54 protein-coding genes, 5 tRNA genes and 1 pseudogene (2 of these 60 cut by a window edge) are annotated in these 56,621 nt (G+C 61.7%); 35 read left to right on the forward strand and 25 right to left on the reverse strand.

The window, feature by feature from the left end:
• Positions 1–899, forward strand: the 3' portion of a protein-coding gene (gene radA / locus L6758_RS08475) for a DNA repair protein RadA (RefSeq protein ID WP_237196379.1). 505 nt of this gene lie to the left of the window's left edge; the window shows 899 of its 1,404 coding nt (coding positions 506–1,404); its start codon lies off the left edge, out of view; it ends in the stop codon at positions 897–899.
• Here radA and L6758_RS08480 read toward each other — a convergent pair.
• Positions 896–2,377 (reverse strand): FUSC family protein, encoded by a 1,482-nt coding sequence (locus tag L6758_RS08480; RefSeq protein WP_237205614.1) that lies wholly within the window; start codon positions 2,375–2,377, stop codon positions 896–898. The genes radA and L6758_RS08480 overlap by 4 nt on opposite strands.
• 217 nt (positions 2,378–2,594) lie before the next feature.
• Here L6758_RS08480 and L6758_RS08485 point away from each other — a divergent pair, with 217 nt between their 5' ends.
• From L6758_RS08485 to pstB, 4 genes are all read left to right on the forward strand, one after another.
• Complete coding sequence (locus tag L6758_RS08485; RefSeq protein WP_237205615.1) at positions 2,595–3,704, forward strand: phosphate ABC transporter substrate-binding protein PstS; 1,110 nt, start codon at positions 2,595–2,597, stop codon at positions 3,702–3,704.
• 83 nt (positions 3,705–3,787) lie between these two features.
• The gene (gene pstC / locus L6758_RS08490) at positions 3,788–4,756 is read left to right on the forward strand and encodes a phosphate ABC transporter permease subunit PstC (RefSeq protein ID WP_237205616.1); all 969 of its coding nucleotides are present in this window, start codon (positions 3,788–3,790) and stop codon (positions 4,754–4,756) included.
• Positions 4,756–5,853 (forward strand): phosphate ABC transporter permease PstA, encoded by a 1,098-nt coding sequence (gene pstA, locus L6758_RS08495; protein ID WP_237205617.1) that lies wholly within the window; start codon positions 4,756–4,758, stop codon positions 5,851–5,853. Before pstC ends, pstA begins: the two co-directional genes overlap by 1 nt.
• Positions 5,854–5,913: 60 nt before the next feature.
• A complete protein-coding gene (pstB, locus tag L6758_RS08500) occupies positions 5,914–6,693 on the forward strand; it encodes a phosphate ABC transporter ATP-binding protein PstB (RefSeq protein WP_135011575.1) in 780 nt (259 codons plus the stop codon).
• A gap of 209 nt (positions 6,694–6,902) precedes the next feature.
• Here the strand turns inward: pstB and L6758_RS08505 are convergent, their stop codons facing one another.
• The 5 genes from L6758_RS08505 to L6758_RS08525 form a co-directional block, all read right to left on the reverse strand.
• Positions 6,903–8,387: a polysaccharide pyruvyl transferase family protein gene (locus tag L6758_RS08505; RefSeq protein ID WP_237196389.1), complete on the reverse strand. Its 1,485-nt coding sequence runs from the start codon at positions 8,385–8,387 to the stop codon at positions 6,903–6,905.
• Positions 8,388–8,526: 139 nt separating this feature from the next.
• Positions 8,527–9,537 carry an inorganic phosphate transporter gene (locus L6758_RS08510; RefSeq protein WP_237205618.1) on the reverse strand — a complete coding sequence of 337 codons (1,011 nt, stop codon included), beginning with the start codon at positions 9,535–9,537 and terminating at the stop codon, positions 8,527–8,529.
• Positions 9,537–10,154 carry a DUF47 domain-containing protein gene (locus tag L6758_RS08515; RefSeq protein WP_237196394.1) on the reverse strand — a complete coding sequence of 206 codons (618 nt, stop codon included), beginning with the start codon at positions 10,152–10,154 and terminating at the stop codon, positions 9,537–9,539. Before L6758_RS08515 ends, L6758_RS08510 begins: the two co-directional genes overlap by 1 nt.
• Positions 10,155–10,504: 350 nt before the next feature.
• The gene (locus L6758_RS08520; protein WP_237205619.1) at positions 10,505–11,215 is read right to left on the reverse strand and encodes a hypothetical protein; all 711 of its coding nucleotides are present in this window, start codon (positions 11,213–11,215) and stop codon (positions 10,505–10,507) included.
• A 39-nt stretch (positions 11,216–11,254) separates the two neighbouring features.
• Positions 11,255–12,007, reverse strand: coding sequence for an ABC transporter permease (locus tag L6758_RS08525; RefSeq protein WP_237205620.1), 753 nt, complete (start codon positions 12,005–12,007; stop codon positions 11,255–11,257).
• Between the two features lie 106 nt (positions 12,008–12,113).
• Here L6758_RS08525 and L6758_RS08530 point away from each other — a divergent pair.
• Positions 12,114–12,186: transfer RNA gene (locus tag L6758_RS08530), tRNA-Lys, on the forward strand.
• Between the two features lie 258 nt (positions 12,187–12,444).
• Here L6758_RS08530 and L6758_RS08535 read toward each other — a convergent pair.
• The 3 genes from L6758_RS08535 to L6758_RS08545 all read right to left on the reverse strand — a co-directional run bounded on the left by L6758_RS08535 (position 12,445) and on the right by L6758_RS08545 (position 14,207).
• Positions 12,445–13,062 carry a class I SAM-dependent methyltransferase gene (locus tag L6758_RS08535; RefSeq protein ID WP_237205621.1) on the reverse strand — a complete coding sequence of 206 codons (618 nt, stop codon included), beginning with the start codon at positions 13,060–13,062 and terminating at the stop codon, positions 12,445–12,447.
• Positions 13,049–13,705, reverse strand: a complete 657-nt coding sequence (locus tag L6758_RS08540) for a hypothetical protein (protein WP_237205622.1) — start codon at positions 13,703–13,705, stop codon at positions 13,049–13,051. Before L6758_RS08540 ends, L6758_RS08535 begins: the two co-directional genes overlap by 14 nt.
• A gap of 67 nt (positions 13,706–13,772) precedes the next feature.
• On the reverse strand, positions 13,773–14,207 hold the full coding sequence (locus L6758_RS08545) for a helix-turn-helix domain-containing protein (RefSeq protein WP_237205623.1): 435 nt from the start codon (positions 14,205–14,207) through the stop codon (positions 13,773–13,775).
• Here L6758_RS08545 and L6758_RS08550 point away from each other — a divergent pair.
• Positions 14,208–14,717 (forward strand): annotated as a pseudogene (locus L6758_RS08550) (recombinase family protein); the annotation flags it as partial.
• Between the two features lie 194 nt (positions 14,718–14,911).
• Here L6758_RS08550 and L6758_RS08555 read toward each other — a convergent pair.
• From L6758_RS08555 to L6758_RS08575, 5 genes are all read right to left on the reverse strand, one after another.
• Positions 14,912–15,592, reverse strand: coding sequence for a DUF305 domain-containing protein (locus L6758_RS08555; RefSeq protein ID WP_237205624.1), 681 nt, complete (start codon positions 15,590–15,592; stop codon positions 14,912–14,914).
• A gap of 47 nt (positions 15,593–15,639) precedes the next feature.
• Entirely contained in the window at positions 15,640–17,664 is a 2,025-nt protein-coding gene (locus L6758_RS08560) for a copper-translocating P-type ATPase (RefSeq protein WP_237205652.1), read from the reverse strand.
• 261 nt (positions 17,665–17,925) lie between these two features.
• Positions 17,926–18,255: a heavy-metal-associated domain-containing protein gene (locus tag L6758_RS08565; RefSeq protein ID WP_237205625.1), complete on the reverse strand. Its 330-nt coding sequence runs from the start codon at positions 18,253–18,255 to the stop codon at positions 17,926–17,928.
• Between the two features lie 110 nt (positions 18,256–18,365).
• A complete protein-coding gene (locus L6758_RS08570; RefSeq protein ID WP_237205626.1) occupies positions 18,366–19,493 on the reverse strand; it encodes a sensor histidine kinase in 1,128 nt (375 codons plus the stop codon).
• Complete coding sequence (locus tag L6758_RS08575; RefSeq protein ID WP_237205653.1) at positions 19,490–20,212, reverse strand: response regulator transcription factor; 723 nt, start codon at positions 20,210–20,212, stop codon at positions 19,490–19,492. The genes L6758_RS08570 and L6758_RS08575 overlap by 4 nt, the downstream gene beginning before the upstream one ends.
• 404 nt (positions 20,213–20,616) lie before the next feature.
• On the opposite strand from L6758_RS08575, the gene L6758_RS08580 reads away from it, so the two are divergent.
• The 4 genes from L6758_RS08580 to L6758_RS08595 all read left to right on the forward strand — a co-directional run bounded on the left by L6758_RS08580 (position 20,617) and on the right by L6758_RS08595 (position 24,127).
• The gene (locus L6758_RS08580; protein ID WP_237205627.1) at positions 20,617–21,192 is read left to right on the forward strand and encodes a CueP family metal-binding protein; all 576 of its coding nucleotides are present in this window, start codon (positions 20,617–20,619) and stop codon (positions 21,190–21,192) included.
• A gap of 71 nt (positions 21,193–21,263) precedes the next feature.
• Entirely contained in the window at positions 21,264–22,745 is a 1,482-nt protein-coding gene (locus L6758_RS08585; protein WP_237205628.1) for a multicopper oxidase family protein, read from the forward strand.
• Positions 22,746–22,771: 26 nt separating this feature from the next.
• A complete protein-coding gene (locus L6758_RS08590) occupies positions 22,772–22,945 on the forward strand; it encodes a hypothetical protein (RefSeq protein WP_180377850.1) in 174 nt (57 codons plus the stop codon).
• 270 nt (positions 22,946–23,215) lie between these two features.
• A complete protein-coding gene (locus L6758_RS08595; protein WP_237205629.1) occupies positions 23,216–24,127 on the forward strand; it encodes a 3-hydroxyacyl-CoA dehydrogenase NAD-binding domain-containing protein in 912 nt (303 codons plus the stop codon).
• Between the two features lie 94 nt (positions 24,128–24,221).
• On the opposite strand, the gene L6758_RS08600 is transcribed toward L6758_RS08595, so the two are convergent.
• From L6758_RS08600 to L6758_RS08610, 3 genes are all read right to left on the reverse strand, one after another.
• Positions 24,222–25,061: a sulfurtransferase gene (locus tag L6758_RS08600; protein WP_237205630.1), complete on the reverse strand. Its 840-nt coding sequence runs from the start codon at positions 25,059–25,061 to the stop codon at positions 24,222–24,224.
• A gap of 151 nt (positions 25,062–25,212) precedes the next feature.
• A complete protein-coding gene (locus L6758_RS08605) occupies positions 25,213–25,785 on the reverse strand; it encodes a hypothetical protein (protein WP_237205658.1) in 573 nt (190 codons plus the stop codon).
• A 30-nt stretch (positions 25,786–25,815) separates the two neighbouring features.
• Positions 25,816–26,532, reverse strand: coding sequence for a hypothetical protein (locus tag L6758_RS08610; RefSeq protein ID WP_237205631.1), 717 nt, complete (start codon positions 26,530–26,532; stop codon positions 25,816–25,818).
• A gap of 444 nt (positions 26,533–26,976) precedes the next feature.
• Between L6758_RS08610 and L6758_RS08615 the strand changes: the two genes are divergently transcribed.
• The 10 genes from L6758_RS08615 (at position 26,977) to L6758_RS08660 (ending at position 35,527) form a co-directional block, all read left to right on the forward strand.
• Positions 26,977–27,483 (forward strand): asparaginase domain-containing protein, encoded by a 507-nt coding sequence (locus tag L6758_RS08615; protein WP_237205632.1) that lies wholly within the window; start codon positions 26,977–26,979, stop codon positions 27,481–27,483.
• 72 nt (positions 27,484–27,555) lie between these two features.
• Positions 27,556–28,296: a hypothetical protein gene (locus L6758_RS08620; protein WP_237205633.1), complete on the forward strand. Its 741-nt coding sequence runs from the start codon at positions 27,556–27,558 to the stop codon at positions 28,294–28,296.
• A complete protein-coding gene (locus L6758_RS08625; protein WP_423817182.1) occupies positions 28,296–30,506 on the forward strand; it encodes a RecQ family ATP-dependent DNA helicase in 2,211 nt (736 codons plus the stop codon). Before L6758_RS08620 ends, L6758_RS08625 begins: the two co-directional genes overlap by 1 nt.
• Before the next feature lie 18 nt (positions 30,507–30,524).
• A complete protein-coding gene (gene tadA / locus L6758_RS08630; protein ID WP_423817183.1) occupies positions 30,525–31,013 on the forward strand; it encodes a tRNA adenosine(34) deaminase TadA in 489 nt (162 codons plus the stop codon).
• Positions 31,014–31,120: 107 nt separating this feature from the next.
• On the forward strand, positions 31,121–31,771 hold the full coding sequence (locus tag L6758_RS08635; protein WP_237205634.1) for a TetR/AcrR family transcriptional regulator: 651 nt from the start codon (positions 31,121–31,123) through the stop codon (positions 31,769–31,771).
• A 65-nt stretch (positions 31,772–31,836) separates the two neighbouring features.
• Positions 31,837–31,927, forward strand: a tRNA-Ser gene (locus tag L6758_RS08640).
• 276 nt (positions 31,928–32,203) lie between these two features.
• Positions 32,204–32,842 carry a uracil phosphoribosyltransferase gene (upp, locus tag L6758_RS08645; RefSeq protein ID WP_185174039.1) on the forward strand — a complete coding sequence of 213 codons (639 nt, stop codon included), beginning with the start codon at positions 32,204–32,206 and terminating at the stop codon, positions 32,840–32,842.
• A 462-nt stretch (positions 32,843–33,304) separates the two neighbouring features.
• Positions 33,305–34,078, forward strand: a complete 774-nt coding sequence (locus L6758_RS08650; RefSeq protein WP_237185177.1) for a winged helix-turn-helix domain-containing protein — start codon at positions 33,305–33,307, stop codon at positions 34,076–34,078.
• Between the two features lie 129 nt (positions 34,079–34,207).
• Positions 34,208–34,990 (forward strand): alpha/beta fold hydrolase, encoded by a 783-nt coding sequence (locus tag L6758_RS08655; protein WP_237196425.1) that lies wholly within the window; start codon positions 34,208–34,210, stop codon positions 34,988–34,990.
• Positions 34,991–34,999: 9 nt separating this feature from the next.
• Positions 35,000–35,527 carry a SixA phosphatase family protein gene (locus L6758_RS08660; RefSeq protein ID WP_237199555.1) on the forward strand — a complete coding sequence of 176 codons (528 nt, stop codon included), beginning with the start codon at positions 35,000–35,002 and terminating at the stop codon, positions 35,525–35,527.
• A gap of 155 nt (positions 35,528–35,682) precedes the next feature.
• Here the strand turns inward: L6758_RS08660 and L6758_RS08665 are convergent.
• Positions 35,683–35,774 (reverse strand) — tRNA-Ser (locus L6758_RS08665).
• Between the two features lie 177 nt (positions 35,775–35,951).
• Here L6758_RS08665 and L6758_RS08670 point away from each other — a divergent pair.
• Entirely contained in the window at positions 35,952–36,338 is a 387-nt protein-coding gene (locus tag L6758_RS08670; RefSeq protein ID WP_237205635.1) for a hypothetical protein, read from the forward strand.
• A 109-nt stretch (positions 36,339–36,447) separates the two neighbouring features.
• Here L6758_RS08670 and L6758_RS08675 read toward each other — a convergent pair.
• Positions 36,448–36,538: transfer RNA gene (locus L6758_RS08675), tRNA-Ser, on the reverse strand.
• Positions 36,539–36,707: 169 nt separating this feature from the next.
• Between L6758_RS08675 and L6758_RS08680 the strand changes: the two genes are divergently transcribed.
• From L6758_RS08680 to L6758_RS08700, 5 genes are all read left to right on the forward strand, one after another.
• On the forward strand, positions 36,708–37,700 hold the full coding sequence (locus tag L6758_RS08680) for an NAD(P)H-quinone oxidoreductase (protein WP_237205636.1): 993 nt from the start codon (positions 36,708–36,710) through the stop codon (positions 37,698–37,700).
• 163 nt (positions 37,701–37,863) lie between these two features.
• Positions 37,864–40,134: a carbon starvation CstA family protein gene (locus L6758_RS08685; RefSeq protein WP_237205637.1), complete on the forward strand. Its 2,271-nt coding sequence runs from the start codon at positions 37,864–37,866 to the stop codon at positions 40,132–40,134.
• A gap of 9 nt (positions 40,135–40,143) precedes the next feature.
• Positions 40,144–40,332: a YbdD/YjiX family protein gene (locus tag L6758_RS08690; RefSeq protein ID WP_185174047.1), complete on the forward strand. Its 189-nt coding sequence runs from the start codon at positions 40,144–40,146 to the stop codon at positions 40,330–40,332.
• 243 nt (positions 40,333–40,575) lie between these two features.
• Positions 40,576–41,061, forward strand: a complete 486-nt coding sequence (locus tag L6758_RS08695; RefSeq protein WP_237211920.1) for a dehydrogenase — start codon at positions 40,576–40,578, stop codon at positions 41,059–41,061.
• 147 nt (positions 41,062–41,208) lie between these two features.
• Complete coding sequence (locus L6758_RS08700; RefSeq protein WP_237211907.1) at positions 41,209–42,375, forward strand: acyltransferase family protein; 1,167 nt, start codon at positions 41,209–41,211, stop codon at positions 42,373–42,375.
• A gap of 13 nt (positions 42,376–42,388) precedes the next feature.
• On the opposite strand, the gene L6758_RS08705 is transcribed toward L6758_RS08700, so the two are convergent.
• Both L6758_RS08705 and L6758_RS08710 read right to left on the reverse strand, forming a co-directional pair.
• On the reverse strand, positions 42,389–43,018 hold the full coding sequence (locus tag L6758_RS08705; RefSeq protein WP_272878415.1) for a response regulator: 630 nt from the start codon (positions 43,016–43,018) through the stop codon (positions 42,389–42,391).
• A 17-nt stretch (positions 43,019–43,035) separates the two neighbouring features.
• Positions 43,036–44,394, reverse strand: a complete 1,359-nt coding sequence (locus L6758_RS08710; protein WP_237205639.1) for a sensor histidine kinase — start codon at positions 44,392–44,394, stop codon at positions 43,036–43,038.
• Between the two features lie 215 nt (positions 44,395–44,609).
• Here L6758_RS08710 and L6758_RS08715 point away from each other — a divergent pair, with 215 nt between their 5' ends.
• The 4 genes from L6758_RS08715 to L6758_RS08730 all read left to right on the forward strand — a co-directional run bounded on the left by L6758_RS08715 (position 44,610) and on the right by L6758_RS08730 (position 47,884).
• The gene (locus L6758_RS08715) at positions 44,610–45,701 is read left to right on the forward strand and encodes an ABC transporter permease (protein ID WP_237205640.1); all 1,092 of its coding nucleotides are present in this window, start codon (positions 44,610–44,612) and stop codon (positions 45,699–45,701) included.
• A gap of 212 nt (positions 45,702–45,913) precedes the next feature.
• Positions 45,914–46,672: an ABC transporter ATP-binding protein gene (locus L6758_RS08720; protein WP_237205641.1), complete on the forward strand. Its 759-nt coding sequence runs from the start codon at positions 45,914–45,916 to the stop codon at positions 46,670–46,672.
• Between the two features lie 86 nt (positions 46,673–46,758).
• Positions 46,759–47,610, forward strand: a complete 852-nt coding sequence (locus L6758_RS08725; protein ID WP_237205642.1) for an HpcH/HpaI aldolase/citrate lyase family protein — start codon at positions 46,759–46,761, stop codon at positions 47,608–47,610.
• A gap of 37 nt (positions 47,611–47,647) precedes the next feature.
• Positions 47,648–47,884: a hypothetical protein gene (locus L6758_RS08730; protein WP_237205643.1), complete on the forward strand. Its 237-nt coding sequence runs from the start codon at positions 47,648–47,650 to the stop codon at positions 47,882–47,884.
• A 122-nt stretch (positions 47,885–48,006) separates the two neighbouring features.
• On the opposite strand, the gene L6758_RS08735 is transcribed toward L6758_RS08730, so the two are convergent.
• Positions 48,007–48,081 (reverse strand) — tRNA-Thr (locus L6758_RS08735).
• Positions 48,082–48,226: 145 nt separating this feature from the next.
• Here L6758_RS08735 and L6758_RS08740 point away from each other — a divergent pair.
• From L6758_RS08740 to L6758_RS08755, 4 genes are all read left to right on the forward strand, one after another.
• The gene (locus L6758_RS08740; protein ID WP_237205644.1) at positions 48,227–49,363 is read left to right on the forward strand and encodes a histidinol-phosphate transaminase; all 1,137 of its coding nucleotides are present in this window, start codon (positions 48,227–48,229) and stop codon (positions 49,361–49,363) included.
• A gap of 155 nt (positions 49,364–49,518) precedes the next feature.
• Positions 49,519–50,694 carry a thiamine pyrophosphate-dependent enzyme gene (locus L6758_RS08745; protein ID WP_237205645.1) on the forward strand — a complete coding sequence of 392 codons (1,176 nt, stop codon included), beginning with the start codon at positions 49,519–49,521 and terminating at the stop codon, positions 50,692–50,694.
• 3 nt (positions 50,695–50,697) lie between these two features.
• Complete coding sequence (locus L6758_RS08750; protein WP_237205646.1) at positions 50,698–51,699, forward strand: alpha-ketoacid dehydrogenase subunit beta; 1,002 nt, start codon at positions 50,698–50,700, stop codon at positions 51,697–51,699.
• 17 nt (positions 51,700–51,716) lie between these two features.
• Positions 51,717–53,255, forward strand: coding sequence for a dihydrolipoamide acetyltransferase family protein (locus L6758_RS08755; protein ID WP_237196453.1), 1,539 nt, complete (start codon positions 51,717–51,719; stop codon positions 53,253–53,255).
• Between the two features lie 512 nt (positions 53,256–53,767).
• Here L6758_RS08755 and L6758_RS08760 read toward each other — a convergent pair.
• The 3 genes from L6758_RS08760 to L6758_RS08770 all read right to left on the reverse strand — a co-directional run.
• Positions 53,768–54,784, reverse strand: coding sequence for a hypothetical protein (locus tag L6758_RS08760; protein WP_237196455.1), 1,017 nt, complete (start codon positions 54,782–54,784; stop codon positions 53,768–53,770).
• Positions 54,774–55,997 (reverse strand): ATP-binding protein, encoded by a 1,224-nt coding sequence (locus L6758_RS08765; RefSeq protein ID WP_237196456.1) that lies wholly within the window; start codon positions 55,995–55,997, stop codon positions 54,774–54,776. The genes L6758_RS08760 and L6758_RS08765 overlap by 11 nt, the downstream gene beginning before the upstream one ends.
• A 147-nt stretch (positions 55,998–56,144) precedes the next feature.
• Positions 56,145–56,621 carry the 3' portion of a response regulator transcription factor gene (locus L6758_RS08770; protein WP_237196459.1) on the reverse strand. It continues 237 nt past the right edge of the window, so the window shows 477 of its 714 coding nt (coding positions 238–714); its start codon lies beyond the right edge, outside the window; it ends in the stop codon at positions 56,145–56,147.

Genomic DNA, 56,621 nt, shown 5'->3' on the forward strand with positions numbered 1-56,621 from the left:
ATATCGAACAGGTCAACCCCGACCTACTGATTGTGGACTCGGTACAGACCCTGGCCTCATCCGAGGTCGAGGGGAGCGCCGGTGGCGTCACCCAGGTGCGAGAGGTGGCCGCCTCGCTGATTGCTGCCGCTAAACGCCGCAATATGTGCACCCTGTTAGTGGGCCACGTGACCAAGGAGGGCACTATCGCTGGCCCCCGCCTGCTGGAGCACCTGGTCGATGTGGTCTGCCAGTTCGAGGGCGATAAACACACCCCTATCCGTATGCTGCGGGCTATCAAGAACCGCTTTGGCCCCACCGACGAGGTGGGCTGTTTCGATATGCACGAGGACGGCATCGCCCCCGTCACCGACCCTTCGGGCCTCTTTGTCTCCCGCACCCCGCACCCGGTCTCGGGCACCTGCGTTACCGTCACCATGGAGGGCCGCCGCCCCCTGCTCGCCGAGGTTCAGGCTCTGCTCGACACCAGTGCCACCCCGCAGCCCCGAAGAACCACCAGCGGCCTCGACAGCTCTCGTATATCTATGCTGCTGGCTGTGCTCCAGAAGCGGGCCGGGTTCAACGTGGGCAAGCTAGACTGCTATATCTCAACGGTGGGCGGGGCTAAGATTTCTGAGCCGTCCGCCGACCTGGCCTGCGTCATCGCCCTGGCCTCCGCCGCCCAAGATAAGCCCCTGCCCCGCAAGCTGGCGGTCTTTGGCGAAGTCGGTCTCGCGGGTGAGGTACGAGCTGTTCCCGGCATCCGCCAGCGTATCGCCGAGGTCGGGAGGCTGGGCTTTACCCACGTGATTGTGCCTGCCTCACCGGCCGGTGTGGGTGATGTACCCGCCGGGGTGTCGGTACGCGAGGTCGCCTCACTGGGGGAGGCTCTGGCCCTGCTCTTCCCCGGCCAGGGCTAGTCGCCCTTCTCCTTCTTGAGGTTCTGCTCGATTACGGTCAGCTGGGCTGTGTTCAGGGCCTGCTGCTTCTCAACCCTAGCGGCGCTGTCGAGCATCTGGGCGGACGCGTCCGCCCCGGTTCCCGCAGGCGGTACGGCAGGCATACTGCGGGGGTCGCGTACCGAGGCTTCGCGAATCTCCCGAATGGGGGCGCGGTCTTTTGCGCGAAGAACCGTGGTGAGCTGACGGGTATCGTCCCGGTGCTTCTGCTCCACCCGCTGCCGTTGGGAACCCTGCTGACCACCGGCGTCCGCATCAGCCTGCACCGGGAGCATCGTAGTGGTGGGGGCGTGCTCCGTCATGGAATCACCCAGGGGCACCAGCATATCGACCGCCTGCTGGTGGGTCAGGCCCGAAGCCTCCAAAAGGTCGACCACCAGAGGGCGGAGCATCAGCACCAGGGCCTCAGCCTCCATGGTGCGCACACCCATCATGTGCGGCTCCAGGCGACCAGCCAGATGTGAGAGATCACGGCGGGCCTTCATCTTCCGCTCGGTACGGACGTCCGCATCGGGGGCAGACATACCCTCACCCAGCGCCTCCACCGCGTCACCAATACTCTTGAGCGCCTCAGCGATAGAGGTGATAGCCTCTTGCGAAATATGCACGTTATTGATGGTTGAAGCGAGTCGGCGGTTAAGCACCCGGGTGTTGCGGATAGCGTAGTCAATCTTGCTCAGAGCCTGTGAGTAACGGTCGAGTTCCTTCATATGAGACCGGCCAGTCCAGGCCAGCTGGGCCATGCCCTTTGAGGTAATAATGTCCTTCTCACAGGTGTTATAGAGAGGCTGTAGACGACGGGCGGACGCCAGGGCATGCCAGGCCTCCTTGCCGTCGTAGTGCTCCATCGCCTCACCGGCATCGCGGAAGACCGCAGCAAAAGCCCCCATCATCGTGCGGGCATTCTCACGCGGGATGCGACGCGGGTCTTTAGGGAAGAGGAACATGAGCAAGAAAGCGCACAGGCCACCGACAATACCGTCTAGGCTTCGGGCAAAAGGCCCGTCAACATTCGGCGGGAGCAAGACCACCAGGCAGGACTGCAGACCCATCTGAATCGTGAAAATAATACCGTTATCCAAAAAACGGGCCAGCATAATAGACAGGAACATCACAAGCCCTGCCTGCCAGATGCCCCGACCCAGGGCCAGCATCATCATGTCACCCATCAAGATACCCAGGGTCACACCAAACGACACCTCAAGGATGCGGCGGGCGTGGGTAGCGCCGGTGATATAACCCAGAGAAACAATGGCAGCGGTTGCCGCAAAAATCGGTTCGGTATGCCCCAGCACCTTCTCCGCAAAAAGATAGGCCCCGATACCCGAGACCACAATCTGAAGAGACTGGAAAAAGCCGTCCTTCATACGCTGCCAGCCCAGGCGACTATGATCCTGAGCTCGCTTCTTTAAACTTTTAACCTGCTGACCAAAACCCATACCCACCATTCTAAACCCGCGGCCTCAACCCGACCGCCGGCGTCCTTAACCCTAACTGTGCGCCCCCTGTTCACCCACCGTTCACCCACTGCTAGCCCACCTGCTACCTAACGCTCCTAAAGTCAGATGCGTTAGACACCGTTCCCTTCCTACTCACCGTCTCACACAGTTCTCACACGAGACAGGGTAGGGCACACAAACTCAAAGGAAATCACCTGTGAAGGCTAAGTCACTTGCTCGTTGGGGCTCACTTGCAGCTGTAGGCGCACTCGCATTCACCGCTTGCGGTTCAGACAACGCAACCGGCACTGCCACCTCCTCAGACGCAGGTTCCAGCGCAGCTTCCCTGCCCTCCACCCCCCTGACCGGCGTCGGCGCCTCATCCCAGCAGGCAGCAATCACCGCTTGGGAAACCGGTTTCGCTAACCTGGGCGGCACCGTACAGTACTCACCGGACGGCTCCGGTGCAGGCCGCGAGGCCCTGCTCGCTGGTGGCGCTAAGTTCGCCGGCTCAGACCGCGCTCTCAAGGCTGAGGAATGGGAACAGTCCAAGGAGGTATGCGGCGACGGCGGCGCCATCAACATCCCCGTCTACATCTCCCCCGTAGCTGTAGCCTTCAACCTGCCGGGCGTCTTATCCCTGAACCTGGACGGCGAAACCATTGCCAAGATCTTCAAGGGCGAAATCACCACCTGGAACGATGCAGCTATCGCCTCACAGAACGAAGGCGTTACCCTGCCCGACACCAAGATCACCGTTGTCCACCGCTCAGATGACTCCGGCACCACCCAGAACTTCACCGAATACCTGGCTGCCGCCTCTAACGGTGCCTGGGACGTAGAAGCAGACGGCAACTGGCCCTCCCAGTACGCCGGTGAATCCAACAAGGGCACCTCCGGCGTTGTCTCCACCACCTCATCCACCGAGGGTGCTATCACCTACGCGGACGCCTCAGCCATCGGCAACCTGGGCAAGGTCAACGTCAAGGTGGGCGACTCCTACGTTGAACTCTCAGCAGATGCCGCTGCCAAGACCGTTGAACTCTCAGAGCGCGTCGGCGGCATGAACGAGAACGACATGGCAATCAACATCAACCGCACCCCCGAGGACTCCACCGCCTACCCCGTTGTGCTGGTCTCCTACCACATCGTCTGCTCCGGCTACTCCTCAGAAGACGACGTCACCCTGGTCAAGGCCTACGAGAACTACGTAGTCTCCGAGCAGGGCCAGAAGGACGCCGCTGACGCGGCCCACTCAGCGCCCTTGACCAGCGCACTGACCGCTGACGCCCAGAAGGCTATCGAATCCATCACCGTTACCCAGTAACACCGCGTTCATCAAGGTGCGGCCAGGTCTCCGACCCGGTCGCACCTTGACCCGCGTCAAAACGACAAAGGTTTCACATTCCCATGTCAACCACAGCAGCACCGCAGCCGGGCACCAGCAGCGCCCGCGCGAAAACCAAGGACCTTCCCGATGTAGGAAACCCGGCGGCAGATAAAATCTTCTCGGGTATCTCCCTCGGCGCCGGCGTCCTTATTCTTATTGTCCTGGCAGCTGTCGCTATCTTCCTGGTCGCCCAGGCCCTGCCGGTTTTCACCGCAGACCCAGCAGACCTCACCAGCGGCAGCTTCATTCAGTACATCATCCCGCTGACTATCGGCACCCTCATTGCCTCGACCATTGCCCTGCTCCTGGCAACCCCTATCGGCATCGGCGTGGCTCTGTTCATCTCCCACTACGCCCCTCGCAAGCTGGCTAAGGGTATCGGCTACGTGATTGACCTGCTGGCCGCTATCCCTTCCGTTATCTTCGGTGCCTGGGGCGCTTCGGTACTGGCCCCCAAAATCGTGCCCTTCTACGACTGGCTCGCCACCTACCTGGGCTTCATCCCTATCTTCGAAGGCCCCGCCTCACAGACCGGTAAGACCATCCTGACCGCGGGCATCGTCCTGGGCATCATGATTCTGCCCATCATCACCTCTATGTGCCGCGAAATCTTCATCCAGACTCCCACTCTGCAGGAAGAAGCAGCCCTGGGTCTGGGTGCCACTCGCTGGGAGATGATTCGCATGACCGTCTTCCCCTTCGCCCGCACCGGCATCATTTCCTCCGTCATGCTGGCCCTGGGGCGTGCCCTCGGTGAAACCATGGCAGTGACCCTGGTACTGGCGTCCGGCCCGCTGACCGCCTCCATCATCAAGTCCGGGAACCAGACCTTCGCCTCAGAGATCGCCCTCAACTTCCCCGAGGCCTACGGTCTGCGCATGTCAGAGCTGATTGCAGCCGGCCTGGTGCTCTTCGTCATCACCCTCATCGTCAACATCCTGGCCCGCATGATCGTGGCCCGCTACAAGGACTTCTCAGGAGCTAACTAATGTCTGTAGCTACCACCTCATCCCGCTTCGCCAGCCGCCAGGCCCCCAAGTGGCTGCCCCTGGCCGTCGGCGCAGGCTCCCTGATTCTGGGCGCCGCCGCCAGTGCCCTCACCGGCTTCTCTATCGCAACCTTCGCCCTCTTTGCAGGCATCATCTTCGTGATTGCCGGCCCCCTGGCCGTCACCTCCTTCGAAGGCAAGCGCAAGGGCCAGGACGCCTTCGCCCGCTACCTGGTCTACGGCACCTTCCTCATCGCCCTCATCCCCCTGGTCTCGGTGCTCTACACCGTACTCGCCAAGGGTATCCCCGGCCTGTCAGGTAACTTCCTGAGCACCTCCATGAAGGGCGTCACCGGCGTACACGATAACGCCGCCGCTGCAGGCGAAGGCCCCGTATTCGGCGGTATCTATCACGCCATCATCGGTACCCTCGAAATTACCCTGCTGGCCACCGTCATCTCGGTACCCATCGGCCTGCTCACCGCTATCTACCTGGTGGAATACGGCCAGGGCAAGTGGCTCTCCAAAGCCATCACCTTCTTCGTGGACGTCATGACCGGCATCCCCTCCATTGTGGCGGGCCTCTTCGCGGCCTCCTTCTTCGCCCTGGTATCAGGTAACCCCATGAACCGTATGGGCCTGGTAGCAGCTGTGGCCCTGTCTGTCCTCATGATTCCTACCGTGGTGCGTAACGCCGAAGAAATGCTGCGTATCGTGCCCAACGAACTGCGCGAGGCGTCCTACGCCCTGGGCGTCCGTAAGTGGCGTACCATCATGAAGGTCGTTATCCCCACCGCTATCTCGGGCATCGCATCGGGCGTAACCCTGGCTATCGCCCGCGTCATCGGCGAAACTGCCCCCATCCTGGTGACCGCAGGCTTCGTCACCTCCATCAACTGGAGCGCCTTCAGCGGCTGGATGGCAACCCTGCCCACCTACATCTACTACCAGATCATGACGCCCACCAGCCCCACCGCCGCGTCCGTCTCCGAGACCCGCGCCTGGGCCGCTGCGCTCATCTTGATCATCATCGTGATGGTACTGAACCTCATTGCCCGTACTATCGCCAAGATCTTCGCCCCCAAGACCGGCCGATAAGACCCACGAAAAGCCTATGAGCTTTACCCGGCCCCAAGACTTTTAGAAAAAGGAAACTCCATGTCAAAGCGCATCGACGTTGAAAACCTGAACGTGTACTACGGCGACTTCCTCGCGGTAGAAGACATCTCCATGGAAATTGAACCCCGCACCGTCACCGCCTTCATCGGCCCCTCAGGTTGCGGCAAGTCAACCTTCCTGCGCACCCTCAACCGCATGCACGAGGTAATCCCCGGCGCCCGCGTTGAAGGTAAGGTACTGCTCGACGGCGAAAACCTCTACGGTAAGGGCGTTGACCCCGTGGTGGTCCGCTCCCAGATTGGTATGGTCTTCCAGCGCCCCAACCCTTTCCCCACCATGTCCATCCGCGAGAACGTGCTAGCGGGTGTGAAGCTCAACAACCGCAAAATCTCCAAGACCGACGCGGACGAGCTGGTCGAATCCTCCCTGCGCGGTGCTAACCTCTGGAACGAGGTCAAGGACCGCCTCGACAAGCCCGGCTCCGGCCTCTCCGGTGGCCAGCAGCAGCGTCTGTGCATCGCCCGTTCCATCGCGGTTAAGCCCGACGTGATTCTCATGGACGAGCCCTGCTCCGCTCTCGATCCCATCTCAACACTGGCCGTTGAGGACCTCATCAACGAGCTCAAGGAAAACTTCACCGTGGTCATCGTGACCCACAATATGCAGCAGGCAGCCCGTGTCTCAGACAAGACCGCCTTCTTCAACATTGCGGGCACCGGCAAACCCGGCAAGCTCATCGAGTACGCCCCCACCCAGGAAATCTTCAACAACCCCAGCCAGAAGGCCACCGAAGACTATGTCTCTGGCCGCTTCGGCTAAGCTAGCGCCCCGCTATCGCCCGCTCTAAGCGGGCATAACAAAACTTCCCTCACCCCGTAGCCGTAGCTGCGCGGGGGAGGGAACACCATGGGAATGTGTGTGCCGCCCGGCCCCTAACTCCTTTCGCTGCTGGAAAGGACGGGGTCGGGCGGCTTTTTCGTGTGGCACCCCGGCTTATATCGGGGTGCATTTTGTCTGCCGGTGCGTGGCTATTCGCCGCGCATCTTGCGGCGCATCCAGCCGCGCAGGGTGGCGTTTTCTTCGGCTTCGATGAGGGAGTCAGCTAACTCGGCGTTACGACGCTCTAGCTCGTCGGCTCGAGCCTGGGCCCGGTCGCGCTGGAGTAGACGCTGGTAGTCCCAGGAGAGGGCCCTGTCGGTCTCTGCGCTGGCACGGGCAGCAGCCAGCGAAATATCTGCGATATCGTCGCGCACGAGCAGGTTGGTTATGTTCCACTCACCGGTAAAGATGGTGGGGGTGTTGCCCAGTTCGCGGACGGCGGGGGCCGCCTGCCCTGCCCCGTGCAGGAGGACGTGGGAGGCGGCGTCCCACCAGCTGGCGGAGAAGCCGCGGAGCTGCTCAGCCCGTGCTAGCAAGGTTTCAGAGAGCTCATTGCGGAGCTGAATGACCTCGTGCAGGGCCTCGGCAGGTGCATCAGAGTTGAGCAAAGCCAGAGGGATAGCGTAGTTTTCAGCCCCGTACTGCTCCATCATGCCGCGTACCCGCATATCGGTGAAGGCATCGGGTAATAGGGCTACAAAGGGAACACCTGCTGACAGGGAGAAGACGCCGGGATGGTAGCGGGTAGAGACCGCGATGAAGGCACCGCGGTGAACCTGCACGGCGTCGTCCGTGTGCACCATGGGCAGCTGCACGGGGTGAGAGAACATGTGTGAGGCGATCTCAGCGTGGACCGCTACGTCTCCCTGATCGGTGAGGGGCTCACCCATATGGGGTAGGAAAACGGTGCGGAGGCCGTATTCGCGGTGCATATCGTCAAGCAGCTGACCGATGACCCGGGCCTGCCCCGGGGCAAGACCCGAGAAAGTAGCGCAAATGTAGTGTTCGGGCAGATCAACGACCGGACGGCCCGGTAGGGAGCGCTTCTGATGCTGGTAGAAGGTGGCGTCATCCACAATCAGGTGGGCTTGAACGCCCTGCTGGGTAGCCCAGGTATAGGAGGACTTTTCCCGCATACCCACAAGCTGGGCAGAAGAAAGCATGTCGCGCAGGGTGTCGGCATCGGCCTCTGTAAGCACCGGCCCCACCGACTGGCCAGAAATCACCAGGGGAATCTCATGAGCTTGAGCGACCATAGCGTAGGCGGCACGTTCATAGAGTAGGTGCCCGGTTGCTGAGTTCATATTGCCCCCACCGGCGATCACGATGCCGTCCATGTCGGCTACCTGGCGTACAAAGGTGGTGATATTTTCAGCGGCGGGGTGGCCTCCCAGGTGCTGTTTGACCTGGCCCAAGAAAATTTCGCGTTCGGCAGGGGGAACCGGGAAATCGAGAGTCTTGATATAGCCGGTAGCGGTGCCGATGTAGGCCTGGGAGTTCTCAACAGAGCGGGTAGCGATATAGACTTCGTAGCCGCGGCGGGTCAGCTCAGCGGCGGTTGCGATGCCCATAGCTTCGTCGCCAACGTGGTACACAGACTGCCCTAGGTCTGCGAGCACAAGAATGCGAGGCATGATTAGCGGTTTCCTTTCACAAAGCGTGGGTGCGCTACGGGGGAGCGCTCCGATGTGCCCGTGCCTGGTGGGCAGCTTTGAGGTGGTGCGAGTGGTTTCTTATATACAGTCTAGTCTCGCATTGTTTGGGGTGGGAGCGCTACAGCAGGGGGGAGAGTGCCAGGAAGAGAACAGCGGCGAGCAGAAAACAGGCTGGCATGGTGATAAACCAGGTCAGGATAATGCGGAGCACGATTTTGTGGCGCACGGCGGCAAAACGCTGGTTTACTCCTGAGCCGAGTACTGCTGAAGCAGCGAGGTGGGAGGACGAGACCGGGGTGTTGAGGAAGAACTGTAGAAGCACCATGGCCAGCGCGGTTGAGCTTTGTGCAACGGCCCCACGGAAGGGGTCGACCTTGACCATCTGGTGTGCGAAAGTATAGCCGATGCGGGAGCTGCCCCGGGCGGTGCCGAAGCCCAGCACCATAGCAAGGAAGAGGGCGGAGATGATGTAGGTGGTGGGGTGTACTTCGAGTCCGGCGGAGAGCAACAAGACGGCGTAGATGACGACGGCTCGTTGCCCTGTTTGAATTCCGTGGATGAGGGAGATCAGCGAGTTGGCGAGGGACAGCACGCTGCGGGAGAAGCGGTTGACGGTGGAGGGGTAGGAGCGTTGGAGCAGACCGTAGAAGGGGAAAACTGCCGCCCAGGCCAGAACGAAGAGGACGATGGGGGCCAGCACGAGGGGTACGAAGAGGAAGGTGGCAAGGGGCTCAGAGAAAGGATTGAAAGCACCAAGGTCGGTAGCGCGGGCTGCCCAGGCAGCGCCCGCAAGACCCCCGATGAGGGCGTGGGTGGATGAGGACGGAATACGGAACCACCAGGTAATAATGCCCCAGATAATAGCTGAGATGAGAGCGGTAAGAATGAGCCCCAGGCCGGTGTCGTTGTGGGGTACGGTCAGCCAGTGGGTGGTGACGGAGCCCAGCATGATGCCGGTCATGGCCATGCCGACAGCGTTAAAGAGGGCGCTGGTGCGCAGGGCGATTTTGGGGGTGAGGGCCCTGGTTTTCACGGGTATGGCGGTGGCGTTGGGGGCGTCTCGAAAGCCTGTGACGAAGGTGAAGGCGATGAGCGCTAGGCAGCCGAGGGTAAACAGGGCAAGAGTCACTAGGACTCCTGCACGATAATGCGGCCGATTTCGGTGGCGACGGTGCGCATAGCTTCTGATGCTTCGATGAGCTTACGCACGAACTGGGTGGTCTGCAGATAGCGGGTCTGCTTGTAGCGGTCCTGAATATCGGCGTCGTATTCTTCAGCTATGCGTACGGCCTGCTTGGCGATGCGGAGCATAGTAATCCAGTAGTCGTCCAGGTCGCGCAGGGTGCTGAGTTTGGGGATGATTTCGGTGGTCAGCACTGCCTGGCGCTGGATGAGGTCGAGCAGGGTCGCTGCCTTGGGTGAGAACCGCACGATGTGGTAGAGGTGCAGAATGTTGGCGGCTGAGGTCAGCTTTTCAACCACGTTGTTGAGTGAGACAGCCAGGGTGTAGATGTCTTCGCGGGGGATAGGAGTTGAGAAGGAGCTGCGCACAGCGGTCATGGTGGTGTGCAGCATGTCGAGGGTTGCAGCTTCGTGGGTGAGGGTGCGTTCAAGGAGCTCTGGGTAGCGGTCTTCGGGAGATCCCACCATCTCTGAGAGCAGGGCGGCTGCTCCGGTGACCTGCTCTGAGAGCGTAGCTAGGGCGGTCAGCGAGGTGTTCTCTTGGGGGAACATACGTTGGAGCATGGGCCAGCTCTCCTGGATGTGGGCGGGTGGGCAGGTGCTGAGCTTATGGTACCGCGCCAAGGTTAACGGGGGAGAGCTCGGTAAAATCCCCGGTGCGGACGCAAGTGCCGGGCTACCTGCCTCACGGAAAGAGAAGCGGAGCCCGGCACAGCGATATGAAGTTTAGCGATGTCAGGCTGGGAGCGCCTCTCGGCGGAAGGCCGCTCGAAGCGGCTAAAGATTTGGAGCCCGGGGCTACCTATTAGCAGCCTGACATCTTGGTATCCATCATTCTCCTGTTCACCGGTTCCTGTCAACCCCGTACAGTGTTCCCGCTAGTTTTACTTGTCAGGGAGGTTTACCTGAAGGCGCTAGTCCAGGGTTCCTGCCCGCCAACGCAGAGCGGCTTCCTCCAGTTCCCGGGCGGTACCGGTGAGTCTGCGGGCAGCTGAGCGCAGGCGGACGGCCCTCCCAGCGGCCTCGTCGCGCACCTCGGCTGAGGGGCGGCGGAGTTCGAACCCATCATCGGGGTGCCAGTCCCGGGGCGAGACCCGCTGGCCGTGCCTCAGTTCTAGGGCGACGTCGTCCTGTCCTAGAGCCAGCACCCGGCAGAAAGCCGCAAAGCGGTTGAGAGCCACGTCGAAGTCACCGGTGTAGGCGCCGGCCAAGATAGCGTCGACGGTGGCACAGATTTCGTCGGCGGTGGGAGGCGACGGAACCCCCGCCAGAGCTTGCGCCAGGTAGCTGGAGTGCATGCCGCGCTCGTAGTAGTGGCTCATGAGCTGGGAGTTGGCGCGAATGACGCCGCGCAGGGCGTAGATGCGCCAGAGGGCGCCGGCGATGGTCACGGGGGCAGCCCGCGACCAGAGTTCGGCGACGGCTTCTATGCCGAATTCGTCGGTGTAGTGCACCAGGCGTTTGGTGACTGAGGGGTCTTCGTTGGCGCGTCCGCGGGCTAGTAGGGCGCGGGCGGACGCCTGGGCGGCAGTTGCGAGGTCTTCTGGGCTGTCAGCCCCCTGGTAGCGTTCAAACTTTTCGGTAGAGAGGCGGACGGGGCGGTGGAAGCGGGCGTCAGAAGGCATGCCTACCAGTGTAGAACTGCCGAGGTGCTCAGCGAAAGGCTATGCGCTGAGAGGTAAAACTCGGGTGCGGGTGATAATGCTGGTCAGGAGCAAGGCCGCAATGGTTCCTGCCAGGGTTTGGCCTGCCAGGACGGCGATTTGGAGCTGGGCGGCGAGCAGGGGAGAGGCTCCTCCCATGAGGGCGCCGACGAAAGTTCCGGGCAGGGTGACGAGGCCGGTGGCGCGGGTCTGGTCGAGCCCTGGGGTAAGGGCCTCGGTAATGGCGGCTTTGGTGATGTCGCGGAAGGCGACCGGGGAGGTAGCTCCCAGGGCTAGCCAGGCCTCAATCTCCCCCTGGCGGGCAGCTGTGAGGGTGGTGAAGTTGCGTGCTGTGAGGGTCGTGATGGTCATGGTTCCGCGAATGATGATGCCAGCAACCGCTACCAGGTTTTGGGTGGAGTAGGGCACCAAGCCGAGGGCGAAGATCAGCAGGACAGCAAGGAGGGCACCTAGGGTGATGGATAGCGCGGTTGCTGCCAGGCCCCGGTGGAGCTGTTTGCTGTGCTTGCCGGAGGTGATGGTGGCGGTGGTGAGCATCAGGGCGATGAAGAGCACCAGAGCCCAGGGGGCGGCCAGGATGCCCTGTAGTAGGAGGGCAATGACGGCAAGCTGTAGGCAGGCCCGCAGAATCGAGATATAGGGCTGCCAGCGGAGCTGGATCTTCTGGGTGGCAAGCAGGGCTGTGGTGAGGCCAACGAAGAGCAGTAGGGCAAGGGCGTAGTGGGTGAGGGGGCTGTGCAGGAGTGCGTTCACACAGCTATTAGAGCACGGTAATGGGGCGGACGCTTGCCGCGGCCGGGTTTTTGGAGCTTTGCGTCACGGGGTGTATAGTGGAAGGCGCTGAGTTTACTCAGTGGATGCGCCTTTAGCTCAGTTGGTAGAGCATCGGACTTTTAATCCGTGGGTCGTGGGTTCGAGCCCCACAGGGCGCACATCGTATAGCCCCGTTGGTTCCCTATGTTTACAAGGAACTGGCGGGGTTTTATTTTTCCTGAAGCCATCGTTTGACAGGGCTACAGGCAGAAAAGCAGGTTCTAAAACATGCTGGGTGTATATCCAGGTGCGCAGATTTGCCGAGTGGCTATTTTTATACCGTTTTCTCTGATTTTCGGTACAAAGCGGCCACTCGGGGAAACTCGGTGATGAGTAGGTATAAGCTTATTCTTGTTGGGGGACCTCACTTGTACGTTTCACAGACTTGTTTCTGTTTTAGCGGCAACTATTGCGCCATGAGGACGAACATTCAGATCAGCTCGATGCTCTTGATAAAGGATTTGGAACCCTGCCTGTTTAAGAATCTCGGTAATAAAACTATCCGGCCAGTACCAGGCTGGGGCAATTGCGTGGTTAAAGGCTTCCAGGGAGCTTCCCCGAAAATATCCAAGCAGAAGGGTACTGCCTTCAGAAAGAGCTGACCAAATACCTTTAAGTTCCTGTAGGAGTTCGTCAGGGGAACAATGTATGAGCGAGTACCAAGCAAGAATGCCGCCGTATTCATGTCCCCTCTCATCTGCAATTGTTCCCACCCCAAACTGCTCATGGGGAAACTTTGCAGAGGCGATTTCAATGAAACGGGGAGTAGGATCAATTCCTTTTACGCTCTTGCCCAACGAAGCGATATAGTTTGTCCAGTGCCCAGGCCCGCACCCAAGATCAAGTATGCTTCCTGCTACGGAGCTGGACCAAGAGCTGATCAGCTTGCGGTCAGGCTCCTTCGTAGCTTTGAGATGCCCTAAGACCGTGGAGTACTCTTGCGCCTGCTCAGAGTAGGCAGAGATAGTTTGTACGTGGCTTTCATGGGTTGGCATCTGGATGCTTCCTTACCCCTTCATTGACGGATGAGTTCTGCTCAATCCATAGAGCAGCACGGTCGGAGATGAGCGATGCTAAGAAATGGATAGAAGTTCGTAAGCTCTGTACGTATGCCACATCTTCCTCGTAGCTTCCCTTGATGACTGGCTCATGGTGGGAAAAACGATTGCGGTTGATATACACAAAGTTAAGATGGCGCTCAAACTCGACTCTGCTAACCTTTCTCGAAAGGCAAGCACCAAACTTTGGCCAGACCGTTGCTTGGTAGTACTTGGAGAACAGGTATCTCCAGAAATCAAAGGGTAGCTCTGCAATGACCCGACCAGCCTCTAGGGGCTTGGCGCCACGTCTCGTAGCGCGTTCTACTGCCTTGTCTACGCTTTTCTTGGCTTGAGTACTCAGAGGTAGAGCAGGGTTTTGAAACCAGTGTGTGCCGTATCTTTCATGGTGGTTGAGGGCTCTATCTACTGCATTTCTCAGGAGAATCTCAAAGTGGCCGATATCAACAAGGAGTTCCTTAGTGATGTGAGCGTTCCACTGGTAGGCCTGTTCAGGGCTCCGGTACATCCTGTATTTATGAAGTCGAGGCTCAGAGAACCATACCTCTAAGTCTGTTGTTGATACCTGCTTGTCTCCCATGGTTCCTAGTATTACACTGAAGAGTGAAAACCCCGGAACGATCCCTGCTCTTTGCACATCGCCGGGGTTACTGTTTTATCAAAGTAACCAGCATGCGCAGTGAATCCCTGTTCAGGTTTCTGGAGGCAACCAAGGCGAAAACTTTTAATCCGTGGGTCGTGGGTTCGAGCCCCACAGGGCGCACATCTTCATCAGATTCACCCCGTTCCGGCGATACCGGAGCGGGGTTTTCTGTATCTTCACCGGTGAGAGGTGCATCAACTACAGGACCAAGAAGCTGTCCGAGGGTGATTCCCATATGTGCCGCAATCACACCTAAGTCGTTGATGGTAAACGCGCTTACTCCTCGAAGTCTCTTTGACAAAGCAGAGTGGGCCATGCCTATTTTGTCTGCCAGTTGACGGGCACTTAGTCCACGTCTTCCCATCCAGGCCTTTACCTCCCCTGCAACAGCTAGTTCAAATTCAGAAACAGGGCCACTTGTCCATGTCTTAGGCATCATGCCTCCCTACGGCGCGATGACCTCTACACCGACCATGGTCTCTCCGGCGCACTGGCCAAACGACCCGGCTTGGACAAAGCACTGACCGCACTGCATCCGGGTGATACGTTCGTGATCACCACTTTGGACAGGCTCGGGCGCTCCACCCAGAAAATGCTCGCACTGGCCGAGGAACTACGCGAACGAAATATCGGATTGCGCGTGCTCAACCTGGGTGGGGGTGATGTGGATACTAAAACACCCATGGGCGCCATGGTCTTCACCGTCATGGCAGCCCTGGCCCAAATGGAACTAGAGATTAAACGCGAACGCATCACCGACTCCGTCACCAAACGCCGCACCACCGGCGGCGACCTCGGTGGCCGACGCTCCACCTTCACTGAATCCCAAATCCGCGCCGCATTCAAACTCATCCAAGCCGGCGAACCTGCAACCCAAGTTGCCAAGGATATGGGGATGTCCCGTGCGACGCTTTACCGAAGAATCAAAGACGCGGATTCTTCTTTATAGTCCTAGTCCTCCAAGGGTCTGGACACAGGAGCTTACCCCTTTCTTCAGTGGTGCGACCAGAGGGAGAAGAAACATCCACCCCGGTGCACCTGCTGCGGTGACAACGACCCATCGCCCGCAGCAGGTGGCAATCGTCACGGTTATCCCTCTTTTTCAGATTCCTGTCCTCGGGATCAGAAAAAGACGGGCACCTGTCATAGGCCAGTGAGCATCTGCTGCATCTGGGCGATCTCGGCCTCCTGGTCGCTGATAACTTGTTCGGCCAGGGTGATCGCATGGGGATTCTGGCCGTCAGCAACCTCGTCACGGGCCATGTCGACCGCACCTTCGTGGTGGGTGGTCATCTGCTCCAGGTAGAGGCGGGCAGCCTCGGTGCCTTGGGCTTCCTCAAGGGCTGTCATGTCCTCCTGGCTCATCATCCCGCTCATGCCACCCATCTCGCCGTGATCCATGCCACTCATCTTGCCATGATCCATGCCACCAGAGTTGGTGACCGGCTGCTGGTCCCAGGCCTCGAGCATGGCGTTCATCCGGTCAATCTCCGGTCCCTGGGCGTCAATAACCCCCTGGGCAAACTCCACGACCTGGGCGGGGATACCCTCCTTGGCCAGGAGCATCTCACTCATCTCCACGGCCTGCTGGTGATGGGGGATCATCATCTGGGCAAACATGATGTCCGCGTCGTTGTGATCGGCGGAGATCTCCCCGTCCGCCTCAGTCGTCGCCGTGGTGGTCTCGGTCGTCTCAGGTGTAGTCGTTGCAGTGCTGGTGGCAGAGGTGGTGGTGTCGGTGGTGGCGTCGGTGGCCTCACCGCAGGCGGCCAGCGCCAGGGTGGAGGCCACGGCGAGAGTGGAAAGAACAAGGGTGCGCTTCATGGTGGAGCCTTTCAGTGTCATATGGGGCAGTGGAGAGAAGTGGTGAATCAGTGGACGGCAGTGGATGCCGGAGTAGGCGTGGTGTGTTCCTCCTTCGGACTGGTGGGAGCCAGGTGGGCCGGGTCCAGATCAATCCGGCGCAACAGCTGGGCGTTCAGGGCCACCACGATGGTCGAGGCAGACATCAAGATCGCGCCCACGGCCGGGGACAGCACGAACCCGATCGAGGCGAGCACTCCGGCGGCCAGCGGCACGGCGAGGATGTTGTAACCAGAGGCCCAGATCAGGTTCTGGATCATCTTGCGGTAGCTGGCCCGCGAGAGCTCAATCATTGACAACACTGCCCGGGGATCGTCACTGGCCAGGACCACTCCGGCGGATTCCATCGCCACATCCGTGCCGGCCCCGATAGCGATGCCGACCTCGGCGCGGGCCAGGGCCGGGGCGTCGTTGACACCGTCGCCGACCATGGCCACGCTCAGGCCACGCTCCTGTAACTGGGTGACCTTGGTGTCCTTGTCCTGGGGCAGGACCTCGGCGAAGACCTCATCGATCCCCAGGTCCTGGCCAACCGCCTGGGCCACCTGCTGCGCGTCACCGGTGATCATCGCGACCTTCACCCCGCGGTCCTGCAGGGCTTTCACGGCGGCGCGGGATTCGGGGCGGATCTTGTCCTCGACGGCCACCGCACCGATGATCTGACCGTCGCGGACAATATGGAGCACACCGGCCCCACGCCCGGTCCAGGCGCTGGTGGTATCGGTGAGCTCGGCCGGGGTAGTGAGGTTGAACTCGCGCAGCATGTTCGGCCCGCCCACGCGAATCTCAGCGCCATCGACAGTGGCCCGGACCCCCCGGCCGGAGGCGGCGCTGAAACCAGTTGCACGGATTTGCCGACGGGAGGCCTCGGGATGGGCGGCCGCGGCCGCCACGATGGCGCGGGCCACGGGGTGCTCGCTGTCGGCCTCCGCGGCGGCAGCCAGGGCCAGCAGCTCGCCCTCGGTAACGCCGACAGCTGCCGCGACACCGGTGACCGCGTGCGCACCCTCGGTCAGGGTGCCGGTTTTGTCGAAGAGCACCACGTCGATGGTGCGCATCCGCTCGAGCGCCATCCGGTCCTTGATGAGCACCCCGGATTTCGCGGCCCGCTCGCTGGAGATCGCAATGACCAGCGGAATCGCCAGGCCCAGGGCGTGCGGACAGGCGATGACCAGCACCGTGACCGTGCGCACCACGGCATCGTCCGGGCTGCCGATGATGGTCCACACCACCGCGGTGATCAGAGCGGAGATCAGCGCGAACCAGAACAACAACGCCGCCGCCCGATCCGCCAGGGCCTGGGCCCGGGAGGAGGACTCCTGGGCGTCGGCAACCATGCGTTGGATCCCGGCCAGGGCGGTGTCCCCGCCGGTAGCCTCCACACGGATGCGGACGGAGTTGTCGGTGGCCACGGTACCGGCAACCACCTTGTCACCGGTGTCGCGGAAGACGGGGCGGGATTCGCCGGTGATCATCGCCTCATCGAATTCGGCGGCTCCGTCGAGGATGGTTCCGTCGGCCGGCACCCGGGCACCGGCCCTCACCAGCACGACGTCGTCGACGACCAGCTCGGAGATGGCTACGGTGCGGGTGGTCCCGTCGATGACTTTCTCGGCCTCATCCGGCAGCAGGGCAGCCAGCGCGTCAAGCGCGGAGGACGCGGCCCCGAGAGCGCGCATCTCCAGCCAGTGGCCCAGCAGCATGATGGTCACCAGCAGGGCCAGCTCCCACCAGAAGTCCATGTCAAAACCGCCCAGCCCCAGAGTGGTGACCCAGGAGGCGACAAACGCCACGGTGATGGCCATGGCAATCAGGAGCATCATCCCGGGTTGGCGGGATTTCAGTTCCGTCCATCCGCCCTTGAGGAAAGGCGTTCCGCCGTAGACGAAGATAATCGTACCCAGTACCGGGGGGATCCAGGTGGATCCGGGGAATGCCGGGAGGTGGTAGCCGAGCAGGTGGGCGACCATGGGGCTGAAAATAACGACGGGAATGGACAGAATCAGTGACCACCAGAAGCGGTCACGAAACATTGCGGTACTGTGCCCGGCGTGTTCGCCGTGACCATGAACGTGGTGGTCTTCGTCCAGGACGGAGTGCGGGTGATCGTAGGGCATCGCCTGGCCATGGGTGTCAGCATCTGCGTGGTGCTCGTGGCTGGCATAATCCGGGTGGCGGGTGTGGTCTGTTTCCGGAGCGGGGTGATCACCATGGTGATTACCGGAATGGTGGGGAGTGCTCATTAGGTTCCTTCCGCTCAACCCGGTCGGGGCTGAGGTGATTGGTAAAACTGATCAGGATAAGACGGCGTAGCCAGCCTCCTCGATGGCCCGGCGAACCATCTCCGGAGGTACGACACCGGTGACCGTGACGGTGGAAACACCACCAGTAGCGAGATCAACCTGGACGTCGTCGACCTGGGGAAGAGCCTGAAGGGCCTGGATCACGCTTTTCGCGCAGTGCCCGCAGGTCAGACCGGTGACCTGGTAGCTAGGGGAGGACCCTCCTGCTGACGAGTCGTTGGCGGCAGGGGTGGAGGCGGTGCCGGTACGTGAGGCAGGCTCGCAACAGCTGCAGCCGTGGGAGGCCATCGGCAAGAGGCGGGGCGGGGAGGTGGTCGTCATGGGAAAGCTCCTACGGGTTGGCGGGATGCGACGATGCTACCCTCTAGCATATACCCCAGGGGGGTATATTTGGAAGGGGGGGCACGGCCCTCACGCGGGGCAGGGTACGGTCACCGAGCAGCCTCCTCACTGTCGGGAGGGGACAGCGGGAGGAGGAGGGTAAACACCGCTCCGCGACCGGGTCCGGGGGAGGTGGCGGTGAGAGTGCCGCCGTGGGCCTCGATCAATGCCTTGGAGATGGTCAGACCGATACCGGCCCCGCCGTTGTCCCGGCTACGGGCGGCATCCCCCCGGTAGAAGCGTTCGAAGATGTGTCCGAGCTGGCCAGGTGGGATGCCCTCGCCGTCATCGGCGACGTGGATGAGCGCGGTGGATGCCTCCTGTCGGTGGACGCTGATCCGGACCTGCCCGCCGGCCGGGGTGTGCCGTAGCGCGTTCGACAGGAGATTGCTCATCACCTGGCCGAAGCGTTGCCGGTCCACGAGCACCCGGGCGGTGTCCGTAATGGTCTCGACCTGTAAATCGACGCCTTTGTCAGCATAAGCTTCCCCCGCGGCAGCAGCGGCGGTATGGAGCAGATCCCCGAGCCCTTCCTCCGCCAGGTCCAAATCGATCCGGTGTTCCTGGGCCCGGGAGACATCGTCGATGTCTTCCATCAACCGGGTCAGGCGGGCGAGTTGATCAGCCATGATCGTGTGGGTGGCATTATTCCAGTCCACAACCCCGTCCTGGAGGCCATCGAGGTAGACCGTGAGCACCGATAAGGGGGTGCCCATTTCGTGGGCTAGATCAGAGAGCATCTGGCGGCGGACCTGTTCGGTGTGTTCCAGCCGGTCGGCCATGGTGTTGAAGGCATGCGCCAGGGTGGTGACCTCGGGGCCTGCTTCTCCGGCGGGCACGCGGATACGGTAGTTGCCGGCCGTCAGGCTGGTAGCGGCGCGGGTGAGATTCTGCAGGGGGGTGCGCAGGCGACACGACAACCACAGGCTGGCCAGCAGGGCGCTAATCAAGGCGGTGGGCAGGGCGACGGCCAGGGTGATCAGGCTGGCGTCCCGGTAGGCCTGCTCGGCATGGAACAACTCCAGCGAGGGGTCCTCCTGGTCGGTCATCAACATATGATCATGGAACAGGGTCGGGCCCACCATCGTGGCCACGGCCGCAGCCACCAGCAGACTAATCACCACGACCAACACCTGGGCGGCCAGGAAGCGGAAGGTCAGGCCGGGTCCGTGATTCATGGCTGTCCCACCCGGTAGCCCACGCCACGCACGGTGTCGATAAACCCCCGGCCCCGGGTGTCGGTGCCGAGCTTGCGACGCAAGTTGCCGATGTGGACATCGACGATGCGTTCATCACCGACCCAGGTGGTGTCCCAGACCTCGGTGACCAGATCGTGGCGGGTCAGCACCTGGCCGGGGCGCAGAGCCAGGGCAACCAGCAGCTCGAACTCCGTGCGGGTGAGCTCCACGGTCGTCTCCCCCACCCGCACCTGATGGGCGACGGGGTCAAGGATGAGGTCACCAACGATCAAGGGGGTGGTCACCTGCGGTGGGGTGGTGCTGGTGCGCGGGCGGCGCAGCACCGCATGCACCCGGGTCACCAGTTCCCGGATGCTAAAAGGTTTGGTGATGTAGTCATCCGCCCCCAGGGTCAAACCGCTGATCTTGTCGTCCTCGCTGCCACGCGCGGTGAGCATGAGGATGTAGCAGTCCGAGAAGGTGCGAATCCGTCGGCACACCTCCAGGCCGTCGAGTTCGGGTAGCCCCAGATCCAGCACCACAACATCGGGGGAAAAGCGACGGGCCTCGTCCAAGGCCTGGGTGCCGGTGTGCGCCTGGCGGGTATCGAAGCCGGCCCGGATGAGGTAGGAGGCCACCATCTGAGCCAGGGGTTGTTCATCATCGACGACCAGCACCCGCCCCGGGGGCGTGGCGGTGGTCGGTGTGTAGTCAGCCATAGACCCCAGTATCGCTCCGGCCAGGGGGAATACCAACCTCGCTCAGTGCCCGGCGGGGAAATCTTCATCAAATCTTCAAACATCACCCTTCGACCGCCGTCACCCCTGTGCCCCACCCCGGGCCGGCGGCATCCCCTCCACTGGCCGGTTCAGCAGGCGCCACCAGGGATTTCACTGCCTGCACCGCATACCCGGGGCGGGTAGAAGGACATCGCCCACGGCTGTGGGGTGGTGACCCGGTGGTGACCCAGCCCACCGAATTCACCCCCTTTTCGCCCTGTCATAGTGCTGTGAGCAGGGTTTTTGATTTCTAGGCCGTCAGGCACCCGTGTTAGACATAAGGTATGGCATCGACCTTGAGACGGTGTCTTCTCACGGTCTTACCACGATCCAAGGAGATTGACGTGAAACGAGCAGCGATCGCAGCCGCCGCCCTTGCCCTCGCCCTCACGGGGTGTTCGGCCGCCGACCCGGAACCCACCGCCGACGGGACAGTGTCCCAGGATACATTCCTGACTACCCATGGCCTGGCCGACATGGACGCGGTGGAGATCATTGATCACCTCGACCGGCAGAAGGTCACTGAGCGTCCCACGGATCTGATTGCCTCAGTGCGTGCCGATGAACTGCTGCTCTCGGGCGATGACCAGGAAGTCGTGGTCGATCTTCCCGACAATCAGACGTATGTCTCGATCGCACCCTATCTCACCTCCACCCACGACTGCTTCTACCACAGCCTCACAACCTGCCTGGGGGAACTCGACAATGAGGACATCCAGGTCACGATCACCGATGAGGCGACCGGTGAGGTGCTGGTGGACGAGGCGACAACCACCTTCGACAATGGGTTTATTGGCTTCTGGCTTCCTGATGATACCACCGGCCTGATTGAGGTCAGCTACCAGGGGCTTACCGGCACCACGGAGTTTTCCACCACCGACGACGGTGCCACCTGTGTCACAGACCTGCGCCTGACGTGATGGCTCAGCAGGGTCCTCACCTGCGCCTGTCTCCCGTATCACTGAAATCTTGCACCAAGAAAGGTTAAATCATGACAAACGCGTCTTCCCGACGACAGTTTCTGCTCGGCGGGCTCGTCCTCGCCGGCACCGGGGCCCTGACCGCCTGCACCAGCGCCCCTGGACCCGCTGCCTCGGGATCAGGTCCCTCCCTTCGCCCCATTCCCACCCCCACTGCGCTCGGTGAGCCGACGGTGCGCCGGACACTGACCGCCCGGCCCCTCTCCCTGGATATCGGCGGCATCGAAGCCAAGACATGGGGGTACGTCTCTGACACCGGGGATGCGGCCATTGAGGCCACCGCTGGCGACGTCCTCCAGGTCGATATCACCAATGAACTGCCTGAGAGTACCTCCATCCACTGGCATGGCATCGCACTCCACAACGCAGCCGACGGTGTGCCCGGCATGACTCAGAACCCCATTGAACCTGGCGAGTCTTTCTCCTATGTTTTTGAAGTCCCCCACGGTGGCACCTACTTCTACCATTCCCACACCGGCCTGCAGCTTGATCGCGGCCTCCACGCCCCACTGATTATCCGTGACCCGCAAGACGCTGAGGACCAGGACGTCGAGTGGACCATCGTGCTCGACGACTGGGTCGATGGCATTCAGGGCACTCCCGACGATGAGCTCGACAAGCTCACCGGAATGGGTTCGGGCGACCATAACGGGGGAATGGGAATGGGAGGTCACGACCAGATGATGCACGGCACCCCGGATCAGGTACTTGGCGGGGATGCCGGTGATGTGATGTATCCGCACTACCTCATCAACGGACGTATCCCCCGTGCTCACCGGACCTTCAAGGCTCGCCCGGGCGACAAGGCCCGCCTGCGGTTTATCAACTCCGGCGGTGACACCATCTTCAAGGTGGCCCTCGGTGGTCACCGCATGACCGTCACCCACACCGACGGCTTCCCTGTCCAGCCCTGGGAGACCGAATCGATCTATCTGTCCATGGGCGAGCGTGTCGACGTCGAGGTCATCCTCGGCGACGGTGTCTTCCCGCTCACGGCTTTGGCGGTGGGTAAGGACGACCGCGCCTTCGCTGTCATCCGCACCGCCGGCGGTCAGGCCCCCCGCCCCGATGTCGACTTCCCCGAGTTGTCGTCCACCGGACTGCTTCTGTCCTCCCTGAAGCCAGCAGACCGTGCACTCTTGCCCGAGGGCACACCAGACCGAGAAGTCAGCATCGACCTGGGCGGTCAGATGATGCCGTATGAATGGAGCATTCTCACCGACGGCCAATCCTCCTCCGCGACCGTGCAGGAGGGCCAGCGCCTGCGGATGGTCATGCGCAACAGGACCATGATGCCCCATCCCATGCACATCCACGGCCACACGTGGGCGCTGCCCGGCAGCGGCGGGCTACGCAAGGACACCGTCCTTCTCCGCCCGGGTGAAACCATGATCGCCGACCTGATCGCTGAGAACCCCGGTGAGTGGGCATTTCACTGCCATAACGCCTATCACATGGAAGCCGGGATGGTCAGCTCGCTTCGCTACGAGTAACCCCCACAGCAGGGTTGAGTGCCCAGGTGGGCAGAGTTGCTGCAGACCGCCCACCGGGCAGCACGATGACCTTCCTCGGTGTTGTGGTCTTCCGGGATAACCAGAAAACCGTCTTCTTCCCCACCGGGTTACTGATGATCGGCATCCTGGCTGCGGCAGCTGCAGGTCTGATTGTTAGGGTCTTTGTAGGTGTTGTCTAGGCTTCTTTGAATCAGGAAGGTTACTAGGGCTGCCTGGCTGTAGATTGGAACTTTTAATCCGTGGGTCGTGGGTTCGAGCCCCACAGGGCGCACAAGAAAACCCCGCTTGGCTTGGTAAAACAGGTCAAGCGGGGTTCTTTTTGCTGCAGGTTATACAGTAAGGCGCCTGACACACTTCTTAATATTTTCCCTGTAAAGCTTCCCTATCGGAATAAGTAGGCGTAGTATTTATTACATCAATGAAATGCAACTTCGAAGGAGAAGATGACCATGTCACGCGAATTCAAGACCGTAGCTGTTCTGGGCACCGGCGTCCTGGGCTCACAAATCATCATGCAGGCAGCCTGGCACGGCAAGAAGGTATTTGCCTACGACGCCTTCCCCGAAGCCCTCGAAAAACTAACCGACCGCTGGGCCTGGATCCGTCAGGGCTACGAACAGGATCTTCCCGACTACACCCCCGAAAAGTTCGACGAAGCCATCGCCCGCATCGTCCCCACCAGTGACCTCAAAGAAGCGGTCGGCGACGTTGATATCGTCATCGAGGCTGTACCCGAAAACCTCGACCTCAAGCGCGAAACCTGGGCTAAGGTAGGGGAGCTGGCTGACGATCGCACCCTGCTCGCTACCAATACCTCGTCTCTGCTGCCCTCTGACTTTGCAGACGCTAGCGGCCATACCGACCGCTTCCTGGCTATCCACTACGCCAACCGCGTCTGGATCCGTAACACCGCAGAGATTATGGGCACCGCCAAGACCGACGAAGAGAACATCAAGGACGCCATCCGCTACGCCGAAGAAACCGGCATGGTCCCTGTCTACGTCCGCAAGGAGCAGCCCGGCTACCTGCTGAACTCCCTGCTCATTCCCTGGCTCGATGCCGGCGCAAAGCTCTACGTCAATGGCGTAGGCACCCCTGAAGAAATCGATAAGGCCTGGACCATCGCTACCGGTACCAAGGCAGGCCCCTTCGCAGCCTATGACACCGTGGGCTTCAACGTCGCCTCACACATCGCCTCGGCAAGCGATGATGAAACCGTCCGCGAGTTCGGTGTCAAACTCAAGGAAGCTCTCGAAGCTGGCTTCAGTGGTGTTGCCGACCGCAAGGGCTTCTACCTCTACGACGAGGACGGCAACATCACCGGCGCCAACGACTACTGGACTGAAAACTTCGGTCAGTAAGCTCAAACTCCTCTCCTCTGCACAAGCTGCCCGGGAGGTCCTGACACAGGATCTCCCGGGCAGCTTTCAGTGTTGGATTCAGTTGACCATGCGGTTAGCGTTCAACGGGGCGCAGCCCGGCAGGGTCCTCTGCGCCCCATTCAGACCAGGAGCCGTCGTAGACAGCGAGCTCGGTATAGCCCGAAACGTAGGCGGCCAGGGCATCGATACAGGCAGTGACGCCAGACCCGCACGAGAAGATGAGGGTCTCAGCATCGCCGGCGACGGCGTCAACGGCAGCCTTCATCTCTTCGGGGGCGCGGAAGCGCCCCTGTTCATCGAGCAGAGACGTGAAGGGCAGGTTGACTGAGCCGGGAATATGGCCGGCCCGAAGACCCGGACGGGGCTCGGGGGCAGTACCGGCAAAGCGTTCGGCGCTACGGGCGTCAATGACGGCGGCGTCCGGGCGTTCAGCTAAGGCCTTGGTGGTCAGGGCGTCCACAAAGAGCCCGCGGTCCTCAGCTACAAAGGAGCCGGGCACGAAGGGACCCTCGTTGAGGGGGAGCTGGCTGAACCCGGCTGCCTCCCAGGCGGGCAGGCCGCCGTCAAGGACGGCCACGTTGTCGTGCCCCATGGCCACAAACATAAACCAGCCGCGAGCAGCAGAAAACATGCCCTGGCGGTCATAGACCACGATGGCGGCGTCCTTGCTGATACCCAGGGCGCGTACCTGAGCTTCAAAGTCCACGGCCTCCAGCATGGTGTGTACCCCTTCGGGCGCGCTGAACTCTCCGTCAATATCGAAGCGGCGGGCACCGGGTATGCCCGTGCTTGCCCCGGCGAACTCGCCCACTGAGGCGTCCAGAATCACCAGGTTAGGGGCGGCGATGTTAGCTGAGAGCCACTGGGCCCCCACGATGGGAAAGCGCAGGTGAAGAGCGGAGGTTTCGGGCATTACTAGCCTTTCAGTGAGGTGTTGTTACCCTCCCATGCTACTGACTCGGCCGCTACCCGCGAAAGGCTGCACCCCGGCGTCCTTGCTCATAGATGGCAAGGACGCCGGGGTGCAGTAGGTGCGACAAGTTAAGGCTTGGAAGCCGAGCGGCTTAGAAGATGCCGCTTGCCTTGCGGCCGGTATCGGTCAGGGTGATTTCGCGAGAATCGCGGTTCTGGTCGTTACCGGTTGAGGTATCCCCGGCGATACGGCCGACCTGGGTGACGGTGATGTAGTTGCGCAGGCGGCCCTCTGAGGTGAGGCCGTCACCGAAGTTGAGGTTGGCAACCAGCTGGGTTTCACCGGCCTTGATGGGGTTGGCCAGGGTGACCAGGAAGCTGCGGGTTGAGGTTGTGGCGTTAAAACCCAGGTCGCGGGTGTAGGCGCCGTTGAACCAGCCGGGGGTGATCAGGCGGTCAACGCCGGTGGGGCCCGATGCGGTCTTCACGTCGATACGGAAGGAGACCACGGGGAAGTCGCCGTAGTAGCGCTCAGTGCCCACGTTCTTCAGGCGCAGGGCGACCAGGCCAGCGTAGCCTTCAGCCTTCCAGGATGAGACGGTGAGGACGGGCTCAAGGTCGTAGGCGGGGGCGGCGGCTCGGGCTGCGGTTGAGGCAAAGGCCAGGGAGGCGGTGCCCAGAGCTAGGGAGGTGATGGCGGTGCGACGGGTGATAGCGGTCTGCATGGTTGTACCTTCTCTCAAAGACGGGGCGGTTTAGTAGGAGTCAGCGGGGTTGCTGTAGAGCTTGACGGTGACCTGGTTCTTGATGGGGACGTTGGCGCGCCAGGCGACGGGGTTGGACCAGGTGCCATTGAGCATGCAGTACTGCTGGGTGCCGGTCATGGCGATGGTGCGGAAGCCGTAGGTGGCTTCGCCGGTGTAGCCTGCGGGTACTTCGTAGGGGCCGATGGTCTGGCCGACGCTCCAGGAGAGGGAGTAGGAGGCGTCGCCGCCTACGGTCTTGGCGATGGAGTAGGCGATGCCGGCGTTGATGCTGCCCTTATCGAGGTTCTGGGTGCCGCCCAGGTTGAAGGAGGCGGTTTCGGTCTTTGACCCGTTGACGCTCATGGTGACGGTCTGGGTCTTGGAGAGGTTCTGGGTGAGGTTGACGGGGGCTGAGGTGCTGTTGGTGGTCGAGATGGTGCCGACGGGGGTGAAGTTGTCGGTTACCTTGTAGACCACGGTGCGGTAGGCTTCCCAGGCGTTGCAGACGGGGCGGGCGTTGAGGATATTGGCCTTGATGTGGTCGCTCTTGTGGTAGGTTTCCACGATCGGCAGGGTGGGGTTGAGGGCCGGGGTCTCGGGGTAGGTGTTGATGATGGTGCCGGAGCCTGCGTCGGTAGTGTCGGCGGCGCTGGCGGGGGCGGACGCCATGGAGAAGGCCAGTGCAGCTGCTGAGAGGGTTGCTGCTACTTTGGGTGCGAGCTTCATGGTTTGCTCCTAGGGTCAGGTGGTGTGCGGGTGGGCCCCTGGGGGGCTTAGTGGTCATTCTAGGGGCGGGTTTTGGCGCGCTTATATCGCAGGTAGGACGCCCTTGCTTAGGTGGGTGCGGGGTCTTGACTTTGGCGGTGGGCGGGTTTATTTAGGGCTTGAAATTTTGCTGGGTTTTCTTTAAAAATAGGTGGGCTTGTCCCTTAAAGTTGTGACGACTTTAAGGTTGTATAGACTTGACGTTTTCGGGGTAAAATTTTGTGTTGCACCTTACTTTTCCTGTTGTTTACCCTGTGTTTACGGAGTGCTCTCTTGCCCATGTTCGCTATGAGCGAATTAAATCAGGGGCAGGAAGTCCTAATTCCGCCCACTGAGCCGACCACGGGCGTCCGCCTGCCCCTCCACTAGACTGAGAAACAAGCACCCCAACCCCTCAAGGAAGCCATGCCCATCAACAACGCAGAAACCGTTACCATCCTGACCACCGGTGGCACCTTCGATAAGGTCTACTCCGTAGCCGGTGAACTCGAAATCGGTGAACCTTCGGTGCCCGAACTGCTGAGTTTCGTGCTCACCGACACCGCTTTTGAGGTGCAGAGCGTGCTCAAGCTCGACAGCCTCGACATGGTCGACGCCGACCGCGCTGTACTGGCGCAGGCCCTCAACGCTGTAGAAAACGACCGCGTCCTCATCACTCACGGTACCGACACCATGCCCGAAACCGCCCGCTACCTAGAAGCCCATGCTGATGTGGGTGAGAAAGTCGTTGTACTCACCGGTGCTATGCAGCCCGCTTCCATGCGTAAGTCCGACGCCAGCTTCAATCTGGGGGCAGCCGTCGCCGCCCTCAACCTGCTCGAACCCGGCGTCTACATCTCAATGAGCGGCCGTATCTTCCCCGCCTCAGCCGTCAAGAAAGACCGCGCCCGCGGTATCTTCGAAATCGCGTAAACCCTGGTGAGCCGGGCAATAGGTCGGTAGGCTTAAAGCAAGTACCTACCGCCCACTGACCAGGAGGACCCCGTGAGCCAGCACCCCGGCAACGACAAGACTACCGGCAACTACCAGCCCCAACAGCCCCCTGCCTACCCTAATCAGACCCAGCCGCCGTCCTATTCGGCAACCCAGCAGGGCGGCCACTACAACGAGCAGGGAGCCTACGCGGGCTACGCCCAGGCCTACGGTCAGGGCTTGCCCGCCCACATGGATGCCCCCGAACGCCCTCAGGCTCTCAAGACCGCCAGCCTCATTATGTACGTGATGATTGGCCTGGGCCTTCTGGGGTCTATTCTGAGTACCATCTTCTACCAGGAGATCCAGCAGGCTACCAATAGCAGCATCCTCTCCCTCTTCAGCGGTCTCATGAGCGAAGAAGACTTGGCAGCGGCAGAGGCCGAGATTGCAATGACCGCAGACACCGGCTTTGCCACCGCTGGGCTTATCGTGGGCTTGGTCTTTGGCCTGATCTGGTCAGCCCTGCTCGTCTTCTTCACCATCATGATGAACAAGGGTCACAACTGGGCCCGTATCGTGCTGACCGTCGTAGCGAGCATCCAGATTCTCAACCTGATCATGGGTGCACTGACACTGCTTCTGGTCTTCCACTGGATCATGTTGGTAGACCTGCTCGCGGGTGTTCTCGCCATCGCCTTCCTGGTCTTCGTCTGGAAGAGCCCCGTCTCAACCTACATACGCCAGATCAAGGCCTACCAGCAGTGGAAGCTGCAGCAGGCCTACCTGGGCGCTGATCAGGGTCAGCGCTAGTGCCCCTGCCCCAGCAACCTGATGCGGTAGCGGGTGGCACGCGTCCGCCTCATAACCTGCGGGCAGAAGCCACCGAACTCCTCGTCCGACTGACCGGCAACCCGGTAGCGACCTTCCACCCCGGCCAGTTTGAGGCCATCGAAGCCCTAGTGGAAAACCGCCGTCGGGCCCTGGTGATTCAGCGAACCGGCTGGGGTAAATCAGCGGTCTACTTCCTCTCAGCCCTGCTCCTGCGCAGGCGGGGGAGTGGCCCTGCCCTCATCGTCTCGCCCCTGCTGGCGCTCATGCGCGACCAGGTGCAGGCCGCCGCCCGGGCCGGGGTGCGGGCAGCAATGGTGAACTCCTCGAACGTGACCGAGTGGGACGCCGTGCGAGCCCAGCTAGCTGCCGGTGAGCTCGATGTTCTGTTGGTGGGCCCTGAGCGGCTCAACAACCCGACCTTCCGCTCAGACTGGCTCCCCGAGCTGGTACACACCTGCGGCCTGCTGGTTATCGACGAGGCCCACTGTATCTCCGACTGGGGCCACGACTTCCGCCCGGACTACCGCCGCATCCGTGACCTGATTGCGGCCCTGCCCGTCGGCGTCCCCGTGCTGGCAACCACCGCAACCGCCAACGAGCGGGTAGTGCAGGACGTCGCCGAGCAGCTCGGCGCGCGTGAGCAGGGGAGCGCCGATGATGTCTTTATTCTGCGCGGGCCACTGTCCCGTGACTCGCTGCGCTTGGGCGTCCTCACCCTGCCTACCGCCAGTGACCGCCTGGGCTGGCTGGCCACCCATCTAGGCAGTCTGCCGGGCTCCGGCATTATCTATACCCTGACCGTTTCAGCGGCCGAAGATACCGCTACCGCCCTGCGGGCAGCGGGCTACGACGTGTTGGCCTACAGCGGTAAAACCGACCCCGATGAACGTCGCGAAGCCGAAAGCGCCCTCAAAGAAAACCGAGTCAAGGCTCTGGTTGCCACCAGCGCCCTGGGCATGGGCTTTGACAAGCCCGACCTGGGGTTTGTGGTGCATCTGGGCGCTCCTTCTAGCGCTGTTGCCTACTACCAGCAGGTGGGCCGAGCTGGACGCGGTGCGATCAAGGCCGATGTGCTCCTGCTACCTGGTAGCGAAGATAAGGAAATCTGGGACTACTTCGCCACCGCCTCCATGCCCACCGAGGAAAACACCGGGGCTGTCCTGGCAGCCCTGGCCGAGGCAACCGCCGCAGGCCAGGAGCTCAGCGTACCCGCGCTTGAAACCCGGGTAGATGTGAAGCGTTCTTCGCTGGATTTGCTTCTCAAAGTCCTGGCTGTAGAAGGTGCCGTGGAACGCGGCTCCCGCGGCTGGGTAGCCACCGGTAACCCTTGGTACTACGACGCCCCGCGCTACGCCCGGGTACGCCAGGCCCGCCAGCGCGAGCAGGAAGCCATGCTGGCCTACCAGCACACCGACACCTGCCGCATGGTCTTCCTCGCCAGCGAATTAGACGACACCACAGCCCGCCCCTGCGGCATCTGCGACGTGTGCGCCGGCCCCTGGTACCCCACCGGCTTCAACCCGGCCCTCACCGAGCAGGCCGGCTCAGCCCTCGCCCGCGTGGGTGTACCCATTGAGCCGCGCGGCATGTGGCCCACGGGCCTCGACCGATTGGTACCTCACGCCGTGCACGCGGGTACCGGAAAACCCCTGCGTGGCAAGATCGCTGAGGCTGAACGCGCCAACGAGGGCAAAGCGCTCGCCCGCCTGACCGACCTGGGCTGGGGCAACCGCCTGCGCGAGATTTTCGCCCCCGGACCCGACGGGCAGCCCGTGGACGGCCCCGTCCCCGCCGACCTGGGCAGGGCCAGCCTGCAGGTACTGGCCGAATGGGGCTGGGCAGAGCGCCCGGTTGCCGTCATCGGTCTACCCTCGCCGGTGCGTCCGCAACTCGCTTCGTCGCTGGCTCGCGGTATTGCCTCCGCCGGGCGCCTAGCCGACCTCGGTGACTTTGAATTGACGGACGCCCCCGCCCACTTCGGCGGTAACAGCGTCTTCCGCTGTGCAGGCGTGCTGAATGCCTACCGTCTGCCAGCAGCCGCGGTTGAATACCTGGCTGCCGCTCCGGGGCCGGTGTTGGTTGTCACCGATAGAATTGACTCCCGCTGGTCTACCACCGTCACGGCCCGCACCCTGCGGGCAGCCGGCGCCACCGCCGTCCTGCCCTATGCCCTGGCCATCACCCACTAAGCACGCGCTGAAGGAACCATGCCCCGATCCCCCCTGCCCATGCGTCCGCGCAACCTGAACCACGAATCCCTCATGCGCCAAGCCATCGACCAGGCCAAGCTTGCCCTGGCAAGCGAGGATGTGCCCATCGGCGCGGTAGTTGTGGACGCCGCCGGGCAGGTCATCGGGCGTGGCTACAACCGGCGCGAGGCGGACGCCGACCCCACCGCCCATGCCGAGGTCATCGCTATCCGCCAGGCGGCGGAGCACCTGGGAAGCTGGCGGCTAGAGGGCTGCACCCTGGTGGTTACCCTCGAACCCTGTCTCATGTGCGCCGGGGCTATCCTGCTAGCCCGCCTGCCCACGGTAGTCATGGGGGCCTGGGAAGAAAAAACCGGGGCGGCGGGGAGCGTCTACGATGTGCTGCGCGACCGCAAGGTAAACCACTGGGTGGAGGTCTACCCCGGTGTGCTTGAGAAGGAATGCGCCGAGCTCCTGACTACTTTCTTTAGAAAACATCGCTCCTAGGCCGAATTGCCCCGCAAACGTACGGCAGAAAACTGCCTGCCCCGCCCCGTCATCATGTATCTTTGAAAAAGAAACATCATTTTTTCAAGTACCGTAAGGGGGAGGGCATGGCCGCACAGCAGGCAGAAACGGTCGTCTACGCACACCAAACACCGGTGGTTGAGGCGAGCACACGCCGCCCCGGACGCACCAATAAGACCCAACTCAAACTCTTCGAAGCAGCCATGGACATCATGAGCGAGGGCGGCCCCACCGCCACCACAGTAGAAGACATTGCCGAGCGCGCTGGGGTTTCCAAAGGCACGGTCTACTACAACTTCGGCTCGAAGAAGACCATGATTGACCAGCTCCTGCAGTACGGTGCCAAGCTCCTGCTGGCTGAAATGACGGTTGCCAGCGACCACGAGGACCCTAGGGAAGCCCTGCGTAGCGCCCTACATGCCGCCATCATCTACCTCCGCGAGCACCCTGGCTTTGCCCGGCTCTGGGTTTCAGAACTCTGGCGAGCCGGTGCTGACTGGTCACCCACCACCGACCTGATCCGCGCAGATATTATGCGCTTTATTCGCGAGCTCATTAGCCGACTGGCTACCCGCTACACCGTTCGAACTGACCGCTCTATCGAGGGTGTTTCTCTCATCATTTTTGGTGCGGTCTTCATGCTGTCAATGGACGAAACCCGCCACGGTGCTGAGCGCACTCCCGAGGAAAGCGCTGAACTGGCCATGCTAACTATCGATGGGTATATCCAGGCTTAGAGGCCTCTCTTTGAGTCCCGCTAAGTTGAGTGACTGGGGCATCTAGGGTAAAATTTCCAGAGTTTGGTGACGTGTCCGAGCGGCCGAAGGTGCAACACTCGAAATGTTGTGTACGGTAACCCCGTACCGAGGGTTCAAATCCCTCCGTCACCGCCAGTGGTAAAAACCCGTTTCCCCTAGTGAGAGCTAGAGGGAGCGGGTTTTTTCATGCCCAAAAACGGCCCCGTGACAAAAATCTGACATAAACCTGTCAAGCGGTGATACCCGTGTGATACTCGTTTGCCCTCCACCTCTATACCTAACTGTGGCACCGACCGTCATATGTGGCAGTGCCACCGCCACATTTGGGAGTCACCGCAACATGTAGCGCTCGTGAACACAGTGTTGGCTGGCCGTCCTCTCCGAGCTAGCGGCCAGTGGTAGCTTTTAACTATGCGTATTAAAGTTCTGGACCACCCCCTGGTTGACCACAAAATTACCGTTCTTCGCGATAAGAACACCCCCTCCCCGATTTTCCGCCAGCTTGTTGACGAGCTCGTCACCCTGCTGGCCTACGAGGCTACCCGCGAGATTCGCGTTGAGCCCCGCGAGGTTGAGACCCCCGTTGCTACCACTGTTGGCTCCCACATCGCCAACCCCCGCCCCCTGATCGTGCCGATTCTGCGCGCCGGTCTGGGCATGCTAGAGGGTATGACCCGCCTTATTCCTACCGCTGAGGTGGGCTTCCTGGGTATGGCCCGCAACGAGGAAACCCTGGATATCGTCACCTACGCCGAGCGTCTCCCCGAGGATCTCACCGGCCGTCAGGTCTATGTGCTGGACCCCATGCTGGCCACTGGCGGTACCCTGATTGAGTCCATCAAGTTCCTGCGTGCTCGCGGTGCTGAGCACATCACCTGTATATGCGTACTGGGTGCTCCTGAGGGCATCGAGGCACTCGAGAAGGGCGTTGATGGCCTTGAGAATGTTGATCTCTTCCTGGCTGCCCAGGACGAGCGCCTCAACGAGAAGGCCTACATTGTGCCCGGTCTGGGCGATGCCGGTGACCGCCTCTACGGGGTCGCTGAGTAGGGATTTTTTAGCTCACTGCCTTTAGCCTAGGGGTAGCTCGCCGGGTGGCGGGCTGCCCCTGTTTTTGTAGGGGCGGACGCCTGCTGCGGGCCCGGTACGTGATGGCAAATATATTGCATGGTGAGATTTGGCCACAAAAAGGTATTGACATTTGAATTTCAGGCGTTCTAGCTGTCTGGTTTTTTTGCTAGGTAAAAATATGCAGAAAACCGGGGGTGCCAAGGCTTTCTTTAGAATCCAGGGTGTAAAAGTATGCCGTGGGGTGTAAGGATTTTCATGTTTGCTGACCCTTGCTCGAGGGCTAGACTCAGATAAGTTGAAAAAATACGCGAATATTACTTGCTTTAAATACAAATTCGGACAACGATTAAAAGTAGACAGCAGGCCCACCCGCACACGGGGTTTGCTTTCTAGCGGAACCACACACTAATGCTCAACTCATACAGGGAGAAGGTAGGCAAAATGTCAGGTGCACCGGGGTATGTTCACATCTCGCAGCGCAACCGTTCTGCCGCTCAGCGCCAGCAGGGTGTAGCCGGTCATAGCCGTGGTATTGCAAAGCAGCAGCCCGCTAATCTTCGCCCTATGACCTACAAGCCTGAGCCTCCGCGCGCAGCTGCGCAGGAGAACGAAGCTCGCGGCTTCGTCATTTATGTTGGCCTCAGCGAAGAAGCTGCCGCTAACCACGGAACCTCTTTGGTGCGAATCGTCCAAGATACCCGCGCCTATGTGCAGAACCAGGTGCCCGGCGCAGAGTCCTACGCCGCTGTGGCGCTGGCCCCTGCCGATGCGCAGGGTAGCGACCTTGAGGTCGTCCGCAATGCGCTGGGCGACCCCACAGCCGTGCATTACCAGCCTGAGGCGGTACCGGCGTCCGCTCATCACGGTGGCGAGGACGCCAAGCCCACCCACTCAGTGGGCGTGCTGATTGATCTTTCCCGCCGCGAGGTTTACCTGGACGGCGAACTGCTCAACCTCACCTACAAGGAGTTTGAGCTCCTCAACTACCTGGTTGAAAACGGCCAGCGCACCGTTGCCCGTGAGGAGCTGCTCACCAGCCTGTGGCGTGACGCTGAAGAAATCCCCAATGAGCGCACCATTGACGTGCATATCCGCCGTCTGCGCTCCAAGCTGGGGCGCCTGTCGAATACCGTGCGTACCGTGCGCGGCCAGGGCTACCGCTTCTACGAGCACCCCGAGGTTGTTGTCTGGGCGGCACCGGAATACTCCATCTAGGCTTACACCCACCGTGCGAAGAGCGCCGCACTCAGCTATAGAAGCTGGGTGCGGCGCTCTTTATATGCGCGGACGCTCCCGCCCCGGCTCCCTGCTGCCGGGGGAGCGGGCGGTAGTAGAGTAGAGGGCATGACTGTTCCCTCTCTGAAAACTTCTCTTGTTGGCTCTGGCCCCCTCAAAACTGTCTTTCTGCACGGCCTGTTGGGGCGGGGTAAGAACTTCACCCGTATTGCGAAGGGGCTGGGTGAGGGGGTGCAGACCCTGCTCGTTGACCTACCCAACCACGGGGCGAGCTATTGGACAGAGAGTTTCGACTATCGGCAGATGGCAGATCTGGCGGCTGAAGCCGTTGAAGAATTCGGGGCTGGGGAGCCTGTGGTGCTGATGGGCCACTCGATGGGTGGCAAAATCGCTATGCTGCTGGCCCTGCGCCACCCCCACCTGGTGAGCAAGCTGGTCGTTATCGATATCGCCCCGGGGGAATCTAAGGGTAGCTTTGAGATTCTCATGGATTCTATGCTGAACCTGCCGATCGACACCTACACTACCCGTTCCCAGGCCGAAGCTGACCTGGCAGTCAACGTACCAGCTGCCGGCACCCGAGCTTTTCTTCTACAGAATCTGACCATGTCAAAGACCGGTAACTCCTGGGAACCCAACCTACAGATGCTCCGTCGCCACCTGCCCGAGATTATGGGCTGGCCGGGGGCTGACGGAGTTTTTGAGAAGCCGGTACTGTGGGTCGCAGGTGGGGAGTCCCCCTATATTACAGATGCCGACCTTGAGCCTATGAAACGGCTTTTCCCCCTGGTGCGTCGTGTGGTGATCAAGGGAGCCGGGCACTGGGTACACTCTGAGAAGCCTGAAGAGACCATTTACCTGCTCAAGCGCTTTATCGGCCTCGACGGTTAGGATGGGTGTATGACCGATTTCGCCCTGCCACGTCACGATGCCCGCACCCTCATTATCATGCGTCATGCTGAAGCTGACTGGGGGCTTGACGATTTCAACCGCCCCTTGACCCGTCATGGGAGTGAGCAGGCTCAGCGGGCCGGGGCATGGTTGAAGGAGAAGGGGCTGATACCCGAGATGCTGGTCAGCTCAGCGGCACTACGTACCAGGCAGACCACTACCTGGGTTTCAGACGCCCTGGGAGAGAAAGCGCCCACCGCTAGTCTGGATGAACGCCTCTACAACGCACCGGCCTCAGCCCTGCTCACAGCTATCAACCGCACCCCCGCCGGGGTGCAGTCCCTGATGCTGATTGCCCACCTCCCCGGAGTGCAGGACGCCGCCCTGCAGCTTGCCCGCCCCGATTCAGAGTACGAGGCGCTGATGGATGCCTCCTACGGGTATGCCCCCTCGTCCCTGACCGTTTTTGAGGTAAGCGGTGACTGGGACCAGCTGATTGAGGGCGAGGCCCGCCTCACCCACTTCGCGACCTTCTAGCGGACGTCCGCGCGGGTGGGGCGTCCGCACCTGTGGCGCTAACCGCCAAATGTGGCGGCGGCATCGCCACATTTGGCGGTTAGCAGCACACTTGCCAGCAGAGTGCCGTGAAGGTACAGAAAAACCCCGGTCGACCAAGGTCAACCGGGGTTTTGTGGCGGAGACGGGGGGATTTGAACCCCCGGTCGAGTTTAACCCCGACCCTTCATTAGCAGTGAAGTCCATTCGGCCGCTCTGGCACGTCTCCATAGTCTGTGTAGAGGCTCGTCAACGTGGCCTAGCAACACAGCTCTACCCATACTAGCGACAAAAGTAGCGGTGGTCAAAACCCCGTGAGATGCAGGCATTCACCCTGGAGGTGGCTGAGACCAGCTTGATAAACTGGCATAGATAGCGTCCAATAATCAGCGGTAAGGAAATAGGCGTGTCAGAATCGTATAACCAGCACGACCCACAGAACTCACAGCAGAACTACGGCTCCTACAGTGCGCCCAGCGAGCAGCCCTACGCCCAGAACTACAACCAGCCCTACGGCCAGGTTGCTGTAAACCCCGAGGGGCAGAAGCATGCCCAGAACGCCATGATTTTCGGTATTCTGTCCATCGTGATTGCGGGCCTCGGCGTGGTTTTTGGCCCCCTTGCCCTTTCTCAGGTTCGTAAGGCTGAATCCTACGGAGCTGAAGCAACCGTCGGTAAGGTCACCGGCTGGATTGGTCTGGTTCTGGGCATCCTTTCCCTGCTGTTTATCATCGCCTATATTGCCTTTATCGTTATTCTGATTGGCACCGCCGGCACTTCTTCTAGCTACTAATACTAGAAGTTTTTGACGTAGAACGAGCGGGGGCAGGCTGAGGCCTGCCCCCGCTTTTGTCTCTGAACCCGAGCATGAAAAACCCGCTCCCTTGCGGAAGCGGGCTTCGTGGCGGATGGTGTGGGATTTGAACCCACGAGACGGGGTTGCCGCCTACTGGTTTTCAAGACCAGCTCCTTCGGCCGCTCGGACAACCATCCAAACTGTGCTGAGCACTTCTACTATGGTACACAGTTGCCGCCCTAAAGCAAAATAGTGGCCTTTGTGCCCTTGCTCTCGTTAGGCTGGGGTAAGGGGCGGGCTGCAAGCGTCCGTCCGCCTAGTTGCCCCGGTAAGGGGCAGAAAATCCTGTCTGAGAAGGAGTTCCCCATGCGCGCCATCCTCGAAGAAGAACACGGCGGCCCCGAGGTGCTGGTCGTGAGCGAGCAGCCGACGCCGACACCTGGCCCCGGCCAGGTGCTGCTACGGGTGGCGGCCAGCGGGGTCAACCGGGCGGACGTCTCCCAGCGGCAGGGCTTTTACCCTCCTCCCCCTGGGGCTAGTTCCATCTACGGCCTGGAGGTCTCGGGCACGGTGGAAGCTGTGGGGGAGGGCGTCGATGAGGGCTACCTAAACCTAGAGCGGGTCGCCCTGCTCGCTGGCGGTGGGTATGCCGAGTACGTGGCGGTGGACCTGAACCACACCCTGCCGGTGCCCGAAGGCATCAGCCTCGAAGACGCCGCCGGCCTCATTGAGGTGGCTGCAACGGTCTACTCCAACCTGGTTCTTACCCTGGGGGTTGCACCCCGCCCCGAGGGCAACAACGGCAAAACCCTGCTCATTCACGGTGGCACCGGCGGCATCGGCACCCACGCTATCGAACTGGCCCGAGCCCTGGGACTACAGGTTTTTGCCACCGGCGGTAGCGACGAAAAGTGTGACTTCATTCGGGCGCTGGGCGCTGAGGCTATCAACTACCGCACTCAGGACTTTCGCGAAACCGTCCGCCAGCTTACGGACGGACGCGGGGCCGACTACATCCTGGACGTTGTGGGGGGAGCCTACCTAGAAGAGAACATTAAGACCCTGGCGGTAGATGGCTCTATGGCCGTCATCGGCCTGCAGGGCGGCCCCAAGGGGCAGCTCAACCTGGGCTATATGCTCCCGCGCCGCTTGAGCGTGCACGCCACCTCCCTGCGCTCGCGGTCGGCTGCTGATAAGGCCCGCATCGTCGACGGTGTGGGGCAGCTTGTGTGGCCCCTGATTGAAAGCGGGGAGATCTCAAACCATACCAGCGCCGTCTTCCCGCTTGAGCGGGCATCAGAAGCCCATGCCCATTTAGAAGCCGGGGAGCATCGCGGCAAAATCCTGCTGACCCCCTAAACCGCGGGCGTCCGCGCATCTGCGGCGGGCGCCCTGCCGACCGGTGAATGAAAAGCGGCGTCACAAGCGCCGTAATATGTGACCTGGCGCCCATAGGAGAGTATTGTGTGAGTGCACACACCCACACAGTTGTGGGACATCACAGTCACATTGGAGCCTCACCATGTCACCACAGAGCTCTTCAACCCTAGAGCAGGAGCGGCCGAAGCCCTACGTCGACCCCGACGTGCTCGATGCCGAACACCGTACCTGGAAGCCCAAAACTATCGCCATCTGGGCCCTCATCGCCCTGGTCGGAGCGGTTTCCTGGTCCATGATCGCTATCTTCCGCGGCGAAACCGTCAACGCCATCTGGTTCGTCTTCGCCGCCGTCTGTAGCTACCTGATTGCCTACCGTTTCTACGCCCGCTTCATCGAAGCCAAGCTCACCCAGCCCGATGACCGCCGCGCGACCCCCGCCGAATACGACGCTGACGGCAAGGACTACGCCGCCACCGACCGCCGCGTACTCTACGGCCACCACTTCGCCGCTATCGCGGGCGCTGGCCCCCTAGTAGGCCCCGTCCTGGCAGCCCAGATGGGCTTCTTGCCCGGCACCATCTGGATTATCGTCGGCGTTATCTTCGCCGGTGCCGTGCAGGACTACCTGGTGCTCTTCTTCTCCATGCGCCGGGGCGGACGCTCCCTGGGCCAGATGGCCAAGGAAGAGCTAGGAACCGTAGGTGGCTACGCCGCCATTCTGGCAACCCTGGCCATCATGATCATCATTACCGCTATCCTTGCCCTGGTCGTGGTCAACGCCCTGGGTGAATCCCCCTGGGGTGTTTTCTCGGTAGGTATGACTATCCCCATCGCCCTCTTTATGGGCGTTTACCTGCGCTACCTGCGCCCCGGTAAGGTGGGCGAAGTATCGCTGATTGGCTTCATGCTGCTCATGGCCGCTATCGTGGGCGGCGGCTGGGTCTCCAACACCGCCTGGGGCATGGAGTACCTGCTGCTTGACCGCGTCACCCTGGCCTGGTGCGTCATTATCTACGGCTTTATCGCTGCCGTCCTGCCCGTCTGGTTGCTGCTCGCCCCGCGCGATTACCTCTCAACCTTCATGAAGGTGGGCACCATCGTGCTGCTGGCTGTCGGCATTATCGTCGTCCGCCCCGAAATCACCGTTCCCGCCATCAGTGAGTTCGCCGGCCGCGCCGACGGCCCCGTCTGGTCAGGTTCCCTCTTCCCCTTCCTCTTTGTCACCATCGCCTGCGGTGCTCTGTCTGGCTTCCACGCCCTCATCGCCTCGGGTACCACTCCCAAGATGGTTGAAAAGGAACGCCAGACCCGTTTCATTGGCTACGGTGGCATGCTCATGGAATCCTTCGTCGCCATCATGGCCCTGGTGGCTGCTGTCACCATCGACCGCGGCATCTACTTCGCCATGAACTCAGCAGCCGGGGCAACCGGCGGTACCGTCGAATCAGCGGCCGTTTTCGTTAACTCCCTGGGCCTGACTGGCGTGCACGTCACCCCCGAACTGCTGCAGGGTACTGCGGACGCCGTCGGCGAGCACTCCATCGTCTCCCGCACCGGTGGCGCCCCCACCCTGGCTGTGGGTATGGCGCTGATTCTCAACCAGATGCTGCCCTGGTTCGAACTCACCAGCTTCTGGTACCACTTCGCCATCATGTTTGAGGCCCTCTTCATCCTCACCGCGGTGGACGCCGGTACCCGCGTAGCCCGCTTCATGCTCTCGGATACCCTGGGCAACTTCTTCCCCAAGTTCCGCGACCATAACTGGCGACTGGGCGCCTGGCTGACCACCGCCGTCATGGTGGCAGGCTGGGGTTCGATTCTGATTCTGGGTGTCACCGACCCGCTCGGCGGCATCAACACCTTCTACCCCCTCTTCGGTATCGCCAACCAGCTGCTGGCTGCTGTTGCGCTGGCTGTCTGCCTGGCGATTGCCGCGAACAAGGGCCGCTTCAAGTACCTCTGGATTATCGCCCTGCCCCTGGTCTTCGACCTGGTCGTTACGGTGGTGGGCTCCTACCAGAAGATTTTCTCGTCCAACCCCGCTGTGGGCTACTGGGCGAACCACTTCCGCTACAAGGACGCCCTGGCAGCCGGTGAAACCTCGCTGGGTGCGGCTAAGGACGTCGCTGCCATGGAGGCGGTTGTGCGCAACACCTTCGTGCAGGGCTCGCTTTCTATCCTCTTCGTGGTGCTGACCCTGGTGGTCGTTATTACCGCCCTGATTGAGGTCATCAAGGCTAAGAACGGCCACGCGAAGGAAAGCAAGGAAAACCCCTACATCGAGTCGAAGCTCTACGCCCCGGCTGGCATGATTGCCACCCCCGCCGAGCGGGAGCTAGAGGCCCAGTGGCAGGAGTTCTACCGCAAGCACCCCGACCAGATCAGCGGTTCTGCCGGGCACAGTGGCCACTAGGAGGGGAATATGAGCATCCGTTCTTTCCTCGCCCGCGTCCGCTGGTTCGCTAACGGAGTTATGGGCGCAGATAAGTACCAGAAGTACCTGGCCCACCACCGCGCCAGCGGCTGCGCCCACGCTCCTATGACCGAGCGGGAGTTCTGGAAAGACTACACTGACTCCCTCGATAAGAACCCGGGAGCTCGGTGCTGCTAGGAATAGTGAGAGGCTACGTGCGAAGGGAAGACTTGCCGTAGCGCATCACAAAGAAGTCTCGATATAGCGAGGTACGGGGACATACGGAAGTCGACTGGCTGGGGCTGGCATGAATCGCCTGTGAGCGAAGCGAACCGGCGAGAAGGTTAGTCGGCGGAGTGTGTCCCCGTACCTCGCTTTTTCAACATCCAGTAGCAAATATTAGGGTAACCTAAGTATGTAGACCTCGTGGAAGGAGTAACCGTGGGTATCAAAGACTTCCTGCAGAGCCGCAGGGACGACGCCGAACTTGGCAAAGGTCTCTGGCGTCGCGCTCACGACCGCTTCGTTCGTGGCCTCGACCGCTTCCACCAGATTCTTGAACGGGTGCCCGCCGGCCCCACTTTTGAAGAGCTTGTCCCCCTGGCTAATGACCTGGCTGACCTGCTGCCGCGCGTCCGCACCGTTGCCGCTGAGGCTCAGCGCCTGGCCCCCAGCGAATCAAACGATATCCCCGCTTCTCCCACCGGGGTGTACTCCGACCTGCACCGGGCGCTTTCCAGGGCGGGTAACTCTCTAGCCCTTTGTGCTGAGGCCCTGGCTATGACCCGTTGCACCGGTGATTGCGGCACCGACTGCACCCGCACCGCCACTATTGCCCGTCGGGTTGAAACGGTGCAGCAGCACGTTGCGGACGCCGAAGCCCGCCTGGATGCCGCCCGGCAGGAAGCCCTGGCCCCGGCGTCCTAACCGGTTCTGTCACCCATATCGCGTAGCTATCCCCTAAAAAGTGCCTGCCCACCTGCACTGCTAGCCGGTAAGGTAGGTGGGTGCCCGTTCGCGCTTTCTCAGGGCACCGCCACACACCGCACCTGATTCAGAGGGGATTTCTACGCCATGAACCGCTATGCCCACATTGACGCGATGCGCGCTTTTGCGGTGCTTTTGGTGGTGTTTTCCCACGCCGGGCTGACCTTTGTGCCGGGCGGGTCGGGCGTAACGATTTTCTTTGCTATCTCGGGCTTCATCATCACTTACCTGCTGCTGCGGGAGCGCGATAAAACCGGTAGCTTCGACCTAGCAGGCTTTTATATTCGCCGCCTGCTCAAAATCGCCCCGCCCCTGATTCTGGCGATTGTGATACCCACGCTGGTCTATCGATCGATGGGTGGGGCCGTCGATACCCTGGACTTCCTGGGGCAGGTCTTCTTCTTCTTTAACCTGCGCTACCTGGACTCGCAGATTACGGTACTGCCGGGTACGCACGTGATGTGGTCCCTGTCGATCGAAGAGCAGTTTTACCTGGTCTTTGCCCTAATCTGGCTGGTGCTGGTGCGCTGGACTGCCTACCGGCGGGCACTGACCGTACTGGGTGTAGCCGTGGTGCTCTACTCATCGCTGTCTCGTTGGGTTCTGCATGACGCCGGTGCTAGTGCCGACCGCATCTACTTCGGCACCGACACCCGCATGGAGGCTATTGCCATCGGCATGCTCACCGCCCTGTGGTACCACCGCTACGCCGCGGACGAAATGGTGCTGGGGCGCGAGGTCGTGGGCCGCCGCTACCGGTCGGGGGCCCTGATTCAGGGCGGACGCACCATCCCGCTTCTCGGGCGCAACTGGGTGCTTTTCGCCGCCCTGGGGGTCTACCTGCTGACCCTGGTGATTCGTGATGATACCTTCCGCGATACGGTGCGCTATTCGCTCCAGGCCTGGGCGGCGTCCGCTGTGATGCTCTGGGGCCTGGTTGCTTCGCGCCAGCCGCTGGGCGCTACTGTGCACCGCTTCTTGGCCTGGCGGCCCTTACAGCTGATTGGCCTGTCGAGCTACAGCATTTACCTGGTGCACGACGTGCTCTTCAAGGCCCTGGAACCCCACCTGCACGGGCTGCCCACCCTGGCCCAGGTTGCCCTGCTGGCCCCTCTGGGCGTGGCCGCCGGTGTGGCGATGTATCTGGTGGTCGAAGTGCCGGTAATGCGTTTTAAAGACCGCTACTTCGGGGCGAGCTGGAAGAAGCAGGCGGCAGCGGTCGATACCCCCGGCCCCATGGGAACTAAGAGCTAGCGGGAACCACGAGCTAGAGCAGCCCCTCGCTCCGTGCCGCCGCGATAGCTGCCGTGCGGTTATCGACGCCCAGCTTGGTGTATATATGCACCAGGTGGGTCTTCACCGTGGCCTGAGAAATAAAGAGGGCCTCAGCCAGCTCCTTATTGGTAGCCCCGGTAGCCAGTAGCTTGAGCAGCTCCATCTCGCGGGCCGACAGAGAAATAGCGGGTCGCTGCATACGCTCCATCAGAGCAGCCGTAATCTCGGGCGACAGCGTCCGCTCACCCCGCGCCGTCGCCAGCACCGCCGCCTGCACCTGCTCGGGCGGGGCGTCCTTCAGCAGATAGCCCAGGGCCCCTGCCTCAATAGCTGCAACGATATCGCCCTGGGTGTCAAAGGTCGTCAAGATTAGCACCGGCGGCCCGCCCGCAGCCTTGAAAGCGCGGGTTGCCTCGATGCCGTCCATGGGTTTCATCTGAATATCCATGACCACCACATCCAGCGCTGCCCCAGCCCGGGCCTGCTCCGCGGCTACGGCGAGCGCCGCCGACCCGTCGGCTGCTTCGGCAACCACATCGATGCCTTCAAAGCTTTCGAACATGGCGCGCAGGCCGGCGCGGACGACGGGGTGGTCATCAACGAGTAGGGCGCGGACGGTCACTGGGCCTCCTGGTCGGGTCAGTGCTGGTTGGTCTGGTTGAGGGGGATACGGGCTGTGAGCACTGTGCCTTCGCCTGGAGTGCTTTCAATGTCTAGGCTACCGCCGATGCGGGTGACTCGCTCGGTGAGGGAAGTGAGCCCGTAGCCGGTTCCGGTTTCGCTGAGGGGGCCCGCTGCTAGGGGAGTGGAGGTGAAGCCGCGGCCGTTGTCGAAGACGTCGAGGGTGACTTCGCCGGGCCAGATGCTGAGGGTGAGGGCCGCGCGGCTAGCTTCGGCGTGGGCGGCGACGTTGGCGAGGGCGCCCTGGGCTACGCGCATGAGGGTTGCCGATACCGCCTCGGGCAGGGCGTTGGCTGTTTCTTCCTTCCCTTCAAGAATAAAGGCGCAAGTGAGGGGTTTCCCGGCGGCTTTTTGGGCGGTCTCGGTGGACGCGGCGAGAGCCCTGAGCGCTGACACCAGGGAGTCATCCAGGGCAGGGGATGAGAGATCCCGAATAAAGCGGCGGGCCTCAGCCAGGTTTGCGGCGGCAGAGTCCTGGATAACGCGCACCTGGGCGGCTGCGGCGTCCGCCTTTCCTTCCTGAAGCGAGGACGCCGCTGCCCGGGAGACCAGCACAATGGACGAAAGCCCCTGGGCCAGGGTGTCGTGGATTTCGCGGGCCAGGCGCTCGCGTTCTTCGAGCTTACCGGCGCTGTATTGCTGCTGGACGAGCTCGGCCTGTACCGCGCGAAGCTGCTGGGCGAGCTGGTACTGGCGGGCGGCATCGGCGCGCAAGGCGCGGTAGGTGAAAGAGATGACGATGGCGAGCAGGGCCCCCAGGGTGGGGCCGATGAGGTAGCCGGGGGCTAGACCTTCTGAGTGAAGGTAGTCGAGGCCAAACCCGGCAGGCCCCACCAGGGGCAGAGCAATGGCCAGGGCGCAGAGGACGAGGGTGGCAGCTACCCCTGCTGCGGGAGCGAGCAGGTGCAGGTAGAGGAACATAATGGGGAAGACCACCCAGGTGAAGGAGCTATCGAGCGCCATAAGCCCCAGCCACAGCAGGGTAATGATTAGCAGCCACAGGTGGGCAGGGGTAAAGCGGGCTGCCTGCCGGTAGCGGGCGGACGCACCCGGCCGGGGGAAGAGGTCGGGGAAGGTAGCCGGTAGTCCCCGCCGGTTCTCGTAGACCGTACCGGCCAGATAGATGCCACCGAGCGCCAGCGAGAGCACCCCGATAACGGTATGCCGCACCTGATAGACGCTGCCGACCACGGCCAGAACGGCACCAAAACACAGCAGAAAAGCGAACATGACGTGCAGGCTCACCCGCAGAATCTTGAGCACCAGCAGGGTCTGCTGCGAGGAGGTAGCGGGGAGGGGGCTGGGCGCGGTCGTCATACAAACTCACTTTACCTTTAGCTGAGGCTGTGCAGGGTTTTTGGGCTGTGTGCAGAGAAAACCCTGCACCCAGCCCAAGAAGTCTGCACAGCGGGCGGGGCCGCATCAACCAAATGGTTGATTCCAGGTTCAACCCTTACCCCGATGTGGGCAACCCCCGGTGGGAGCTTGAATAGAAGTATCAAGTTTTCCTGTGTTTGAAAGGTAGTGCAGTCATGTTCGTTGGTTGGCGTGACATCCTCTTCGCCAAGGGCCGTTTTACCCTGATTGGGGCGACCGTAGCCCTGATTACCCTGCTGCTGGTCATGCTGACCGGCCTGACCGGCGGACTGGGTAACCAGAACACCGATGCCCTTGAAAAGATGGGAGCTGACCGCTTCGTATTCGCTCCGTCTGAGAGCGGTGGCAAGGCCTCCTTCACCGATTCTGCTGTCACTGCCGACCTGCAGGAGGAGTGGCAGGCAGCCGGTGCCAAAGCCACCCCGGTCGGTTTCCTCACCGGCAAGGTTGAGGGCAACGGAGCCGCTTCGATGAGCCTGATTGCCACCCCGGCAGGGTCTGATCTGATTGAGCGCACCGCACCCCTGATCCAGGGCACCGAACCCGCTGACGGCCAGATCGCCCTGCCCGCCGGCGTCGCTGAAGAGATTGGCGCGACCGTGGGCGATACCGTCACCTTCTCGGGTACCGACGTAACCGTCTCAGGCATCACCGAGGACACCTTCTACTCCCACACCAACGCAGGCTGGGCCACCACCGCCACCTGGCAGAACATCACCCACCAGCGTGAAACCGAAGGGCAGAGCGCCGTGCTCGGCACCGTCCTGGCCGTAACCGGTAGCGCAGACTACGCAGCCACCGCAGATGCCACCGGAACCCAGGCTTTGACCACCCGCGAGTCCTTCGCAGCCCTGCCCGCCTACTCCTCCGAGAACGGCTCCCTCAAAACCATGCAGGGCTTCCTCTACGGTATCTCTGCCCTGGTGATTATCTCCTTCTTGACCGTCTGGACCATCCAGCGCACCCGCGACATCGCCGTCATGCGCGCCCTGGGCGCCTCCCACACCTTCCTCACCAAGGACGCCCTCGCCCAGGCAGCGGTGATTCTCGCCGTCGGTGCCGCCCTCGGTGCCCTGGTGGGCTGGGGGCTCGGCACCCTGGCCGCAGGAGCCGTACCCTTCCAGCTCTCAGCCCTCACCATTGCCGGCCCCGCCGCCGGCATCTGGGCCCTGGGCATGGGCGGCGCCCTCATCGCCCTGCGCCGCGTCGCCACCGTAGACCCCATGATTGCCCTCGGCGGCAACTAGAACAGTCTGCCAAGAGGGATCGGGTGCGCTTTCGCCTGCCGACCCTCTCGGCACTCGCGCCGGGGCGCTCGGCCGATTCACGCCCCGCCTTGCGGCGGATTCCGCTCGCTCTTGCGTGCTGGCGCACCCGCTTGCTCCATCGCAGCCAGCAGGCTCCAGCACACCCGCTCCCTCTATCTAAACTCGCTTACCTCCCCTGAAAGAGACCATTCATGACTGACCTCCTCACCCGCCCCCTGGCCGAAGAAACCCTAGCTGCCCCCAGCGTCCTTGAACTGCGCGACATCGTGCTGGACTACCCCGACGGCGTAGACGAGAAGGGAAACCCGCGCACCATGCGCGCCCTAGATCACGTGAACCTCACCGCGAGCCGCGGCGAGTTCATCGCCCTGACCGGTGCCTCTGGCTCGGGTAAGTCCTCCCTGCTATCGGTTGCCGCCGGGCTCATCACCCCCACAGCCGGGGCCCGCCTGATCAACGGCACCGACACCACCGCCTATAGGGACGCCGACCTCGCGGCCCTGCGCCGCACCGACATCGGCATTATCTTCCAGCAGCCCAACCTCATTGCCTCCCTCACCGCCGCCGAACAGCTAGAACTCACCGCCCGCATCAGCGGTGCCCGCGGAGCAGAACTCAAGGCAGCCCGCGCCACCGCCGCCGACCTGCTCGACTTGGTGGGGCTGGGTGAAGCCGCCAACCGCCGCGTACACCAGCTCTCCGGCGGCCAGCGTCAGCGCGTCAACATCGCCCGCGCCCTCATGGGCTCACCCTCCCTGCTCCTGGCCGACGAACCGACCAGCGCCCTCGATGCCGAACGCTCCGCCGCCATCGTCGAGCTCCTGGCCAAGGTCACCGCCGAGTTCAACACCGCAACCCTCATGATTACCCACGACCTCGACCAGGTGCAGCTCACCGACCGGGTCGAGCACATGGTCGACGGCCGCCTAGAGAGTTCACCGGCAGCCTAGGCTTTACTCCGAGAGACAGCCAGCCCCGGGGCAAGCGGGCAGGGTAAACTTGAAGCGGTCAAAATAACCTTTACAAGGACACACCCGTGATTAACTTTCACCGCAACGAACGCGCAGCCTCCCTGCCCGCCCGTCTCTCCCGCTCCTGGCTACTGGTCTCTGCCGCCGCAAGCGAAGAAACCATCGCCGCTGCCCTCGAATCAGAGGCCGACTCGGTCATCATCGACTTAGAGGACGGCTGCCCCGAAGAGCAGAAGGACGAGGCCCGCGAGCACATCATCGAGATGCTCAACAACGGTGCCTCAGCCTGGGTGCGCATCAACGGTATTGAAAGTGACCACTGGGCCAAAGACCTTGAAGCCCTCAACCAGGTCAGCGGCCTCAAGGGCGTCATGCTGGCCATGACCGAACACCCTGACCACGTCACCCGCACCGCCATGATGCTCCCTGCTGGTACCCCCGTCATTGCCCTCATCGAAACCGCCCTGGGCATGGTCAACGTGGTGCGCATTGCCAAGGCCCCCGGTACCTTCCGCCTAGCCTTCGGCGTAGGCGACTACCGCCGCGACACCGGCGTCTCCGCCGACCCCATCGCCCTGGCCTATGCGCGCTCGCAGCTGGTACTGGCCTCACGCGTTGGCGGTCTAGCCGGCCCCATTGACGGCCCCTCCGTGGGCAAGCACGGCGGAGATCTGCTCAAGGACTGCGCGGTGACCACCAGCCACGGCATGACCGGCAAGCTCACCCTCGACCCGGCCCAGGCAGAGACCATCAACGTCGGGCTGGCCCCCAGCGCCGATGAAATCGAGTGGGCCCGCGAGCTACTGCAGAAGAGCGAGGGGGACTCTGTGCCCAAGGACGGCTCCTACCTGCCCCGCCTGGCCCGTGCCCGCAAGGTCTCGTCCCTGGCCAAGACCTACGGCCTGTGGCGTAGCTAGAAGACCTCCCCCAGGTGGCAGCGGTAGGATAGGCAGCGTGAAGAAATATCTTGGTTTTCAAACGCGCAGGACGCCCAGCGGCGGCTTCTCCCGCGGGTTCCTGCTGCTCTTTGCCCTGCTCCTTGTACCCTCGCTGGCCCTCTGGGGCTTCTACCGCTGGCTCTTTGCTAATGACACCCACCTGCTGGTGGTACCTTTCTTGGCGGTTATTACCGCCTGGATTTGGGCCTATCTCATCGGGTACGGGGCCGAAAACCACCTGGACGAAGGCTAGCCCACCCGCACAGGCTCGGGTGACGCCGGAAGCGGGTGGACGCGTCCGCACGGACGGTCTATAGACAACAAAAAATCTCGCGGCTCGCACCTGAACCGGTGCGGGGCGCGAGATTTTATTGATGGAGCCCCCAGTCGGATTTGAACCGACGACCTTTTCTTTACGAGGGAAATGCTCTACCCCTGAGCTATGGAGGCCTGTTCCTACCCCTTTGTCAGGGGTGAACGAAAGAAAACTTTACCAGAAAGAGAGGGCTGCAACCACCGGTTACGGGCACTGCTGACCAAAAGCATGGCACCCCCAACCCTAGATTTTGTGGCCTGCAACACTAGAATGGATGGCATGACAAGTTCACAGCGCTCCGGGCTGCACCCCCGCCCGGTTTTCAATCAGCTCCCCAAGTACGCCGCAGGTAAACCCCCGGCACCGGTTGAGGGGCTTACCCAGTACAAGCTCTCATCGAATGAGAACCCCTTCGGGCCGGTGGCCTCGGTTGCTCAGATTCTGGCTGAGTTCGATACCGTCCACCGCTACCCCGACCCGCTCTCTACCGCCCTGCGTACCGCGCTAGGGGAGCACCTGGAGGTTGACCCCGAGGATATCGTTACCGGCGCAGGAAGCTTAGGTGCCCTGACCCAAATTCTGACCACCTTTGCAGGTACCCACGCCGACGGCGTGCAGGACGAAGTTATCTACGCCTGGCGCTCTTTTGAGGCCTACCCCATCTGCGTTGGCCTGGCCGGTGCTAAGAGCGTGCAGGTGCCCAACCTGCCCAATGGCGCCCACGATTTGGACGCTATGGCAGCTGCCGTGACCGACCAGACCCGCGTCATCCTTATCTGCACCCCCAACAACCCCACCGGCCCGGCCGTCACCGAGTCACAGGTGCGCAACTTCCTGGCCAAGGTGCCCAGCGACGTGCTCGTGGTGATTGACGAGGCCTACTTCGAGTTCTGCGCGGCCTCCGAGATTCCTGAAGGGCAAGAACCTCCCGTCAACGGCCTGGACGTCTACCCTGACTATCCGAATGTCGCTATTTTGCGTACCTTCTCCAAGGCCCAGGGCCTGGCTGGTTTGCGCGTGGGCTACTCCATCACTCACCCCGAGGTCACCGCCCACCTGCGTGTGGGTGCCACCCCCTTTGCGGTCAGCGCCCTGGCTGAAAAGGCCGCCGTGGCCTCCCTTGACCACAACGATGAGGTCATGGAGCGAGTAGAACACCTGGTTGCTGAGCGCGAAAAGGTCGTCGCCGGGCTTCAGGAACTGGGCTACTGGGTTCCCGAAACCCGTGCCAATTTCGTCTGGCTACCCCTGGGGGAGCACTCGGCAGCCTTCGCTGCCCTGGCCGAAGCCAACGCCCTGTCCGTGCGCGCTTTCGCAGGTGAGGGTGTGCGCGTGAGTATTGGCGAGGACGAGGCCAACGCCCGCCTGCTCGCCATCGCAGCAGAGTTCGAAGAACGCACCACCAAGCCCCTCTAGGGCAGGCGGACGGTAGGCGGGCGGGGTTATCTGACCGCCCGCCTACCTCAACTTATTTGCAATTAATCCCTCAAAATTCTAAAAATGGACCCTCTCTGCCCACCGGCAGGCGTAGGGTTAAGAAAAGGTAGTAACAGAGCAAGACCGGAGACCCCATGTCACAGACACAAACCCCAGGTAACCCCTGGGGAATACCAGAGCGTATCCAGCTCATGAACGAAGCGGGTGAGACCACCTCCCACACCAGCTTCTCAGCCTACGCCGACGAACTCACCGGCGAAGACCTCAAAGACATGTACCGCACCATGGCCCTGACCCGCCGCTTCTGCGACGAAATGACCTCCCTGCAGCGCCAGGGGCAGCTGGCCCTCTGGGTTCCCTCCCGCGGGCAGGAAGCTGCCCAGGTGGCGTCCGCCCGGGCCCTTGCCGCCAACGACTACATCTTCCCCTCTTACCGCGACCACGGGGTGCTCCTTGAACGCGGTATCACCCCCGAAGAAATCACCCCCCTCTTCCGGGGCTCAGGCACCCTGGGCTGGGACGCTAAAAAACACAACGTGCACTCCTACACCCTGGTGCTGGCCGCCCAGGTGCTCCACGCCACTGGCTACGCCATGGGGCTGAACCTCGACGCCGAGATCCAGGCAGAAACCGGCCAGGCCCAGACCGGCCAGGGGCAGGGAACCGACCCCGAACAGGACGCCGAGAAGCCCGCCGTAGCGGTCTACTTTGGCGACGGGTCAACGACCGAAGGCGACGTACACGAATCTATGGTCTTTGCGGCCAGCTACAACGCGCCCGTCCTTTTCTTTGTGCAAAACAACCACTGGGCTATCTCTGTGCCCTTTAGCGTGCAGTCCCGCGTGCCCATCTCAACCCGCGCCGCCGGTTACGGCTTCGAGGGCCTGCGCGTGGACGGCAACGACGTGCTAGCCGTCTACGCCGCCACCCGCTACGCCATGGACAAAATCAGGGCGGGGGAGGGGCCCGTGCTGATTGAGGCAGAAACCTACCGGCTCGGCCCTCACACCACGGCCGACGACCCCACCAAGTACCGCCCCGAAGACCACGGCGCCACCTACGAGCCGCTCGACCCCATGGTGCGTCTCGAAGCCTACCTGCGCTCAACAGGCCATGCCGATGACGCCTTCTTTGACGAGGTCACCGCCTACACCAAAGAGCAGGTGAAGGGCGTCCGCTCCTACGTTCTTTCCAGTGAACCCGACACCTTCGAAACCTACCTGGACCGCGCCTACGCGGCCCCCCACCAGCAGGTTGAGGACGACCGCACCTTCTACCGCGCCTACAACGACGGCTTCGAGGAGGACTAAACCATGTCAGACCAGACCCCTCAGCAGGGCACCGAAACCCTCACCCTGGCTAAGGCTATTACCCGCGCCCTACACGATGAAATGACCGCCAACCGTAAGGTTCTGGCCCTGGGCGAAGACATCGGCAAACTCGGCGGTGTTTACCGCGTAACCGACGGCCTGCAAAAAACTTTTGGCCCCACCCGCGTCATGGACACGCCCCTGGGCGAATCCGGCATTATCGGAACCTCCATCGGCATGGCCCTGCGCGGCTACCGGCCCGTACCCGAAATCCAGTTCGACGGTTTTGTCTTCCCCGGTTTCAACCAAATCACCTCGCAGCTCTCTAAAATGCACGGCCGCACCCACGGCCAGTACGAGGTGCCCGTTACCGTCCGTATTCCCTACGGCGGCATGATTGGCTCGGTAGAGCACCACTCGGAGTCCCCCGAAGCCCTCTTCACCCATACCCCGGGCCTGCGCGTGGTGACCCCCTCGTCCCCCCACGACGCCTACTGGATGCTCCGCAAAGCCATCGCCCACCCCGACCCGGTCATCTACTTCGAGCCCAAGCGCCGCTACTGGATGAAGGGCGAGGTCAACTTCGCAGATACCGACTTCGACCCCTTTACCGCCCAGGTAGTACGTGAGGGCGACGACCTAACCATCGCCACCTACGGCCCGCTGGTTCCGGTGGCCCTGGCTGCCGCCCAGGCCGCGGTTGAGGACGGCCGCTCCATCGAGGTCATCGACCTGCGTTCCCTCTCACCGCTTGATATCCCCACCATCGAGGCTTCGGTGCAAAAAACCGGACGCCTGGTCGTGGCCCACGAGGCCCCCACCTTTGGCGGTATCGGCTCAGATATCGCAGCCGCCATCACCGAGCGTTGCTTCTACCACTTAGAGGCCCCCGTGATTCGCGTGGGCGGTTACCACATGCCCTACCCGGTTTCCCGCGTCGAAGAAGAGTACGTGCCCGGCATCGACCGTCTGCTCGAAGCCGTCGACCGTTCCCTGGCCTACTAAAGCCCGAAAGGCACACCATGTCACAGATCTTTAACCTGCCCGATGTGGGCGAAGGCCTCACCGAGGCAGAAATCCTCAGCTGGAAGGTAGCCCCCGGCGACACCGTCGAGGTCAACGACGTACTCGTTGAAATCGAGACCGCCAAATCGGTTGTTGAGCTGCCCTCCCCCTACGAGGGCACCGTGCAGGAGCTCCTGGTTGCCGAGGGCGAGACGGTAGAGGTCGGCACCCCCATCATCGCTATCGCCGGGGAAGGCGCCGAAGCTGGCGGGGGGAGTAGGCCTGCGGCAGAGCGTCCGGACGCCGCCCCCCAGCAGTCTGCCGCACCGGCAGGGGAGCAGGGCGGTGGCAATGCCCTAGTAGGCTCAGGCCCCAAGGCCGACCCCGTCAAGCGCCGGGCCCGTAAGAAGACAGCCGCTACCCACCCGGTTGCTACCCAGCCCGCCGCCGTCCCCCAGCCTGCGGCAAGCGCTGGGGCAAACGCGTCCGCTCCGGTACCTGCAGCAGCACCACTGACCACCGACAGCCGCCGTCAGCTACTGACCGGCCTGCCCGCCCGCGCAGGCAAGCTCCTGGGCGAAGGCGGCAAGGGAGTGCTCCGCCGCCTGGGAAGCCACGAGCTACCCGTAGAAACCGGCACCAGCGAGGTACCCCGCCGCCAGCCCCTCGCCAAGCCCCCCGTGCGCAAAGCAGCCCAAGACATGGGAATCGACCTAGCCCAGGTCACCCCCACCGGCGATCAGGGGCAGGTCACCAAACGCGACCTACTCAACTACGCAGCCCACCTGAGCCTCAGCGAACAGGCCAACGTCACCGACACCACCGACCCCAAGAGCTTCTGGATCCCGGCAGGCGTTGGCGGCGACCGCATCGAACGTATCAAGGTCAAGGGCGTCCGCAAAGCCACCGCCAAAGCCATGGTCGAATCAGCCTTCAAGGCCCCCCACGTCTCGATCTTCGTCGATGTAGACGCCACCCGCACCATGGAGTTCGTCAAGCGCCTCAAAAAGTCCCCCCAGTTTGAGGGTGTTAAGGTTACCCCGCTACTGATCCTGGCCAAGGCCGTCATCTGGGCAACCGCCCGAACCCCTCAGGTCAACGCCACCTGGACCGACTCTGAGATTCAGATTAAGCACTTCATGAACCTGGGGATAGCAGCTGCCACTCCACGGGGTTTGATGGTGCCTAATATCAAGGACGCCCAGACCATGAACCTGCGCGAACTAGCCCTGGCTCTTAACGACCTGACGACCAGGGCCCGCGAGGGGAAGACCCAGCCCGCTGAGATGCAGCAGGGCACCATGACTATCACCAACATTGGTTCTCTGGGCATTGATACCGGCACCCCGATCATCAACCCCGGTGAGGCTGCCATCATTGCCTTCGGCACCATCAAGCAGAAGCCCTGGGTCGTAGACGGTGAAGTGATCCCCCGCTGGGTTACCACCTTAGGCGGGTCCTTTGACCACCGCGTCCTCGACGGCGATCTGTCGGCTAAGTTCCTGGCAGACGTCGCCTCAATCCTTGAGGAACCCGCGCTCCTCCTCGATATGTAAAGGGTAGAAAAGCACAAGGCCCGGGCACTCAAAGAGCGCCCGGGCCTTGCAGCACACGGTAACCTCGCTGGCTCCGTCGAAAGTTCAACCTGATGGCTAAAAACCAACGGAACGAGTGTGAACAGAGTGAGGCTCCCGCCGGTTAGGGCGGGAGCCTCACAACGCCAAGGTACGAAACCTGGAGCATAATCCGAATTATCTCCCCCAAGAAATCCGAATCTATGGGCACTGAGCCCACATAAGTTCAGGTCTCGTAGGTTACCTTATGCCCTTGAGGTGCTCCTGTCGATAATCTCTGGGTCAGTCCCCCAACGTCGCCAGAACACTGAGTCCCCCGACTCAGTGCAAGAAACACTCAAGTTACTGTAAATCTTAGTCGAGGGTGGCTCGGTCTGTATGTCCTCATATAGGGCGACACTAGCGCCTACACCGTGGGTAGGAGGCTAACCGCTTCCCTCAAAATGCCCACAAGACTGCCCCACCATAGATAGGGTGCCCAGACTAAATAAGCTCTAGAAACGTTCCACCACGCCGGTCTGAGAAATCTCAATGGCACTAGGTTCTTCGTCCTCTGAATTGCCATCGTGCACCAGCATGACAGCGGTCTGATCGTCAGCGGGGAAGGCACGCACCGTGATAGTACCGCCTGACGCGTTATCAAAAAGATCAACCGCACACTGGGTAAGCGCCAGCGATACGCGGGAGGGTAGGGCCGAGCCGCGCTCGTCCAGAATATCGACCTTGACCCCGCGCTGGCGGGCCAGCCAGGCGGCGTCCAGAATCTCCTTATTCACGATGTAGCGACCGCGAATCGTATCGCGCAGCTGCGCCTCGGTGAAGCGGAATTCGTCCATCTCGGCGCGGGTCACCGGTGACTCGTTATAGGCGATGCGGTGCAGCATATCCTCGGTCAGGGCGCGGACCTCCTGCACGCGCTGGGTAGCGATAGCGCCCATATCGGTCTCTTCAGCGCGCCCGGCGTCCGCGATAATGCGCATACCGCGGGCCTGCCTGGTCTTAGAGACCGCCTGCTCAATCTGCTTGGGCACAATCATGCTCACCAGCATGAGCAGGAAGGGGATAGCAAACTCGGTAGAGAGGGTCAGGCGGGTATCGAAATAGTTGGTGTGCCAGCTGAGCACCAGGGCCATGAACCCCAAGAAGAAAAGCCAGCCGAAGAAGGTATGGCGGCGCAGTACCAGCCCCGCAGCAAGCAGGGTGTAGGCCATGAGGGGCCAGGAGAGGTTAGAGAAGGTAATCGAGTGGCTGATGGCGCTCAGTGTGGTATCGACCGAGTTCAGAGCCAGCACCATGATGACGGGCATCATGACGTCGGGCAGAGCCAGACGCTTGGTGGGCAGGAAGACCGGCAGCGCTGCTAGCGCGTAGAGACTCAGCAGGATAGCCCAGTGGGGGGCGCGGGTGACGGTGTAGTGGTCGTACCAGAAGAAGAACGACCCCAGGATCAGCAGGGTGACGGTGCTCAGAATGAGGGTGAGGATGCGGGAGCGGTAGTACTTAGCCAGCATTGGGTTCCTCGTTGGGCCACTGGACGACGACGCGGGTACCCTTCTCAGGTGCCGAGGTAATGGTGACCATACCGCCGGCGTCCTCCATGGAGCGAATCATCGACACGCGCACGCCCAGGCGGCGGAAGTCGATGTCGCTCATTGAGAAGCCCTGGCCCTTGTCTGAGATGGTGCAGAGAATATAGGGGCGTACCTCGTCGGAGCGGGTGGAGTTGAAGGGGCGGCGCATCTCGGTGCGAATCGAGATCTGGGTGGTGCGGGTGCCCGAGTGGCGGGCAGAGTTAGACACAGCCTCGGTGACGGCGTGGGTGAAGGCCCTAGCCGCGGTGTAGGGCAGGGTGGAGTCTGGGCTGGCCAGGGGGTGCTTTTCGATGGAGTCGGAGACAAAGCGCAGGCGCTGGTTCCAGGGCTCCACGCCCTCGGCAATCTGCTCGGTTAGGGCCTGGAAGGTGATAGGGCGCTGGGGCTGGGACTTGAGCGCCTCTTCTTCGAGTACGCCGATGGCGCGGCGAGCCAGTAGGCGGGTGCGCTGGGGTAGCTCGCCGGGGTTGCGGCTGGCGTCGAGCAGGGCTGCCATGACGTTATCGTGCACCAGCTTGTCGAAGTCTTGCAGCTCCTTGGCGTAGTCGCGGGAGCGGTTGAGCAGAAGCTGGGCAGAGAGGGTCTCGTAGTAGGTTTTATCTGATTCGCGGACGGCGTTCAGGGCAAAGCGGGCCAGACCGGCTAACAGAGCGCAACAGAAGCCTAGATAGGCAACACGAATGAGAAGCTCGGTGGCATCGAGGGGGGAGCCTTTGATCACGTGGGCAGACACCGAGCTGATGACCAGTAGCACCGGGAAAACGATGCTGTGAATGATGCTCTCTCGCGGGCTTTCTTCGAAGACCGGAACCAGCATGGCATAGATGCCAAAGAGCCAGGACCAGGGGATAGCTGAATTCTCAGCTCCCTCGGTGAAGGGCCACAGGACGTAGGAACCGTAGGCGATGACCAGCATAAAGCTGACCACCTTGGCAGAGACTTCCTTGCGAATGCCGTTGAACATCAGCAGGGCAGCGTGGGCTACTAGTAAGGGAATGATCGCCAGATACCAGTAGGAGTCACCCCCGCGAATCTCAGAGATGTTGGCAAGCGACTGGAATAGCAGACCTACAGCGATGAGGGAGTAGATGATTTCCAGGGTACAGTAGAGGCCGAAGGAGCTCGGCCCCATGAGTCGCTGCTGCCCTGTGGTGAGGGAGAGCGACTTGAAGGAGAAAGAACGGATGCGGTCTGCCCGCGACGGTTGTAGCGCGTGGGCTAGGTCCCGGGAGGCGCCGCCGATGGTGGTAGACAGGGCTCGTCCTTAGGTCTTCGCTTCTTAGAGGTTGCGGTCTGCGGTGGAAGTATCTTCCATGGAATCCACCAGACCGTCTTCGATGGCGCGAATACGCAGGTCGATCTTGGTGGGGGCGGGGCGGCCGACACGGGCATACTTTTCGCGGATGCGGTCGATGTTGGTCTTAACCGCGGACTGCTTGATGCCCATGCGGCGGGCTACCTGTACCTGTGCGAAACCTGAGGCGTAGAGGCGCAGGGTTTCCTGCTCGCGGGGGGAGAGGTTGGCGCGGGAGAACTCGTGGTCACCGTCGATTGCTGCCGCTAGTTCCTTAGTGACAACGGCCCTACCTTCGGCGATGTTCTTAGCTTCTGCCAGTGCGTGTTCCAGGGGCTCTGACTTGCGAACCAGACCAAGGGCACCTGCCTTGAGGGCTTCACGAATGAGGCCGGGGTTCTCGCCGATGCTGAAGATGAGCACCTTGATACCTGCGCGCTGCAGGATATCGACGTTTTCTGA

The organism is Rothia nasimurium (assembly GCF_928382285.1).
GTDB lineage: Bacteria > Actinomycetota > Actinomycetes > Actinomycetales > Micrococcaceae > Rothia > Rothia nasimurium_E.

Excerpts from the sequence above, each read along its gene's own strand:
- L6758_RS08755 (WP_237196453.1), top strand. The coding sequence starts at position 51,717 with ATGTCACAGATCTTTAACCTGCCCGATGTGGGCGAAGGCCTCACCGAG.
- L6758_RS08680 (WP_237205636.1), top strand. The coding sequence starts at position 36,708 with ATGCGCGCCATCCTCGAAGAAGAACACGGCGGCCCCGAGGTGCTGGTC.
- L6758_RS08650 (WP_237185177.1), top strand. The coding sequence starts at position 33,305 with ATGTCAGGTGCACCGGGGTATGTTCACATCTCGCAGCGCAACCGTTCT.
- L6758_RS08690 (WP_185174047.1), top strand. The coding sequence starts at position 40,144 with ATGAGCATCCGTTCTTTCCTCGCCCGCGTCCGCTGGTTCGCTAACGGA.
- pstB (WP_135011575.1), top strand. The coding sequence starts at position 5,914 with ATGTCAAAGCGCATCGACGTTGAAAACCTGAACGTGTACTACGGCGAC.
- L6758_RS08765 (WP_237196456.1), bottom strand. The coding sequence starts at position 55,997 with ATGGGGCCGAGCTCCTTCGGCCTCTACTGTACCCTGGAAATCATCTAC.
- L6758_RS08750 (WP_237205646.1), top strand. The coding sequence starts at position 50,698 with ATGTCAGACCAGACCCCTCAGCAGGGCACCGAAACCCTCACCCTGGCT.
- L6758_RS08600 (WP_237205630.1), bottom strand. The coding sequence starts at position 25,061 with ATGCCCGAAACCTCCGCTCTTCACCTGCGCTTTCCCATCGTGGGGGCC.
- L6758_RS08520 (WP_237205619.1), bottom strand. The coding sequence starts at position 11,215 with ATGCCTTCTGACGCCCGCTTCCACCGCCCCGTCCGCCTCTCTACCGAA.
- L6758_RS08560 (WP_237205652.1), bottom strand. The coding sequence starts at position 17,664 with ATGTTTCGTGACCGCTTCTGGTGGTCACTGATTCTGTCCATTCCCGTC.
- L6758_RS08760 (WP_237196455.1), bottom strand. The coding sequence starts at position 54,784 with ATGCTGGCTAAGTACTACCGCTCCCGCATCCTCACCCTCATTCTGAGC.
- L6758_RS08715 (WP_237205640.1), top strand. The coding sequence starts at position 44,610 with ATGTTCGTTGGTTGGCGTGACATCCTCTTCGCCAAGGGCCGTTTTACC.
- L6758_RS08480 (WP_237205614.1), bottom strand. The coding sequence starts at position 2,377 with ATGGGTTTTGGTCAGCAGGTTAAAAGTTTAAAGAAGCGAGCTCAGGAT.
- L6758_RS08610 (WP_237205631.1), bottom strand. The coding sequence starts at position 26,532 with ATGAAGCTCGCACCCAAAGTAGCAGCAACCCTCTCAGCAGCTGCACTG.
- L6758_RS08660 (WP_237199555.1), top strand. The coding sequence starts at position 35,000 with ATGACCGATTTCGCCCTGCCACGTCACGATGCCCGCACCCTCATTATC.
- L6758_RS08685 (WP_237205637.1), top strand. The coding sequence starts at position 37,864 with ATGTCACCACAGAGCTCTTCAACCCTAGAGCAGGAGCGGCCGAAGCCC.
- L6758_RS08585 (WP_237205628.1), top strand. The coding sequence starts at position 21,264 with ATGACAAACGCGTCTTCCCGACGACAGTTTCTGCTCGGCGGGCTCGTC.
- upp (WP_185174039.1), top strand. The coding sequence starts at position 32,204 with ATGCGTATTAAAGTTCTGGACCACCCCCTGGTTGACCACAAAATTACC.
- L6758_RS08540 (WP_237205622.1), bottom strand. The coding sequence starts at position 13,705 with ATGGGAGACAAGCAGGTATCAACAACAGACTTAGAGGTATGGTTCTCT.
- L6758_RS08565 (WP_237205625.1), bottom strand. The coding sequence starts at position 18,255 with ATGACGACCACCTCCCCGCCCCGCCTCTTGCCGATGGCCTCCCACGGC.
- L6758_RS08740 (WP_237205644.1), top strand. The coding sequence starts at position 48,227 with ATGACAAGTTCACAGCGCTCCGGGCTGCACCCCCGCCCGGTTTTCAAT.
- L6758_RS08710 (WP_237205639.1), bottom strand. The coding sequence starts at position 44,394 with ATGACGACCGCGCCCAGCCCCCTCCCCGCTACCTCCTCGCAGCAGACC.
- tadA (WP_423817183.1), top strand. The coding sequence starts at position 30,525 with ATGCCCCGATCCCCCCTGCCCATGCGTCCGCGCAACCTGAACCACGAA.
- L6758_RS08515 (WP_237196394.1), bottom strand. The coding sequence starts at position 10,154 with ATGCTCCAACGTATGTTCCCCCAAGAGAACACCTCGCTGACCGCCCTA.
- L6758_RS08655 (WP_237196425.1), top strand. The coding sequence starts at position 34,208 with ATGACTGTTCCCTCTCTGAAAACTTCTCTTGTTGGCTCTGGCCCCCTC.
- pstA (WP_237205617.1), top strand. The coding sequence starts at position 4,756 with ATGTCTGTAGCTACCACCTCATCCCGCTTCGCCAGCCGCCAGGCCCCC.
- L6758_RS08545 (WP_237205623.1), bottom strand. The coding sequence starts at position 14,207 with ATGATGCCTAAGACATGGACAAGTGGCCCTGTTTCTGAATTTGAACTA.
- L6758_RS08635 (WP_237205634.1), top strand. The coding sequence starts at position 31,121 with ATGGCCGCACAGCAGGCAGAAACGGTCGTCTACGCACACCAAACACCG.
- L6758_RS08570 (WP_237205626.1), bottom strand. The coding sequence starts at position 19,493 with ATGAATCACGGACCCGGCCTGACCTTCCGCTTCCTGGCCGCCCAGGTG.
- L6758_RS08720 (WP_237205641.1), top strand. The coding sequence starts at position 45,914 with ATGACTGACCTCCTCACCCGCCCCCTGGCCGAAGAAACCCTAGCTGCC.
- L6758_RS08535 (WP_237205621.1), bottom strand. The coding sequence starts at position 13,062 with ATGCCAACCCATGAAAGCCACGTACAAACTATCTCTGCCTACTCTGAG.
- L6758_RS08745 (WP_237205645.1), top strand. The coding sequence starts at position 49,519 with ATGTCACAGACACAAACCCCAGGTAACCCCTGGGGAATACCAGAGCGT.
- L6758_RS08605 (WP_237205658.1), bottom strand. The coding sequence starts at position 25,785 with ATGCAGACCGCTATCACCCGTCGCACCGCCATCACCTCCCTAGCTCTG.
- L6758_RS08700 (WP_237211907.1), top strand. The coding sequence starts at position 41,209 with ATGAACCGCTATGCCCACATTGACGCGATGCGCGCTTTTGCGGTGCTT.
- L6758_RS08505 (WP_237196389.1), bottom strand. The coding sequence starts at position 8,387 with ATGCCTCGCATTCTTGTGCTCGCAGACCTAGGGCAGTCTGTGTACCAC.
- L6758_RS08575 (WP_237205653.1), bottom strand. The coding sequence starts at position 20,212 with ATGGCTGACTACACACCGACCACCGCCACGCCCCCGGGGCGGGTGCTG.
- L6758_RS08555 (WP_237205624.1), bottom strand. The coding sequence starts at position 15,592 with ATGAAGCGCACCCTTGTTCTTTCCACTCTCGCCGTGGCCTCCACCCTG.
- pstC (WP_237205616.1), top strand. The coding sequence starts at position 3,788 with ATGTCAACCACAGCAGCACCGCAGCCGGGCACCAGCAGCGCCCGCGCG.
- L6758_RS08595 (WP_237205629.1), top strand. The coding sequence starts at position 23,216 with ATGTCACGCGAATTCAAGACCGTAGCTGTTCTGGGCACCGGCGTCCTG.
- L6758_RS08615 (WP_237205632.1), top strand. The coding sequence starts at position 26,977 with ATGCCCATCAACAACGCAGAAACCGTTACCATCCTGACCACCGGTGGC.